Below are 57,671 nucleotides of genomic sequence, written 5' to 3' on the forward strand. Positions count from 1 at the left end.
TGCACCCCGAGCCCCACGACAGAGCGATCGGCCCGGAGCGTGGACGACATGGTCTGCGCCAGGCCTCGCAGGAGGACCAGAATCACGACAAAGGACAGGAATGCTCGAACTCCGGCCGTACGCCGGATTTCCGCCGCCCGGGCTTGAGACAACAGCGCCTTGGTTCGGCCACCGGGAGCCGATGACCCGTCCAAGGGGCCGCCTCCTGTCGTCGAGACGTGAATCACGTGGTCAGGGTTGGCTCAGTGTGTCAGCCGCAAGCCTTTGGCGCAGGTTGCGGCACCGGCACCCTTCGGCGAGGCGCATCCGGACCGCGGGGCTAGAGTCTGTCCCGATGACGGACCTGAGGACTGGCAACACCGTGCCGGCTACGACTGGCTCCGCCGCACTGCGCGTCGCCGTCGTGGGGCCGACCCACCCGCACAAGGGCGGCGTGGCGGCCCACACGACGATGTTGGCCCACCATCTGACCGAGGCCGGCCACGACGTCAGCCTCGTGTCGTGGGCCCACCTCTACCCGTCGAAGCTGCATCACGCGGACGCGACCGTGCCCGAAGGGGTGCCGGAGGTTCCCCCGTACCCCCGCACCGTCAGGGCGCTGAGCTGGGCCAGACCGGACACCTGGGTGCGGACCGGGCGGCGCCTCCGCGATGTCGACGCGCTCATCGTCATCCACGTCATGCCCCAGGTCGTGCCCGCGCACCTGGCCCTCCTGCGTGCGGCAGACGCCCTGCCGGGACAGCCGGGCCGGTCAGCAGCCCGGCCCCAGTCCGTCGTGGTCTGCCACAACGTCCTGCCCCACGAGTCTAGACCCGGGGACGTGGCGCTGATGCGCATGCTCCTGACCCGCGTCGACGCCACCCTGGTCCACAGCGCGGAGCAGGGCCGGCTCGCCCACGAGCTCGGTGCCCGTCGGGTCTCCGTCGCTGACCTGCCTCCGCACCTGCCGGGCGGCGAGCCGATCCTGCGTGGGCCCCGCACCGGTCCGACGAGGCTGCTCGCGCTGGGACTCATCCGTGAGTACAAGGGGATCGACGTCCTCCTGCGGGCCATGCGCGAGGTCCCGGACGTCACCCTGACCATCGCCGGCGAGGTGTGGCCTTCCGAGCGGGAGGTCATCGAGCGGCTCGTTACCGATCCCCGACTCGCGGGGAGGGTCGAGGTGCGCGACGGATACGTGCCGGCCGACGAGCTCGCCGCCCTCCTGGCCGACCACGACATCCTGACCCTGCCCTACCGGTCCGCCTCCGCGTCGCAGAACGTCATCCTCGGGCACGCCCACGGCCTGCCCGTGCTGGCGTCCGACATCGCGCCGTTCTCCGCACAGGTCGAGGACGGCGTCAACGGCCTCCTGGTGCCGCCGGAGGACGAGCGCGCCCTGGCAGGCGCGCTGCGCCGGCTGGGGGACCCGCAGGTGCGAGCTCGGCTCGCCGAGGGTGTGCAGACCCCTGACCTGTCGGGGCCCTGGGCGCACTACCTCGGCACGCTCGAGGCGCTCGCCGCTGCCGACCCCGAGGACGAGGGCGACCCGGCGACGGACGCCTCGGCCTCGAGGGCAATGGACGGCCCGACCTCGGGCACCCTCGTCGACGCGGTACGCCGGCTGCGATCCCAGCTGCGCAGCCGTCGGCCGCTCCTGGAGATACGCCAGGCGGACCTGCCCGACTGGGTGCTGCCGACCGACGTCCTCGGCGAGCCGGCCGAGGCGGACGACGCGCGCCGGCTGGCCCGGGCCATCGGCCTGCCGATCTCGCTGGACAAGGTCTCGACGTGGGCCGCACTCGGTGCCCTCGCGGCGATCCTCCGGGTCCGCGACGACGGGCGACGCAGCGCGATCATCGTCGACGAGACCGGGACGCGGTCGGTCCTTTCGCGGTGGGCCAGGGCGCTGGGGTTTGCCCCGGTCGAGATCGACTTCACCGGGTCACACCCCAGCGTCGCGGCCCTCGACGTCGACACCGGGTCGCTCGACGTCATCGTCCGGATCCACCCCCGCGGCTGCGACGCCGACGATGTCGACCACGTCCTGGAGCAGGCCTCGTGGGCGCTGCGTTCGGGCGGCCTGCTCATCATCACGATCCCCATCGGGCCGCGTTCTGCACACGGGGCGCTGGGGCCGGCAGACGTGCGGGGCGTCCTCGCCCGGGCCCACGCCCTCGGCTTCGTGCTCGTCGGCGACATCGATGGCGACGTCAACGCCCGGATGCGCGAAGCCGGCGCGCGAGCGCGAGCCGACTCAGCGGCATACGGCCTCGTCCGACTCACCTTCAGGAGGCGCTGAGTGAGCCGTGCTCGCCTGCTTACCGTAATCCGTGCCGTCGTCGCCATCGTGACGCTGGCGGCTGTGGTGTACGCGGTCGTGCGGAACTGGGCGGATGTGTCCGTGCATCTGCGGCAGGTCTCGTGGGCGACGTTCGCGTGGTCGACCCTCGCCGCGGGCGTCGGCACGTGGCTGACCATGCTCGGCTGGCGCACCATTCTGCGGGACCTGGGCTCCAACCTCCACCTGGCCCCCGCCACCGGCGTCTACTTCGTCGGGCAGCTGGGCAAGTACCTGCCCGGGTCGCTCTGGTCGGTCATCGTCCAGGCCGACATCGCGGCCCACCTCAAGGTGCCGCGGCGCCGCACCGCCGTCACCGGACTGCTGGCCCTCGGCTTCGCACTCCTCACCGGAGTGCTGGTCGGGCTGCCGGCGGCGCCGTTCCTGCTGCGGCGCTCGTCCGAGGGCACCGCCTGGTGGCTGCTGCTCGCCGTACCCATCGCCGTCGTGCTGCTCGTGCCGCGACTGCTCAACCGGGCCATCGCCACCATGCTGCGACTGCTGCGACGCGAACCTCTGGAGCACGAGCTGTCGGCACCGGCCGTGCTGAAGGCGGTGGCCATCTTCATCGTCGTGTGGCTCTGCTTCGGGGTCCACACGCTGTTGCTGGCCCAAGCGGTGGCGGGGGACGAGCCGCACCCCGACCTGGCGCTGGCCGCCCTGACTGGCTATGCCCTGTCGGTATCGCTCGGGATGCTCATCATCATCCTGCCCGCGGGGCTGGGTGCTCGAGAGGGACTGCTGACGCTCATCCTCTCCGCGGCCATTCCCACCTCGGCCGCCGCGGCCGTGGCCATCCTGTCGCGCTTCATCGTCACGGCGGTCGACGTCCTCGCCGCCCTCGTCGGCTGGCTCTACGCCCGCTCGCACCATCTCGTCAGCGAGCGCCGGGCCAGCCTCGCCGACGTGACCAGCTCGACCGATTAGCTGGCCCCCGGGTGATTTGAACCCTGGTTCGAGGTAGCAGGTCGCTCTGGAGGGCGAGTCACAACCTCGAACCGCGGTTCGATCAGGAGCGCTCGAGGACGAAGACCGGGATGACGCGGTCGGTCTTGCCCTGGTACTCCGCGTAGGGCGGATAGGCGGCGACGCAGCGGGGCCACCACTCGGCGCGCTCGTCCGGGTCGAGCTCCCGGGCTCGGACGCGGAACGTCGCGGTGCCGTCCTGCAGGTGGACCTCGGGATGGGCACGCAGGTTGTGGTACCACTGCGGGTGCTCGGGGCTGCCACCTCGGCTGGCCACCGCTGCATAGACACCGTCGTGCTCCACCCGCATGACCGGGACCTTGCGGGTCGCCCCCGTCTTCGCACCGCGCATCGTCAGCAGCACGACCGGCCGACCCATGATGTCGACGGAGTCCGTGGTCCCGGTCTGCTCGATCTTCTCGACCTGTCGACGGACCCAGCCCGTGGGGCTGGGGGCGTAGTCTCCCGTCACGGTCAGGCCGCTCCCGGCTCTGGCGCCGACGACCACGGGTAGGCCTTGACGAAGTCCTCGACGACGGTGACGTTGAGGCCACCGCAGAACTGGCGCTTGCCCATCTGCTCACCGATCTGGCCGGTCTGCAGGTTGACGTCGGCGGACCAGTGGGTCAGCGCGTACTTCTTGCCCTCCGGGAACGCGCCGCGTGAGGCGTCCCACGGCGTGATGAGGAACTTGTTCCCTGCTTCCTTCATCGCGTTGACGCGCTCGGCCAGCGCGGCGAACTGCGAGGCCTGACTCTTCTCCAGCGAGGCGTCGTACCAGAGGATCGTGTAGCCGTGCTCGAGGTTGTGCACGAGCGACTCGACCGCAGGCGCGTCGGCGACGGTGTAGACGCGCCGGTCCGACAGGGCCGGCTGGGCGAAGTGTTGGCCGCTCGAGGGCGGGGCCGTCGCGTAGTCGATCCGGGTCTTGTCGGGAGCCGACGTGCCGGGGCCGACGTGGTCTGACGAACCCGTGGCGGGATCGTCGATGACCGGGTCGCACGCCGCTGCTGCGACGTCGCCGGTCATGCCCTCGAGCGCCGCGTCCTTCTTGTTCTGCTCTCCGATGATCGCCCACGCCACCGCGCCGCCAATGATGGCGAGGACGACCACGACGGCCCCCATGACGAGCAGCAACCGCCGACGCTCCGACCGCTTCGCCTGAGCCTGCATGGCGGCGACGCGTTCACGTCGGTCTCGGGTCGTCTCGCGGGCCATCGTTCCTCGTTCCGGTGGTTACTGGTCGGGCAGTCGTCGCTGTCTAACGCCATCGGGCGGGTAAAGGTTTCAACGAACTGGGTCGAGTGTAGGCGAGACTGTTGCCTGTGTCCGAAGCGTCCCAGCCGCAGGTGCGCTCTTGGCGCGTCGACCGCGAGATCCTGCTCCGGGCGCAGCTGTCGGACTTCAACCGCGGCGCGGGGGACCCGACCTCCCGCTGGGGAGCCGACGGGTCCTTCACGCGGGCCGCGCACACGCCCGAGGGACCGGCCACCGTTCATCTCGTATGCCGCTCAGCTGAGTCCGTGGTCGACTGCACGGCGTGGGGGGCTGGGGCAGCGTGGCTGCTCGAGTCGGTGCCGAGCCTCCTCGGGGAGGGTGACGACCCGTCGGGGTTCGAGCCGCAACACCCGGTCATCGCGGCTGCTTGGCATCGCTTCTCCCACTGGAGGGTGCCCCGGTCCGGTCTCGTCATGGACGCGCTGGCGCCGGCCGTCATCGAGCAGCGGGTGACCGGTCAGGAGGCCTTCGCGGGGTATCGCAGGCTCGTCCGGCGGTTCGGCGAACCGGCACCAGGCCCGTTCGGCGCGAAGCTGTTTCTGCCGCCGCGGCCCGCGGACTGGGCGAGGATCCCCTCGTGGGAGTGGCTCCGGGCCTCCGTCGACCCGGCGCGCTCCGGCGCACTCGTCCGTGCCGCCAAGGTCGCGGGACGGCTGGACCAGTGCGCGGGTCTGACACTGCCCCAAGCTCATGCGCGGTTGCGCGCTGTCCCGGGGATCGGCATCTGGACGGCGGCCGAGGTCGCCCAGCGAGCGCTGGGCGACGCTGACGCCGTGAGCTTCGGCGACTTCCACGTTGCCAAGGACATCGGTTGGGCGCTCATCGGTCGTCCGGTCGACGACGCGGGTCTCGCCGAGCTGCTCGAGCCCTACGCCGGGCATCGCTTCAGGGTGCAGCACCTGCTGGCCCTGGCCGGACACCGCAGGGCCCGCCGCGGGCCGCGGATGGCCCCCCGCACGCACTTGCCGATGGGCACTCACTGAGCTGAGTGGCCGGTGGGCTTGCCCGCGTGCCAAGCGCGCGCTATCCCGCGCGTCGGGCACACAGGGCGTCGTCTGTCGGGGACGAGTCAGCCACCTGGACCGGGACGGTGAGGCCGTCGAGCACGAGAACACCGCGCCCCGGGAGCCGCTCCCTCACCGGCTCCACGCGCACACCGAGGAGGTCGCCGTCGGTCGGAGAGGTCGGCGTGAGGACGAGGCCGGTGCCGTGCCGGGCCAGCTCCGGGACGATGCCGCGGTAGAGGCTCGTGGCGCGTCGGGTGTCGACCGTCGCGGCACACCAGCCGTCCGAGCCGTCGAGGTCTCGGAGGACGCCGAGGACGGCCGGTTCTGCCGCGGTGCCGTCGAGTCCCTCGGCGTCGTCGACCAAGACGGACAGGTGTGGGTGGGTGGCTCGCAGCTCGTGCAGCCGCCGGCCGTCCGTTGCCGGGACGAGGTGGAGCTGCTCCATGCCGCTCAGCCAGCTCAGCGGCGTGCGCCGGGTCGTGATCACCGCCGTTGGGTGCCCGGCGATGGCCAGCTGTCTCGCCAGCGTCGCCAGCGCAGTGGTGCGTCCGCTGCGGGGACCGCCGACGATCACCACTCTTCCGCCGTGTTGGTCGGCGCGGAAGCCGAGCGCACTGGCATCGTCGCCCCCAAGCCCGATGCTGACCTGATCGAGGGTGGGTGGGGGCAGCTGGTCCCAGCTCACCGTGCGCGGAAGTGGGGCGACGCGCCAGGGCAGCCGTGCCGGATCGGCAGCCGCCGCGTTGAGCTGCGTGGCGATGCGCCCTGCCGTGTCCGCCTGGCTCTCGCTCGTCGGGTCCGGCCCGACGTAGGCGAGCTGGACGTGGTGGCCCGTCGCCACGTCGATGGCCCGCCCGGCGCCGCGATGTCCGTGCGCCTGGGCGGGGGAGAGCCCGGCCAGAGTGAGGTCGAGCGGGTCGGGCATCGGCAGGACGAGGCGCTGCTGCACGTGGCCGGCCAGTCGGCCCGAGATGGCGGAGCGACCTCCTGTGACGACGATTCGGAACCCGGACGAGAGGCCGTCGCGAGCCAGCCGGAGCAGCGCCTCGGTCGGGGCTCCGTGGTCGATGTCCTCGAAGGCGGCCTCGACAGCCTCCCACCCGTCGACAAGAAGGATGACGTGTCGGCCCGCACGGGGTGCGGTGTCCTGGTTACTGGCCCGCTGATTCGCCAGGCTGATCATTGGGTGATCGCCAGCGTCCTGACTCGCCGCGCGTGCCACGTCCTCGGTGAGGCGCGACACGACGCGTGCGGCGACGGCCGGGTCGGCGGTGCTCGTGACCGACCCGACGTGTGGGAGCGCCGCAAGGTCCCGCAGTGCACCTGGGGTGCCCTCGATGACGTGGAGGTGGAGGTTCGCGGCGGACCACCGCTCGGCCAGGCCCACGGCAAGAGTGCGCAGCAGCGTCGACCGTCCGGTCCGAGCTCCTCCGGCCACGGCGAGGTTGCCGTCGGTGAGGGGATGCCACGTGAAGGCAGCCTGGGACGGGGCCTCCGGTCGGTCGACGAGACCGAGCGCGACGGCTCCGGGCACACCGGCGGCCGGGAGGTCGTCTCGCCGGAGCAGCTCGGGCAGGGCCGGGAGCCACGGGGACGGTGGAGCGGTGACGCGGAGGATCTGGGCAGCCTCCCGGGCTGCGTGCACCACCGACTCCAGCTCGGTGCGACCGCGGTTCGGTGCCGATGCGTGGAGGGCCGGCAAGGCGTGGCCGAGATCGGCCCACGTCAGGTGCAGCACGTGGACGGACGACGGCGCCGCTGAGTTCTCGGGGCGCGGCACCGTGCCTGCGTAGGCCGTCTGGACCTCGACCAGGCGGCCGCCGCCCGTACGCACCCACGCGCGTCCCGGGGTCCGGTCGCTGATCTGCGCCGCGTCGGGGACCTCGATGACGTCGTCGCTGTCTGACCGGTCCCGAACCCGCAGCGCAATGCGCAGCGAGATGTTGGCTCGCATGTCCCCGGTGATGATCCCGGCCGGCCTCTGGGTGGCGAGGACGAGGTGCAGACCGAGGGAGCGACCCACGGCCGCGATGCGCACGAGACCCTCGACGAAGTCGGGCAGCTCGTCCGCGAGCAGCTTGAACTCGTCAACGACCAGGACAAGCCTGGCGATCGGTGTCAGGGCCGGGTCGGCCTCTCGGCGGCGGCGGTAGTCGTCGAGGTCCTTCGCGCCGGCCGAGGCCAGCAGCGCCTCGCGCCTCTTGAGCTCGGCACCAAGCGACACGAGAGCCCGCTCGGTGAGGTGCTCGTCAAGGTCGGTGACCACACCCAAGGTGTGTGGCAGGCGTGCGCACTCCTGGAACGCCGACCCGCCCTTGTAGTCAACGAGGACGAACGTGAGCTCATCGGGACCCGCTCGCATCGCCAGCCCGCTGACGAGCGTCTGGAGCAGCTCGGACTTGCCGGAGCCCGTGGTGCCCCCGACGAGGCAGTGCGGTCCGTCCTGGGCGACATCGAGCAGGTAGGCACCGTCAGTGGCGGCTCCGAGCACGGCGACTGGTCGCCCGGTGGACGTCGACCAGCACGCGACGAGCTCCTCCGCCACGGTCGGGTCCAGGCCGGTGAGCAGGTTGGCCTCGCGCAATCCGATCGATGCCGGTGGCGAGACGACGTCGTCCTCCGGCGTCGCGTCGTCGAGGGGCGCCAGAGAGCGGGACACCGACTCGAACCACGCCTTCTGGGGCAGGTCCGGGGTGATTCCGGCGATCGTGCGGTCGGCGAGCTGAAGCGTCGCTCGTGGTGCGCGCCCGTCGTCGAGCACGAGCTGCGCGCGACACTCCTGGGGCAGGCGCTCCGCGGCGTCGTCGATCCCGATGACGTGCACTCCGATGCCGTGTGGGGCTCCGAGGAGCGACCGGACGTCGGCTCGGCGTCGAAGCTCAGCGCTGCCGTCGAGCACCACCACGAAACGGGGGAGGGGAGGGGCAGCCGGGCCACCAGCGGGTGGTCGCCCCGTTCGTGCGCTGACGACCGCTTCCAGCTCCGTGAGGCGGGCTGCAACCGCCGCCTCATCCTGGGTCGAGGCCACCGTTGCCAAGGGCCCGAGGTCTCCGCCGAGCGCGTGTGGCAGCCGGCTGGCCCAGCCCCAGTCCGACCCGGCGGTGGGAGAGGTGGAGATCACGACCAGGCGGGTCGTGCGCGGCGAGTGCCAGATCGCGGTCTGGGCGATGAGAGCGCTTGCGGCGCACAGGGATCGAGGCCGAGGCCCCGCGATGCCGATGACGACCTCCGTCTCCAGTTCGAGGACGGCAGGGACTCCACGAAGGGTTGGCGGTCCGTCCTCGCCGTCTGGCCCCTCGACCCTCGTTTCAGCCGGCTGCACGGCCGTGCCGACTCGCAGCGCCAGATGATCGGGGTCTCCCGGACGCCGCTCCCAGACCCGGGCGTCGCGTTGGCCGGCCACGGACCCGGCGGTGGCAAGATCCGGCTGTTCGGCGTGACGGCGTCGACTCTCCGCCGCCAGCGCCTCGGCCAGTCGCGCCTCAGACCTATCCGTCTCGCGGGCGTGCTCAGCGAGCTGGGTGCGGTAGGACACGCGCCCGTGCCTCCGATCGCCCCACCACTGAGCCACGAGCAGCACAGGCGACATGAGCGCGAACAGGAGCATGACGGGAGATCGAAGGACCGCCGCGAGGCCGACAGAGACGACGAGGGGCGCGGCCGCCGCCACGACCGGGGCGCGGGCGCCCTCCGGGCGGGTGGGCGGCGGTGGGAACCGGATGGTCTCGACCTCCGGCGGGTGCACGAAGCGGGGCCGGCGGTTGATCCGGACGGTGCCGCCCGAGCACTCGGCGGCAGCGGGTGTCGTCTCCGGGCGCCGCAGCACCAGCGTCGTCGATGCGATGCTGATCCGGCTTCCGGTGGTGAGCGGACTCCCTTCGGCGGCAACGGGATGGTCATCCACCCTGCTCGGATTGGTGGGATCGAGATCGCGCCACCGGATGCCTGCGTCGTCGACCGTGATGAGGGCATGGGCGCGAGAGATCCCGAGGTCGTCGAGCCGGACGTCGCTCGAAGCCGCCCGCCCGAGCACGTGGTCCCCCCGCCGGACCTGGACGATCCGACCCGCTCCCGGGCCACCCACGATGTGCAGCTCGACGAGCGCTCCCGAGCCCAGCGGCATACGGCGTGGTGGCCTGTCGCGATGGTGGCTGGGAACGGCTCGAAGGAGCGCGCCTCTCAGGAGCCGTCCCTCGCCGACGACGTCGGCGTCCGAGATCTCGTGGCCGTCCACGATGAACACATCGCATGAGTCCGGCAGCAGGGCAACAAGCTTCGGCCGGATCTCCCCGAACGTGATGGACCCCTCGGCGTCGATGAGGATCTCCTGTTTCGCGGGCGCGAGCGGTGCCACCAGCCCCATTCGAATCCGCATGCACGCCTCCCGCCGATCGTCGCGAGGTACACCTTTGCGGACGAGTGCCCTCACGCGATCCGGTTGTCCACAGGGGTCGGTTCGCGCGCCGATACCGGCGTGTGAGCACCCCTAGGCTTTCGACGCGACGGATCAGACATTTGCGGGCAGGATGGTCGCCGGCGAGCCGAGTCAGGGGGTTCAGTGTCGACGCAGCAGGCGGTGCACCATGTCGAGGGCGAAGTCAGGGAGCTGATCCGCCGCAGTGGCCTCGACCCGTCCCAGGACCCGCGTGGCGTGCGGCGGCTCGTCCAGGACGCGGTCCAGGACTACGACGAGCGGTCACTCCATGGCGGCCTGCCGCAGCTGGGGGACATCCGGGCAGCGGTCCACTCGATCCTCGCGGTGGTCGCCGGCTACGGCCCCCTGCAGCAGTACTTCGACGACCCGACCGTCGAGGAGATCTGGATCAATGAGCCGAGCCGGGTGTTCGTCGCACGTGGCGGTGTCGCCGAGCTCACCCCGACGATCCTCACCTCCGACGAGGTGCGCGACCTCGTCGAACGGATGCTCAAGACCAGCGGCCGCCGCGTCGACCTCAGCTCACCCTTTGTCGATGCGACCCTGCCGGACGGCTCTCGGCTGCACGTCGTCATCCCGGACATCAGCCGGGCCCACTGGCAGGTCAACATCCGCAAGTTCGTCGTCAAGGCGGACCGGCTGGAGGACCTCGTGCGGTTGGGCACGTTGACGAAGCAGGCCGCCGATTTCCTTGCGGCAGCGGTGTCGAGCGGACTCAACATCCTCGTCGCGGGCGGCACCCAGGCCGGCAAGACGACGCTGCTCAACTGCCTCGCGGCAGCGATCCCTCCGCGGGAGCGAGTCGTCACCTGTGAGGAGGTCTTCGAGCTGAAGATCCCGCTCCGGGACGTCGCCTCCATGCAGTGCCGTCAGCCGAGCCTGGAGGGTACGGGAGAGGTGCCGTTGCGGCGACTCGTCAAGGAGGCGCTGCGCATGCGGCCCTCGCGCATCATCGTCGGTGAGGTCCGGCAGGAGGAGAGCCTCGACCTGCTCATTGCCTTGAACAGCGGGGTTCCCGGGATGTGCACTGTGCACGCCAACAGCGCGCGTGAGGCCGTGACGAAGATGTGCACCCTTCCGCTGCTCGCCGGGGAGAACGTCTCGAGTCGGTTCGTGGTCCCCACTGTGGCCTCGTCCGTCGACCTCGTCGTGCAGGTCGCTCTCGAACGCGATGGGCAGCGGCGAGTGCGAGAGATCGTGGGGGTGCCCGGTCGGGCCGAGGGTGATGTCATCGAGATCGCCGACCTCTTCGTCACACGTGACGGGAGGCTGCAGCGGGCCGATGGTTTCCCCCCGCACGCAGAGGCTTTCGAGCGGGCTGGGTACGACGTTGCCGCCCTCCTCTCGCAGCGGACGCCGTGATGTCGCCATCGGTCGTCGGACTCATCTTCGGCATAGGGGTCTTCTGCATCTACTGGTCGTTCTGGCCGAAGGAGGATGTCCGGCCGGAGACAGGGCAGCGGCGGCGTGCCGGCTTCGTGGCCGAGCTACGGGACCATCTGCACCAGGCCGGCTATGCCAGCGTGACGCCGACGAACGTCCTGGTCGGCTCCATGGTGCTGTTCGTCACTGCTTTCCTTGTCTTCCTGGTGGCCACCGCCGTGGTGCCGATAGCGATGTGCTTCGGCCTGATCGCCGCCGCGACCCCCATCTCGTTGATCCGGATGAGGGCCCGGAGGCGGCGGAGCAGACTTCGGGACCTGTGGCCGGATGCCGTCGACAACATCACCTCCGGCGTGCGGGCCGGCTTGGCCCTGCCGGAAGCCTTGGCGCAGTTGGCGGTCCGCGGGCCGGAGGAGCTTCGCCCGGCGTTTGCCGGGTTCGCAGAGGACTATCGCGCCACCGGGCGGTTCCACGAGTGCCTCGATCGTCTCAAGGACTCGATGAGCGATCCGGTGGCCGACCGACTCATCGAGTCACTGCGCATCGCTCGAGAGGTGGGCGGCAGCGATCTCGGCAAGCTCCTGCGAACGCTGTCGGCGTTTCTGCGCGAGGACGCCCGCACGCGTGCGGAACTCGAGACTCGGCAGAGCTGGACGGTGAATGCCGCCCGCCTCGCCGTCGCGGCACCGTGGATCGTCCTCGCGATGCTGGCGCTGCGGGGCGGCTCCCTGCAGGCCTACGCGGCGCCGGCCGGTTGGGTGGTGCTCGCCTTCGGCGCGGGACTGTGTGCCGTGGCCTACCGCGCCATGGTCTGGATCGGTCGGCTCCCGGAAGAGGAGCGCGTGCTGCGGTGAACGAGCCGGTGCAGCTCATCAGGGACCTGGTCGTGGGCGGGTGGTCGTGGCCAGGGGCCGCTGCGGGCGTCATCCTGCTCGCGGGGCTGGCGCTGATCGTGGCCGGGCTCCCTGTCTCCCGTCGCCCTGGCCTGGACGCGAGGCTCGCCCCCTACCTTCGGGACGCGCCACCACCGTCACGCCTGCTCGGATCCGGCTCGGCGATGCCCCGGGTCCTCGGGCTCGGCGAGCTCCTCGCGCCGTACCTGCGGCGCCTCGGAGACGGCATGGAACGGGTCCTCGGCGGCGCCGCGTCAGTGGCCCGTCGCCAGCTGCGCGCCGGGCGTCCGGCGGACGTGGAGCAGTTCCGGGCGGAGCAGGTCATCTGGGCGACCGCCGGAGGGATCCTCGGCCTCGTCGGCGGGGGTCTGGTCGGGCTGTCCAAGCGCCATCTGTCGGTCCCGGTCCTGGTCATGTTGGCCCTGATCGGGTTCGCACTGGGAGCGATCCTGCGTGACTACGCCCTGAGTCACACGGCACGTCGGCGCGAGCAGCGGATGCTGAGCGAGTTTCCCACGGTCGCAGAGTTGCTCGCTCTGGCAGTGAGCGCCGGTGAGGGGGCGACCGGAGCACTCGAGCGGGTCTGCCGGTTGTCCAACGGGGAGCTCGCCGACGAGCTGCGGCGGTGCCTGGCCGACGCTCGTGCCGGTGCGAACCTGCCGACCGCCCTCCAGGGTCTCGCGGACCGGACCGGCCTGCCCAGCCTGAGCAGGTTCGTCGACGGAATCGTCATCGCCGTTGAGCGAGGTACGCCTCTGGCTGAGGTCCTGCGCGCGCAGGCTCAGGACGTGCGCGAGGACGGCCGACGCGTCCTCATGGAGCAGGGTGGCAAACGCGAGATCCTCATGATGGTGCCCGTCGTCTTCCTCATCTTGCCCGTCACGGTGCTTTTCGCCATCTACCCGGGCCTGAGCTTCCTTCGCTTCGAGCTGTGAACCAGGCCAACCACGCAGGTGTATTCATCACGACAGAACGAGGAGAACCCACGATGCGGACCGGGAACATGACGACGACGCGGCTCGCCCGTTGGGCAGCGAGCCGGCTGGCACGGGCTCTACGCGGGCCGTCCGATCGGGGCGACGTGCCCGGCTGGGTGCTCATCACGCTGATGACCGCCGGACTCGTGACCTTGCTCTGGGCCGTTGCAGGCGACCAGCTCGAGAGGCTGTTCACCGATGCCATCGGCAGCGTGAGCGGGCCGGGTGGCCGCTGACGCATGGCCGTCCGTGGTCCGCTGTCCGACCGCGACCGGCAGGGGTCGGAGGAGGGGTCGGAGGACGGGTCGGCGATTGCCGAGTTCGTCATGGTGGCAGCCCTCTTGCTCTTCGTCGTGCTCGCGGTCCTGCAGATTGCCATCGCGCTCTACGTCCGCAACACCCTGATCGCCTCGGCGTCTGAGGGAGCCCGATTCGGAGCACGTGCAGATGCCGCCCCCGGCGACGGTGTGGCCCGGACAGCGGCTCTCATCTCCTCCGCCTTGAACCCGTCGTTCGCAACGGACATCTCGGCCCAGAGGACAACGACCCCAGACGGCGTCAGGGTCGTCGTGGTCACTGTCGTCGCGCCACTGCCGCTCGTCGGGCCGATTGGCCCGGGGGACGGGTTCACCGTGCAGGGGAGGGCATTCAGCGAGGAGCAGGTGTCCGCAGCCAGCAGCTCGAGCCCGCCGTGAGCCGGCCCAGGCCGCCGCAGACCGCGCGGGAGGAGGGGCGCGCCATCGTCGAGTTCGTGTTCCTGGGCATCCTCCTGCTCCTGCCGCTGACGTACCTGGTCCTCACCCTCGCGCGCATCCAGGGAGCGGCCTTCGCGGCCTCGCTCGCCGGTCGAGAGGCAGGCCGAGCCTTCGTCACGAGCGACGAGGACGAACGCGCGCATGCTCGCGCCATCGCTGCGGCGACCATCGCATTCGAGGACTTCGACTTCGACCGTGACGCGGCGTTGTCCGTCAGCTGCGATGGCTCGCCCTGCCTGCGTCCAGGAGGTGTCGTCACCACGACCGCGGTCATCGACGTGCAGCTACCCCTCATTCCCGACTTCCTCGCCGGGAGCCTTCCCGGCTCGGTCACCATCTCGTCGACACACGTCGCGAGCGTCGACACCTATGTGGCGCGATGAGAGGCCCGCTGCCGCCGCTGCGCCGGAGACCTGAGGACGGCCAGATCGCGGTCCTCATCCTCGGCCTCTTCGTCATCGTTCTCGTCTTCATCCTCGGTGCGATCGACGTGACCGCAGCCCAGCTGGCGCGGATGCGTCTCCTCGACACGGCCGACGCCATCGCCCTCGACGCGGCCGACGCGCTCGACGTGGGAGCCGTCTACGAAGGCGGCGTCCAGGGGCCACTCGTTCTCACCCACGGCTCTGTCCGGGAGGCCGCGACCACGCACCTCTCGCGGACGCCCAGACCCACCGGAATCAGCAGCTGGACACTGCAGCCCCCTACCGGCACGCCGGACGGGACCACCGCCGAGGTGACGCTGAGCGGCCGGGCCACCCTGCCAATGACCGGCTGGATCCTCGAGTCGCTGGGCGGTGGCGTCACCATCACCGTCACCTCGCGGGCCCGAGCGCCGCTCCGATGACCGCGTCGTGGGGGACCGATCCGGCTCGTCGCCCGGCCGCGCTCCTTACGCTGGGCACATGTCCCGGAGCGCATCCCCGCACCCGGGCTTCTCCGCGTCCTTCCCGGCCCTGCGCAGTCTGTTCGCCATCCGCCCGTTCCGAAAGCTGTTCATCGCCGGCTCTCTCTCCAGCTTCGGTGACTGGCTGGCCCTGCTCGCCACCACCGCCCTCGCCGCGGAGCTGGCCAAGGGCGGAGTGGGCCAGTACCTGGCCGTCTCAGGCGTGTTCATCCTGCGCATCGCCCCCGCGATCATCCTCGGCCCGCTCGCCGGCGTCGTCGCCGACCGCCTGGACCGACGCAAGACGATGGTCGTGGGGGACCTGCTCCGTTTCGTCCTCTTCGTGTCCATCCCGCTCGTCGGCCAGCTGTGGTGGATGTACCTGGCGATCGTCCTCATCGAGTGCGTCTCGCTCTTCTGGAACCCGGCCAAGGACGCGACGGTGCCAAACCTCGTGCCGCCCAAGCGGCTCGAGCTGGCCAACCAGCTCAACCTCATCGGCAGCTACGGCACCGCGCCTCTCGCCGCCCTCGTCTTCTCGGGCCTCTCCCTCGTGGGCCAGCCGCTCCACGACCTCATCCCCGGGATCGACGCGGAGGGCATCTACGTCGCCATCTACGCCAACGCCGCGACGTTCCTCGTGAGCGCGTCGATCGTCTGGAGCCTGAGGTTCCCGCCTCAGGTGGCGCAGGAGGAGCTCAAGGGCGAGTCGGTCGTGCGGAGCATCGCCGACGGGCTGCTCATCCTCAAGGAGCGGCCCTTCGTCCGCGGACTCATCGCGGGCATGCTCGGCGCCTTCGCCGGGGGAGGGCTCGTCATCGGCCTCGCCACCCGCTTCGTCGGCGACATGGGGGCCGGCGCCCCCGGTTACGGGCTGCTCTTCGTCAGCGTCTTCAGCGGCATGGCGCTCGGTCTCACCCTCGGTCCCCGAGTGCTCCGGGGCTTCTCCCGCGCAAGGCTTTTCGGCGCGGCCCTCACCGGTGCCGGCATCGTGCTCCTCGTGCTTGCCGTGGTGCCGACGTTCCTGCTGTCCCTGCCGCTCGCGCTCCTCCTCGGCGCCTTCGTCGGCGTCGGCTGGGTCGTCGGCTACACCCTCATCGGACTCACCGTCGAGGACGAGATCCGCGGGCGCACGTTCGCCCTGGTCCAGTCACTCGACGGTGTCGTCCTCGTCGTCGTGCTCGCGGTCGCACCGCTCGTCGCCGCGATGTTCGACACGCTGCTCGGCCTCCCGGTCACCGTCAACCTCGGTGTCCTGGAGCTGACCTACACCGGCGCCATGGTCACCTACCTGCTCGCAGGCCTGGCGATGATCGCGTCCGGCGTCTGGGCCTGGCGCAGCATGAACGACAGGCCCGGCCTCTCGGTCCTCGCCGAGCTACGTGAGGTCCGCCGCCGCAGAACGGGCTAGTTGGACGGCTGCGGCACCGAGCAGCCGATCTCCGGGTCGAGGCCGAGGTAGTTGAGGGGACCCGCGATGATCGTCAGGGCGGCGCTCCCGACCCGGCTGCAGCTCGGCTGGGCCGAGCCGAAGTAGCCCCGCTGGAACGCGGCGGCCACTCCGATGAGGAGCCAGACGACGAGCACGATGGTGGCGAGACTGGTACGAGACCTGGTGCGGACGGCCATGGTCACCTTTCGTGGAGAGTCGGGCATCACCCGGGTTGGCGATGCCGGCCAGGGCGGCTCTCGAAGGTGCTTGCCGCCCAAGCGTGCCCACCCCTTACCCAGAAAGCGGCTCGCAATCGCACCAGACCTTCCAGCCCGTATGCCGCTGGGCCCGGTCCCTCGTGCACCGACCCCAGGTCTCCGGTTGCGTCATTGACCGGACGCGGCTGACCCGCGCTGTCATGCTCGGACTCGTGCGGATGCTCTTCTGCTCCACGGCTGCGACCGGCCACTTCAGCCCGCTGGTCCCGGTCGCGCGCAGTTGCGCCGAGGCGGGTCACGAGGTCCGGGTCGCCGCGCCGGCCTCGTTCGAGAGCCACGTGAGGCGGGCCGGTCTCGACCACGCTCCCTTCGAGGACATCCCGGCGGAGGTGGCCGGGCCCATCTGGGCCAGCCTGCCCACCCTGACGATGGAGGAGGCGAACCGCCGCGTCGTCCGGGAGATCTTCGCAGGGCACGCCGCCCGGCACGCGATCCCCGGGCTGCGAGCGACGATCGACGAGTGGCGCCCGGACCTCGTCGTCCGGGAGCCGGCCGAGCTCGGCTCGCTCGTCGCGGCCGAGGGAGCGAACGTCCCGCACGTCGAGGTGCTGGCCGGCCTCGCCGAGGTCACGGCCCTGCTCATGGCAGAGCTCGACGAGCCGCTCGCTGCACTCGACGCCGAAGCCGGGATGGCGGAGGGCACGCTGTACCAGGCGGCCACGACCTCGCCCTGCTGCACGAGCGTCCCCGCGAGCCTCGATGGGACGACAGGCCACACCGGACGCCCGGTCTGGCGCTATCGCGCCGACTCCGGCCGTCCCACCGGCTCGCTCCCAGAGGCATGGGGCGACCCGGACCACCCGCTGGTCTACGCCACCTTCGGCACCGTGGCCGGCGCCTTCGACACGTTCACCCACGTGTTCGGGGGAACCCTCGAGGCGCTGGCCGGTGAGCCGATCCGAGTGCTCCTGACGACCGGTCACTCCCTCGACCCGGAGTCGCTCCGACCCTGGCCGCCCAACGCGCACGTCCGTCAGTGGTGGCCGCAGGAGCAGGTCATGCCGCTCGCCTCGGCGATGGTCGGTCACGGCGGCTTCGGCACGACGATGGCGGCCCTGCAGGCCGGCGTCCCGCAGGTCATCGTCCCGCTCTTCGCCTTCGACCAATGGGTCAACGCGAGACGCGTCCAGGGCATCGGCGCCGGACGGATGCTCGAGGGCGGCCCTGCAGCGACGTCCGAGCTCCCGGCCGCGGTAGCCGAGGTCACCCGCGACCCCGCGTTCCGGCAGCGGGCCGAGACGATCGCGGCAGACTTCACGGCCCTGCCGGACGTCGCCACGCTCGTGCCGCTGTTGACGGACCACGCGCGCTCGGCAGCGTGAACGGGGAACGAGCCCAGCGGCATACGACAGCCTTTCTCTCGGCACGTGCGGGACGGATGACGGGACGAGGCGCCGCGGTCCCTGCGTGGGCACCCGGCTCGACCGGGTTTGCTCCCGTCATCGCTCCCGGGCGGCAGGCCCCCTCGGTCCACTGCCGTAGGCTGTTGCATCGTGGCTGTTGACTTCACCCAAGAGATCAAGGAACTGCGCGCGACGATGGACTCGGTGCGCGGCGTCACCGACCTCGACGCCCTCGGCGCACGGATCGCCGAGCTGGAGCAGCAGGCAGCCGCCCCCAACCTGTGGGACGACCCCGACACGGCGCAGCAGGTCACGTCGGCGCTGTCCCGCGCCAACTCCGAGCGCGACCGCGTGCTCGCCATGGACGGCCGCATCGAGGACCTCGAGACGCTCGTCGAGATGGCCACGGAGGAGTCCGACCAGGACACCATGGACGAGGCCGAGCGCGAGCTGGCCGCCCTGAGGAAGGACGTCGGCGAGCTCGAGGTGCGTACCCTCCTGTCGGGGGAGTACGACGAGCGCGAGGCCGTCGTGACGATCCGCTCCGGGGCCGGCGGCGTGGATGCGGCCGACTTCGCCGAGATGCTCATGCGGATGTACCTGCGCTGGGCCGAGCGCCACGGGTACCCGACCAAGGTGATGGACACGAGCTACGCCGAGGAGGCCGGCCTCAAGTCGGCCACCTTCGAGGTCAACGCCCCGTTCGCCTACGGACACCTGGCCGTTGAGGGCGGCACCCACCGCCTCGTGCGGATCAGCCCGTTCGACAACCAGGGTCGGCGCCAGACGAGCTTCGCAGCGGTCGAGGTCATCCCGCTCATCGAGAGCACCGACCACATCGAGATCCCTGAGAATGAGATCAAGGTCGACGTCTTCCGGTCGTCGGGGCCGGGTGGCCAGAGCGTCAACACGACCGACTCCGCCGTCCGGATGACGCACCTGCCGACCGGCATCGTCGTGTCGATGCAGAACGAGAAGTCCCAGATCCAGAACCGCGCCGCAGCCCTCCGGGTCCTCCAGTCCCGCCTGCTCCTGCAGCGCAAGGCGGAGGAGGCCGCGGCGAAGAAGGAGCTCGCCGGCGACGTCAAGGCGAGCTGGGGCGACCAGATGCGGTCCTACGTCCTCAACCCCTACCAGATGGTCAAGGACCTGCGGACCGAGTACGAGACCGGCAATCCGGCCGCGGTCTTCGACGGCGACATCGACGGGTTCCTCGAGGCCGGCATCCGCTGGCAGATCGGGCAGAAGAAGGCCGCCACCGTCTGAGCCGTCTGGGCCGTCTGGGCCGCAAGGAAGTTCCTCGTCGGCGGCGACAACGAAACCGCCGTCTCTGTGCGTCTTGGGATCACACGTCCTGCGGCGCCGAAGCAGCAGCGGACACGTCGCAGGGTGTGCATCGCCATCCACACCTGAGGGGGAACTCCCATGCACGTGCTCACTCGCTCCATCACCGCGCTCACCACGCTGACCGCCGCCGCGTCGCTCGCCGTCGCCGCCGCGCCCGCCTCCGCGGCAGCCTCCGCGCGAACGCCGGCAATCGCACCGACGGTGTCGGTCAACGCCAACGGCGTCACCTGCACCAACGTGGTGCAGATCGGCACGAAGAAGGTCGTCGCCGACCGCGGCATGAACGCCTTCACCGTCCGCCAGTTCAAGGGGTACTGCCGGGACGCCAAGGGGTCCGCCTGGATGAACTTCGCCTCGGTCTACGTCTGGCAGCAGTACCACGTGCGCGGCTTCGCCTACCGGGCGTACGCCGGAATCGTGGTCCGAGGTGACTTCGAGCCGCGCGGCTTCAAAGCCGGTGCCAACCGCCAGCGGCTGACCTACTCCACGCCGGTCCGCACCATCAACGACTGCACCCGGGGCTGGGGCAAGCTGTTTCGGCTGGGCGACGAGTCGCGCCAAGGCATGACGTCCGAGCGGTGCTGACCCGGCGCGCCACGCCCGAATCGTCGGTAACACCGGATTCGCCGCTTCGGCCCGTAGCCTCGAAGACGGCGACAGAACATGCCGTATGCCGCTGAGCGCGGTCCCAGCCCACCGCTGGCTCCGCGCCCGGCGCCAGTGCCGCCATTGCCCAGACGAGCGAGCCAGGGGAGCCGATGATCCTCTTCGAGCAGGTGACGAAGACCTATCCGCGGACGCAGCGGCCGGCCCTCGACGACGTGTCGCTCGAGATCCCCCGCGGCGAGTTCGCTTTCGTCGTCGGAGCCTCAGGCTCGGGCAAGTCGACGCTGCTCCAGCTCGTCATGAAGGAGCAGGATGCGACCTCGGGTCGCATTCTCGTTGCCGGCCGCGACCTGGCCCGGCTGCCGGACCGGAAGGTGCCGGCCCTGCGCCGCGAGATCGGCTTCGTCTTCCAGGACTTCCGCCTGCTGCCCAACAAGACGGTCCACCAGAACGTCGCCTATGCCCTTCAGGTCCTTGGTGCGTCACGGTCGCGGATCCGCCAGGTCGTGCCGGAGACGCTCGAGCTCGTCGGCCTCGCGGAGATGGGGAAGCGCCTGCCCCACCAGCTCTCCGGCGGCGAGCAGCAGCGGGTCGCCATCGCCCGCGCCTTCGTCAACCGCCCGCCGATCCTGCTCGCCGACGAGCCCACTGGCAACCTCGACCCGGACACGAGCCTCGAGATCGTCAAGCTGCTCGAGCGGATCAACCGCACCGGCACGACGGTCGTCATGGCGACCCACGACACGGCCACGGTCAACGCGATGCGCAAGCGCGTCATCCGTCTCGACGAGGGCGCCCTCGTGGCCGACGTCGAGACGGGCGACTACACGACCGGGTCGATCCCGCGGGTCGAGCTCGGGCCGGCGCATCCGGACGACCTGCCAGACCCGCTCCAGGAGGAGGCGCTCCACGCCGTCGAGGCCTACGAGGAGGAGGGCGAGCTGCCGCCCATCGGCCGTGACGCCGACGAGCCGCGCGAGCGCTTCTCGGTCTTCCGCCGCCACCAGCCAGAGCGCTCGAGCGCCCGCTGACGGGGCAGGGGCGATGCGACTCCAGTTCCTGCTCGGTGAGACCGGCAACGGTCTGCGCCGCAACCTCTCGATGGCGGTCTCCGTCGTCATCGTCACGATGATCTCCATGTACCTGCTGGGGCTCGGCCTGATGGGACAGCGCCAGGTCGACACGATGAAGGACTACTGGTACGACCGGGTCCAGGTGACGGTGCTGCTCTGCGCGGAGAAGACCCGCTACACCAACTGCGCCGGGCAGCCGACGTCCGACGAGCAGCGGGCGACGATCAAGGGGGAGCTCGAGGCGCTGCGCCCGACCGTGAGCGAGATCTTCTACGAGTCGCGGGACGAGGCGTTCGGCAGGTTCAAGGAGACGTACCAGAACTCGCCCCTCGCCCGAGCGGGGGAGTCGTACTTCGCCGACTCCTACCGGGTGAACCTGTCCGACCCCGGGAAGTTCGACATCGTCGCGAGCTCCCTCAAGGGCATGCCCGGCGTCGCCGACGTGCAGGACCAGAAGAAGCTGCTCGAGAAGTTCTTCACCTTCATGAACACCGTCTCGTGGTCGGCCATCGCCCTGTCATCGCTCATGGTCCTCGCGGCGGTCATGCTCATCTCGACGACGATCCGGCAGGCCGCCTTCAGTCGGCGTCGCGAGACCGGAATCATGCGGCTCGTCGGAGCGTCCAACCTCACCATCCGCTTTCCGTTCGTCATGGAGACGGTCCTCGCGAGCGTCGTCGGGGCGGGCCTGGCCATGTTCATGCTCTGGGCCACCGTCAAGTACGGCGTGGTCGGATTCCTCAGCGCCACCCTCACCGACACGGCCTTCATCGGCGTGGCGGACGTCCTGTCCGTCGCGCCCGCCATCGTGGTCGGCGTCGTGGTGCTCGCCACGGTCACGTCCTGGGTGACGCTGCGGCGCTACCTCCGGGTCTGAGGCACCGCCCCGCGAGGACAAATCCGGCGCTGCACCTCCCCCTGCGGTGATGCATGTGGTACCAATGTTTCATATGTGGCTAGTGAGACCATCGAGCACGCCGTCTCGAAGGGCCCGGTGGACCGCCCTCGGGGTGGCAGTGGCGTGCACGCTGTCGCTGGCCGGGGGAGTCGTTGCCCGTGCGGATGACGTGGCCGACCAGAAGCGCAAAGCGGACCAGCGCATCGCCGCCCTGAGCCAGCAGCTCGAGGGCACCGGCGCCGCACTGGCCAAGGCGTACGTCAACCTCGAGAAGACCCGCGCGGCCATCCCCGTCGCACAGCAGCGGCTCGCCCAGTCCCAGGCCGCGCTCGCGCAGGCACAGCAGGCTCAGGCGCAGGCCGAGGCGACCGAGGCCCGCGCCATCGCCGCCGAAGCGCAGGCCCGCGCCCACAACGAGGATGTCGCGCAGAAGCTCGCCGTCGCCCAGGCCAACGAGGCACGCGCTGCCGACAAGCTCCAGAAGACCGGCACGGAGCTCGCCTCGTCGCAGGACGCGCTCGATGCCTACGCCGCCGAGGTCTTCCAGGGCGGAGCCGTGACGGAGTCGCAGCTCGGCATGGTCTTCGGCTCGACCTCCCCCCAGGACTTCGCCAACCGGCTCGTCATGGCAGACACGGCCAGCGCCGTCGCGAGCGACACCATCGACAAGCTCGCGGCCATGACCGCCGACAGCACCGCGACCAAGGCCTATCTGACCTCCGTCCGCGCCGAGGTCGCCGAGCTCAAGCGGCAGGCCGAGGCGGCGCTGCGCGCGGCCGAGGCGGCCAGTGCGGCGGCGACGACGGCGCGCGAGCAGGCGGTTGTCGCGAAGAACAACGCGGTGACCGCGACGAGCAACGCTGCCGCCGCCAGGGCCGACCTCGACTCGCTCAACACCAGGCAGACCGCCTATGCAGCGGACCTCAAGGTCCAGCGCGCGGACGAGCGGGCGCAGCTGGCCGCCGCGGAGCGCGAAGCCGCACGTCTCAAGGCGATCCTCGTGGAGCGGGCGCGCCAGGCCCGGCTCGCCGAGCAGAGGCGACTGGCGAAGCTCAAGGCTGAGCGGGCGGCGAAGATCCGGGCCGAGCGCGCCAAGGCTGCCGCGGCAGCGCGCAACGGAAAGACCTATACGCCGAGGATCCCGGCGCCCGTACAGAGCGAGCCGACACCCTCCAACTACCTGTCCTACCCGGCCCGCGGCCGGACGACCTCTGGCTTCGGCATGCGCTGGCACCCCGTGCTCCAGAAGTGGATGCTCCACGACGGCCTGGACTGGGGGATCGGATGTGGGACCCCGGTCCGGGCAGCCGCGCCCGGGACCGTGATTCGTGCCGGATGGCGCGAGAGCGGCTGGGGCAACCAGATCCTCATCGACCACGGCATCCATCGCGGCGTGGACCTCGTCACGAGCTACAACCACCTGTCGAGCATCGTTGCGTGGGGCGGCACGGTGCAGCGCGGCCAGCTCATCGGCTACAGCGGCACCACCGGCTACTCGACCGGGTGCCACCTGCACTTCGGCGTCTACGAGGACGGCACTCCGGTCAACCCGCGCAACTGGCTCTGAGGACAGGCCCGGGAACCGGCTCTGAGAACTCGCTCTGGGCCGCGACCTCCGTCGGGGTAGCGTGGGGTCGCCGCCGGACGGAAGCCAGCCCAGCGGCATACGACCTGGTGTGACGTGCTGCGTGGAGAAGGGACGGTCCGGTGCCGAAGGAGAAGGGACGGTCGCTCATCGCGAGCAACCGCAAGGCGCGCCACGACTACCACATCGAGGACACCTTCGAAGCTGGCATCGTGCTCTCCGGCACCGAGGTCAAGGCGCTGCGGATGGGCCGGGCCTCGCTCGTCGACGGATTTGCCATGTTCACGGGGGATGAGCTCTACCTCGAGAACGTCCACATCCCCGAGTACCTCAACGGGACGTGGACGAACCACGCGCCGAGGCGCAAGCGCAAGCTGCTGCTGCACCGGTCCGAGCTGGACAAGATCGCGAGCAAGACCCGCGAGAGCGGCCGGACGATCGTGCCGCTCGCGCTGTACTTCAAGGACGGCCGCGCCAAGGTCGAGATCGCCCTGGCGACCGGCAAGAAGCAGTACGACAAGCGCCACGCGCTCCGGGAGCGGCAGGACCGCCGTGATGCCGAACGGGCGATGAGTGCCAACACCCGTGGCCGGCGGACCTGATCGTCAGTACCACTTTCCGAAGGACTGGTACTCCGAGAACCCGGCGTGCACGTCGAGGGTCCCCGTCTCCCACTTGCCCCACCGGAGCCAGCCGTAGGAGTACTGGAACCGACCCATGCCATTGGCCCACCCATTCGTGTCGGCGGGGTGGCACATGTTGGCGCAGTAGTCCGCGCCCCACGCCCCGAAGGCCCGATCCGGGTCTGCATGGCCGATGGGGGAGTACTGGCTGCCGGGCAGACCGAAGTCCGTCGTTCCCAGGACGTCGTGCAGCGCCTTGTGGTCCGCGTGGAGGTACGGGGAGCCGGCTCCGGTGTCATTGAAGTAGCCACCGGCCACGATGTCCCCCTCCGACTGCGTCGGCAGGAGGGTGCGGAGCTGGCGGGCGTTCTCCAGGGCCCAGATGACCTTGTCCCTGGTGAGCTGGCCGTCCCCGAGGTCGAAGACGAAGCGGGCGCTGCGCGGCCCGATGGCAACGTCGACGTAGTCAGCCGGCTGGCTCGACCCATCCTCGACGAGGTGGGTCGGGGTCGGCAGGGTTCGCCCGTTCCAGGTGATCGACTGCCCCTGATGGCGCTCCACCTGACCCATGGGGTCGTCGGGACCAGCCAGGCGGTTGAGGAACTCGTGCCAGCTCGCGACCCGGTGGTCGCGGCATCGGTCCGAGAAGCGCAGGCCGGTCGGCTGTGGCTGAGGCAGGAACTCCTGGTTCATCCACGTGGTCGAGACCGGCCGGCCAGTGCAGTTGGAGGTCGCCTCGCCCCGGGTCAACAGGATGAACACGTCATAGCGCCCCGGGGTCGCCGGCAGGAGCGAGCCGGCGGACATGTTGTCGTCCGGGTGGACCTCCGGCACGTAGCGCAACACCGGCGCGTCAGCGGTGCCGACGTACCACGAGAGCCGGCGCGCCTCATCCGTCGTGGCTCGGGGGGACCTCGCCTGACCGGCATCGAGCAGGACGGGTCCACCCTTGAAGCCCGCGAGTGCACCAGCGGACAGGGCGTCCGCGAAGCCCAGGCCCGTCGCGAGGACGACCGTCGACGCCGTTCCGGTGAACGCGCTCCGCGACAGAGCCGCGGCGGTCTCGTAGCGGTTGGCGCCGCTGACCCGACGAACAGTGCCCCCCGTCGCGGACGCGATGGCCGCCCGGACCCCGTCGCTGATCACGTCAGCGCCGCCGACGATGACCGTCGTCTTCGGACGGGTGCGGGCGAGCTCGCGTGCGGTGGCCGGGGGCAGGCTGGTCGATGTGGCCAGCAGGAGGGAGCCCTTCTGGTGTGCAGCGACCGGCCCAGCGGCCAGGGCATCCGGGAAGTTGGCGCCGGTGGCGACGAAGGCGATCGTCGGGATCGTGGTGTCTGCGCGAGCCAGCGCTGCGGCCGTCTCGAAGCGGTTTGCCCCGGCGACCCTCCTGATCGTCGCCTTGGGCACCGCTTGTGCAATCGCCGACTGCACCGATGACGACACCACCCCGGTGCCGCCGACCACGATGACCTCAGTTGGCGCGAGACGGAGGAGCTCCTGGCGGGTCACGGACGGCAGGCCCGTCCCGCGGGTCAGCAGGAGCGGTGCGCTGTGGTGTGCGGCCGCCCGGGACGCGGCGAGACCATCGGGGAAGTTCTCCCCCGTCGCCACGTACACCCGGGCGCTTCCCGACGGATGGCCCGCGGCCGAGATCTGGGCGGCGGTCGAGTAACGGTCTGGCCCGGCGAGCCGGCTGGGCTTCCGGTCGGTGACCGATGCCAGCGTGGTGAGGGCGCCGGGCGTGACCACCGTCGTACCGCCAGCGGCGTGGAGTGTCCCGACACTGCGGTTGACGGAGGGAGTCGCCTGCACTCCAGCGACGAGCGACCGGTCCGCGGTACTCGACGCCACCGGTTTGTCGAGAACGGTGCTGCGCGAGCGCACCCGGGTGTCGGTGGCCTCCTCGGGGGGAGGCAGCTCGCGCCTCGCCACATCGGGTACCGACGGGGACCCCGGAGCCGGCGAGGGCGTTGGCGTGGGGACCGGCTGGGCAGATCCCTCGGCTGTCCCCACAGCGATGAGCGCAAGTGCTGCGATCAGTGCGGCGCCCAGTGCGCGCGCAGGCCGATGTGAGCGATTCACTTCTTCCCCGATTCCCCTCAATGCCAAACACGTCGAGCGGACGAACCGCCGAACGTCGACCACCCTCGGTCTAGGATAGGGACAAGCCAGCCGACTGCGGCGGCACTATCGCGGAACTGTGATCTTGGGGACATAAAAGGTGCGAAAGCGACAACGGTGGCTCTCGGCCTTGGCGGCTGTCGTTGGGGCCTGCTGGCTCGTCCTGCTCGTGCCAGCCGGGTCGGCGAGCGGCGTGGGCGACGAGGCCATGGAGCGGTTCGCCGTGGTCTACGACCTGCAGCCGGACGGCAGCGTGCACGTCTCCGAGACGATCACCTGGCGCTTCCCGTCCGGCGAGCAGAGACGCGGGATCTTCCGCAACATCGTCGTGCGGATGGGCTACCAGGACCAAGCGGGCAAGTACCGCTTCTTCGACCTCACCGATGTCGCGGTGAGCAGCCCGACTGGTGCCCCGGCCGACTTCAAGGTCAGTGACAACGGTGCGGCCCAGGAGATCCGGATCGGCAATCCGAACGAGTGGACCGAGGGCACCCAGGTCTACGAGGTGCGCTACACCCTGCACAACGTCCTCAACCCGATCACCGGCACCGGCGGCAACCCGGACACGGTGGAGTTCCACTACAACGTCTTCGGCAGCAACGAGCTGACTCCTCGGGAGCGTGTCAACGTCGTCGTCAACGCGCCGGCTCCCTCGACGCAGGTGGCCTGCTTCAAGGGCGAGACCGGCAGCGACACACAGTGCCAGGCCAAGGCCGGCAGCCCGACGACCTTCGCCGCCATGGGTCTCGCGCCCGGTGAGGCCATGACCGTCATCGCGGGATTCCCGGCCGCGGCCTTCGACAACCCCCAGCCGGACGTCCGCGACGGCAACGCCGAATCGACCGTCGGCGGGGGCGCCGCGACGGCTGCCAACGCCGCCGCGACGGCTGCCGGTATCGCGGCACCGGTCCTCGCGATCGCCATCATGGGGGCCCTCGTCTGGACGCGCGGCCGAGACGAGCGGTACGCCGGCCTCACCCCCGGGCTCACGCCGTCGGTCACCGACCGGGAGTCGCACCCGACCACACGAGGGGGACCGGACACGGTTGCAGTCCAGTTCCATCCGCCCGCCGGGGTGCCGCCGGGACTCGTCGGCACGATCATCGACGAGCGGGCGAACCCCATCGACGTGTCCGCGACGGTGATCGACCTCGCCGTGCGGGGGTACCTGCGCATCGAAGAGCTCGAGGGCGGCAGCATGTTCAAGCGGACGGACTGGAACCTCGTCCGCCTCAACCCTCCGGCCAACGACACGCTGCTGCCCTACGAGCGCCGGCTGCTCGACGGCATCTTCAGCACCCGAGGAGAGCTCGTCGCGCTCTCGGACCTGAAGAACACCTTCGCCACCACGCTGCGCAGGATCCAGTCGGACATGTACGGCGAAGTCGTCACCCGGCACTGGTTCCGTTCGTCCCCGCAGATCCAGCGCGGCTTGTGGCAGGGCCTCGGCATCGTTCTCGCCGTCATCGGCGGGATGATCCTGTTCTACGGTCAGGGCGCGATCACGGCACTCCTCGGGTCGGGGTTCACCGGTGGGGCCGTGCTCGGCATCGGCCTGCTCCTTGCGGGCGCCATCGTCTGGTTCCTCGGCGGCAAGATGGCCGCGAAGACTGCGGAGGGCTCGGCCGTGCTCGCGCAGTCGCTCGGGTTCAAGGAGTACCTCACGACCGCCGAGGCGGGGCAGATCGCCTTCGAGGAGGCGAGCAACATCTTCAGCCGCTACCTGCCCTACGCCGTCGTCTTCGGCGTCGCCGACCGGTGGGCACGCACCTTCGCGGACGTCGCCCAGGCGGCCGAGGCGGCCGGCCAGCCGCTCCTCATGCCGTCCTGGTACCTGTGGAGCGGTGCGGCCTTCCCCGACTTCGGCAGCATCGCCAGCGGTGTTGAAAGCTTCTCGACGACCTCGACGGGGACCTTCACGTCCACGCCCGGCTCGTCCGGGAGCTCGGGATTCTCCGGAGGCGGCGGCTTCAGCGGCTCCGGTGTGGGAGGGTCCTCCTCCGGCTCCTGGTGAGGGTCAGCCGCCGCGCGCTCGCCGGCTGAGCTCCCGGTCCAGGGTGATCGCCGCGTTGATGAGGGCGAGGTGCGTGAACGCCTGCGGGAAGTTGCCGATCTGCTCTCCGCTCAGCGCGATCTCTTCCGAGTACAGGCCGAGGTGGTTGGCGTAGGTCAGCATCTTCTCGAAGGTGATGCGCGCCTTGTCGAGCCGGCCGGCCCCGGCGAGTGCCTCCACATACGTGAAGGTGCACAGCGAGAACGTGCCCTCTGAACCGCGCAGGCCGTCCGGCGACGCTTCGGGGTCGTACCGGTAGACGAGGCTGTCGGTGACGAGCTCCTCGTCCATCGCGTCGAGGGTGGACTGCCACATCGGGTCCGTCGGGCTGATGAAGCCGAGGGCGGCCATGCGCAGGAGGGACGCATCGAGCACGTGCGTGTCGAAGTGCTGCACGAACGCCTGCCGATCCGCACTCCAGCCCTTCTCCATGATCTGCCGGAACACCGCGTCCCGTGCGGCCGTCCAGTTCTCGATGGACGCTGGCCACCCTCGCTGGGTGGCCAGGCGGATGCCGCGGTCGAAGGCGACCCAGCTCATCAGGCGGCCGTAGGTGAAGTGCTGCCGCCCGCCGCGGGTCTCCCAGATGCCCTCCTCGGGCTGGTCCCAGTGGTCGACGAGCCAGTCGAGGACGGCGCAGACCTTGAGCCACCCCGCATAGTTCACCTGGAAGCCGCGTTGGTCCGCTGAGTACAGGCTGTCCATCATCTCGCCATAGATGTCGAGCTGCAGCTGGTCGGCGGCCCCGTTGCCGATCCGGACCGGGAAGGAATCGCGGTAGCCCGCCCAGTGCTCGAGACTCTCCTCGCTCAGCTCGCTGGACCCGTCGACGCGGTACATGATGTTCAGCGGCGCCCCGCCGTTCGTCTTGGTGTCCAGAACGCGCTCGCGCATCCACACGCCGAACGCAACGGCCTCCTCCATGAAGCCGAGCGCGAGCAGCGCGTACACCGAGAACGACGCGTCGCGGACCCACGTGAACCGGTAGTCCCAGTTGCGTTCGCCACCGATCTGCTCCGGCAGCGCGGCCGTCGGCGCGGCGACCAGTCCACCACTTGGCGCGTAGGTCATCAACTTGAGGGTGATGGCGGACCGGTTGACCATCTCCCGCCAGCGCCCCGTGTAGGTGGACTGCTCAAGCCATGTCGTCCAGAACTCCACGGTGCTGTTGAACAGGTCCCACACCTGCGCAACGCGCATCATGCGCGCCTCGCTCGACCCGACGTCGAGGACCATCCCGCGCGCCTCGCCGGTGCGCAGGGTCAGCTCGACACGCACGTCGCCGGACTCATCCGCGGCACCGCGACCCAGCTGCTCGTCCTCCGGTTCCCGGACGATGCTGACTGCCATCGTGGTGCTCGTTCCGCGGAAGACGACCCCGCCCTCGCTCACCTGCGTCTCGTGCGGCTCCCGGCCGTAGTCGAAGCGCGGGGCGATCTCGATGTCGAACGTCATCTCCCCGCGGATGCATCGCAGCATCCGCACGATCCGGTGGTGTTCCGCCGGCTCTCGCGCACTCGCCACGGGCATGAAGTCGACCACCTCGCCGACACCCGCTTCGGTCAGGTACCTCGTGACGAGGACCGCCGTGTCGGGAAAGTAGAGCTGCTTGGTGGTGAAGGCGTCGCCGGTCGGTCGGATGCGAAAGTACCCGCCCTTGTCCTTGTCAAGCAGGGCCCCGAACACGCTCGGGGAGTCGAACCGGGGTGCGCAGAACCAGTCGATGGAACCCTCCGTCGACACCAGGGCCGAGGTCTGGAGGTCCCCGATCAGCCCGTGGTCCTCGATGAGCGGGTATCCGTCCTTCATGACGTGCCTCCTCGTCGGGTGCTCACCGATTCTTGGGCGGGCCGTCGTGACGCAGCATCATCCTGACCGGGTGAACCTGCCCGACATGCCCCGCATCGCACCAGACGCCGCCCTACAGTCGTCCCATGGTGCTGAGCCGCTGGCAGCGACTGACCGAGTGGCCGTTGGTCGCCGCGGCCGTCGTCTTCACCGTGGTCTACGCGTGGTTGGTGATCACGAACGTGCAGCCGCCCGATGACTCGCTGCCGCGTCTGGTCCTCGCCCTGATCTGGCTGCTCTTTGCCGCGGAGTACGCCGTCTGCGTGGTGCTCGCCCGACCCCGCGGCGAATGGGTTCGCACCCACCTGGGCCATCTCGGCGCCGTCGTGGTACCCACGCTGCGCCCGCTGCTCCTCCTGCGGCTGCTGCGGCTGTTCCCGTCGCTCCGCGCCGAGACGGCAGGAGCAGTGCGGACCCGCCTGTCGATCTACGGTGTGGCGACCACCGCACTGCTGGCCTTCATGGGTGCGCTCGCCGTGCTCGACGCCGAGCAGAACGCACCGGGGGCCAACATCCGTCACTTCGGTGATGCCCTCTGGTGGGTCGCAGTGACGGTCACGTCGGTCGGCTACGGCGACTACTACCCGATCACCGGGAACGGTCGATGGGTGGCGACGGTCCTGATGTTCGGCGGGCTGGTGCTGCTCGGCGCCGTGGCCGCGACTCTCTCGTCCTGGCTCATCGACCACGTTCGCAGTCGGCAGCGCAGGTCCGACGCGGATGGTTCGTCCCAGGGCCCCTGGTGAGGGTGTCGACCGCCGGGTAGGACAGGGGTATGGCCAAGGATCCGCACGCGCTCCTCGAGCCGTACCGTCGCAAGCGTGACTTCGGCCGGACGCCCGAGCCATCGGGCAGCGGAGCCAGGTCGGCGTCGCCGTCCGAGGACGGGCTGCGCCGCTTCGTCGTGCAGCGCCATCGGGCCCGTCGCCTCCACTACGACTTCCGCCTCGAGATGGACGGGGTGCTGGCGAGCTGGGCGGTACCCAAGGGTCCGACCCTCGACCCGGACGTGCGCCGCCTCGCCGTCCACGTCGAGGACCACCCCATGGAGTACGAGCTCTTCGAGGGCGTCATCCCGGCGGGGGAGTACGGCGGTGGCGACGTCATCGTCTGGGACCGCGGGACGTGGCGACCGCACGACACCGAGGACCCGGCAGCGGCGGTGCGCACGGGCGAGCTGCACCTGGACCTGTTCGGCGAGCGGCTTCGCGGCCGGTTCGCCCTGGTGCGCACCGGCCGCCCCGAACGCCCCTCGGACAAGGAGCAGTGGCTCCTCCTGCACAAGCATGACGCCGATGCCGTCAGCGGCTGGGACGCAGAGGACCACCCGACATCCGTTCTCAGCGGCCGCACGAACGACGAGGTCAAGGCGGCACCGGACCGGCTCTGGCGCTCGGACCTGCCGGCCGCCGAGGCCTCCGTGCCTGCAGACAACCAGCCCGGCGCCGGCCCGAGCGAGGACGATCTGGCGGCACTCGCCGACCTCGGTCGCCAAGGGACATGGGAGGTCTTTGGACGGACGCTCAAGGTCACCAACCTCGACAAGGAGCTGTTCCCCGCCCGACCCGGCGAGGAGCCGGTGACGAAGCGCGAGCTGCTCGCCTACGCAGCCCGGATCGCACCGGTCCTGCTGCCCTACCTGCGCGATCGTGCCCTCAACATGCATCGCTATCCCGACGGTGCGGCCCGGAAGGGCTTCTGGCACAAGGAGATCCCCGACCACGCCCCTGAATGGATCCGCCGCTGGCACAACGAGCAGGCAGATCCCGATGAGACCCAGCACTACGTTGTCGTCGACGAGCCGGCGACGCTCGTCTGGGTCGCTGGCTTCGGGGCGCTCGAGTGGCACCCGTGGACCTCGCCCACAGATGCGCCCGATCGGCCGTCCTACGTCCTGTTCGACATCGACCCGGGTGAGCGCACGTCTTGGGACGAGGTGGTCGAGCTTGCGCGCCTGCACCGCACGGCCTTCGAGCACCTGAACCTGCGGGCCTATCCCAAGGTGACCGGGCGGCGCGGCATCCAGGTGTGGGTGCCGATCGCCCGCGGTCCCGGTTTCGACGAGACGCGCGACTGGGCCGAGAGGGTCTCCAGGACGATCGGCGCTGTCCAGCCGGAGCTCGTCAGCTGGAAGTGGCAGAAGCGCGATCGACGCGGCCTGGCCCGTCTGGACTACACGCAGAACGCCGTCAACAAGACGCTCGTCGCGCCGTACAGTCCCCGGGCCTCGGCCGGTGCACCCGTGTCGGCTCCCATCACCTGGGACGAGCTCGACGACCCGGCCCTGCGCCCCGATCGGTTCACCATCCGGACCGTGCTCGACCGACTCGAGCAGCGCGGAGACCTCTTCCGCGGGGTCCTCGCCCAGGACCAGGCCCTGCCGGTCCTCCGCTGAGGTCACTGCTGCGTCGTCCTCGACAATCGAGCCGGGGCGCGATGGTCGGCGCCACCCGGAGCGATGTCCCACCGACAACCGAGCCGGGGCGCGAAAGGCGGAGCGACCGCTCAGACGCGGCAGCGACGTCAGCTGATGACGACGAGGAGGTCGCCACCTTCGACCTGCTGCTGTGCCGCTATCGCCAGCCGGGAGACGGTGCCGGCCGTTGGTGTCGTGATGTTGGCCTCCATCTTCATCGCCTCGATCGTCGCGACGACTCCTCCGGCCTCGACCGTGTCGCCGTCCGAGACGGTGAGGGTCACGACGCCGGCGAACGGTGCCGCGACCTGGCCGGGGACCCCCGGATCGGCCTTCTCGGCGGACTTGACGTCCGCTTCGACCGACCGGTCCCGCACCTGAATCGGCCGGAACTGCCCGCCCAGCGTGCACATCACGGTGCGCAGACCCTTGGAGTCGGCCTCGCCGATCGACTGGACGCCGATGATGAGGCGCTTGCCCTGCTCGATGTCGACCTCGTACTCCTCGCCGCTGACGAGGCCGTGGAGGAACTCGACGGTGCCCAGAAGGGAGAGGTCGCCGTAGGCCTCTCGGGAGGCTTCGAACTCCTTGGCCGGGGCGGGGAAGAGCAGGTGGTTCAGGGCGCGGCGTGGCTCGTCCGCCAACGCCTGCTCCTGCTCGGGCGTCAGCTCCGTGAGGCGCGGCTTGGCCTGGCGTCCCGCGAGGGCCTTGGTCCGGAACGGCTCGGGCCACCCGCCAGGCGGGTCACCCAGCTCACCGTTGAGGAAGCCGATGACCGAGTCCGGGATGTCGTACTTCTGCGGCTCCGACTCGAACTCCGCCGGGTCGGCACCGGCCCCCACGAGCGCGAGCGCGAGGTCGCCGACGACCTTGCTGCTCGGCGTCACCTTGACGAGGTTGCCGAGGATCCGGTTGGCCGCGGCGTACATGTCCTCGATCGCCTCGAACCGGTCACCGAGGCCGAGGGCGATGGCCTGCTGGCGCAGGTTGGACAGCTGCCCGCCCGGGATCTCGTGGAAGTAGACGCGACCGGTGGGCGATTCCAGACCGGACTCGAAGGGCCGATAGAGGTGCCGGGTCGCCTCCCAGTAGGGCTCGAGGGCGAAGACGTTCTGGATGTCGAGTCCGGTGGGCCGGTCGGTGTGGTCGGTCGCGGCGACGAGGGCGGACAGCGGCGGCTGGGACGTCGTCCCGGCCATGGTGGCGGTGGCGGCGTCGACGGCGTCGACTCCGGCACCGATCGCAGCGAGCAGCGTGCCGATCTGCCCACCGGCGGTGTCATGCGTGTGCAGGTGGACCGGAAGGTCGAAGCGCTCCCGGAGGGCGGTGACCAGCCGCGCTGCTGCCGGGGCCCGCAGCAGCCCGGCCATGTCCTTGATGGCGAGGACGTGCGCCCCCGTCTCGACGATTGCCTCCGCGAGCCGCAGGTAGTAGTCGAGGGTGTAGAGCTTCTCGTCCGGTGAGAGCAGGTCGCCGGTGTAGCAGAGTGCCACCTCGGCGACTGCCGTCCCCGTCTCGAGAACAGCCTCGACCGCCGGCCGCATCTGCGCCACGTCGTTGAGCGAGTCGAAGATGCGGAAGATGTCGAGCCCGGTGCGGGCGGCCTCGCGGACGAACGCGTCGGTGACGGCGGTGGGGTACGGCGTGTAGCCCACGGTGTTGCGCCCTCGCAGGAGCATCTGGAGCGGCACGTTGGGCATCGCCTCGCGGAGCGCCGCGAGACGCTCCCACGGGTCCTCGGCGAGGAACCGGAGCGCGACGTCGTAGGTCGCACCGCCCCACGCCTCGACGGACAGCAGCTGGGGCGTCAGGTGGGCGACGTGACCGGCGACGTGGAGCAGGTCGCGGGTGCGCATCCGGGTGGCGAGGAGCGACTGGTGGGCATCCCGGAAGGTCGTGTCCGTCACGCCCACCTCGGGCCGCTCGCGCAGACGCCGGGCGAACTCGGCGGGACCGACCTCGAGGAGCAGGTCACGGGCTCCCCGCGGCATCGGCTCGTCCGGGAGCGCAGGCAGCTTCTCGCGGGGGCGCACCCTCGTCGTCGCGGGGCCGTACGGCTGGTTGACGGTGACGTCGGCGAGGTAGGTGAGCAGTCTGGTCGCCCGGTCGGCCGAGACCTTGGCGGTCAGCAGCTCGGGGCGCTCGTCGATGAACGAGGTCGTCGCCCGGCCGTCCCGGAAGGCGGGGTCCGCGAGCACGGCCTGCAGGAACGGGATGTTCGTCGCCACCCCCCGGATGCGGAACTCCGCGAGGGCCCGCTGTGCCCGGCGCACTGCAACGGGAAAGGTGCGTCCGCGGCACGTCAGCTTCACCAGCATCGAGTCGAAGTGGGCACTGACCTCCGCGCCGACGAAGATCGTGCCGCCGTCGAGTCGGACCCCGCTCCCCCCTGCGGACCGGTAGGTCGTGATGGTGCCGGCATCGGGGCGGAACCCGTTGGCCGGGTCCTCCGTCGTGATCCGGCACTGCAGCGCGAAGCCGCGCGGCACGACGTCCTCCTGCCGGATCCCCAGGCTCTCCAGCGTCTCGCCCGAAGCGAGCTGCAGCTGCAGGACGACGAGGTCGATGTCCGTGATCTCCTCGGTGACCGTGTGCTCCACCTGGATGCGTGGGTTCATCTCGATGAAGACGTAGCGACCGTCCTCGCCGAGGAGGAACTCCACCGTGCCGGCGTTCCGGTAGCCGATCGACCGCGCGAAGTGGACTGCGTCCGCACAGATCCGCTCACGCAGCTCCGGATCGAGGTTCGGGGCGGGAGCGATCTCGACGACCTTCTGGTGCCGGCGCTGCACCGAGCAGTCACGCTCGAAGAGGTGGACGACCTGTCCGGCCGCGTCGGCCACCACCTGGACCTCGATGTGCCGGGGGTTCTGCACAGCCTCCTCGAGGTAGAGCGTCGGGTCGCCGAAGGCGGACTCGGCCTCCCGCTGGGCGACCCGGAGTGCCTCCGCGAGCACCTCAGGACGGTCGACCCGACGCATGCCGCGTCCCCCGCCACCGGACACCGCCTTGACGAACAACGGGAAGCCGATCTCGCCGGCGGCCCCCTCCAGCTCGGAGAGGTCGGCGGTCGCCGCCGACCCGCGGAGCGTCGGCAGGCCCGCCTCGCGGGCGGCGGCGAGTGCCCGCGCCTTGTTGCCGGTCAGGTGCAGCACCGATGGCGGAGGACCGACGAACGTGATGCCGGCGCCTTCGCACGCCTCTGCCAGGCCGGGGTTCTCCGACAGGAAGCCGTAGCCCGGATAGATCGCGTCGGCGCCGGCCTCGACCGCTTGCGCCACGATCGCCTCGTGGTCGAGGTAGGCGCGGACGGGGTGACCCTGCTCGCCGATCTGGTAGGCCTCGTCGGCCTTGAGCCGGTGCTCCGACTTGCGGTCCTCGTAGGGGAACACGGCCACCGTGCGCGCGCCGAGCTCGGTCGCGGCCCGGAACGCCCGGACGGCGATCTCACCACGGTTGGCGACGAGGACCTTGCGGAACATGTGACCTCCAGGCGTCGACGGCGTGCGTCTGGCAGCCTAGTGGCGCGGCGTGCGCGTGACCCTGGCACCGAGCCCAGCGGCATACGGCCGGAATGGGTGGTGGGAATGTGTGTGGCGGCACAGTCGTTACGGAGGCATACTGTGTTCTCGCAGTAGCGGCGTTTGACAAGTGCACAGCGTGACGTGGACACCCCTCATGGGGGTGATCGGTTTCGACGGTGGTCGACACACCAGGGGAAGCGGGTCGAGGATGCAGGGTTATCTCGTTAACGCTCCTTGCAAACCAATAGGTGCCAACTCAAAGCGCACCGACTTCGCCCTCGCCGCCTGAGCGAGCCCCGAAGTCCGTCAGCCTGAGCTAGTTTCCGACTCAGTGCCTGGCGTCAGCTAGGAAACTTGCTGCGTGGTCATGTTGGGGGGCCGCGCGGGACTCTCACTCAACTGGGCCTGTCAGGGAACGTGTGCGCGCGAGCCCTGGGGCCGAGAAAAGCCATAGCGCACTGCACCCGGAGAAGTCCTGGTCTCTCGTCATCGGACGCGGGTTCAATTCCCGCCACCTCCACCACTTCGTGGTGGCCACGTCACGCTGTGCCGTATGCCGCTGGGCCGGGTCCCAGCCCGGACGTGCCTTCCCGCTTAGGGTGGGACCGTGCTGCGTGACCCGGACCTGATACCCGAGCCGTGGCGCTGGCGGCAGAGGTTCCGGCCGCACCCCTTGGTGGCGCTGCCGCTCTTTCCCCTCGTCGGGTTCCTGGTCATGCTCGCCCGCGCGATCGACGAACCCAGCGTCCAGGCTTGGGTCTGGGTGGCGCACCTGCTCGCACTGACTCTCGTCGCGTCCGTCGCGTCGCCGTGGCACCTGCCGCGGCGGCCGATCCACGACCCGGTCGGGCGGACCATCACGTTCCCCGCCCGCGCCCGGCTCGGGCTGATGCCCCTCGGGCTCGTCATCTGGGGCGTGGTGCTGCTCGTCCACTTCGAGCTGATGCGCCTGCTCGTCGTCGACCGACAGATCCGCTTCGGGGAGATCGACGTGCCGTGGTGGCTGACGCTGCCCACGGGTTTCGTGATGATCGCGCTCGGGCTGTCCGTCGCACGCCCGCCGGAGCTGCACCAGCTCATGGTCGGGGTCGACGGCCTGCACTTCGTGCACGGCAGGCAGGGCTTCTCGGCGCAATGGGACCACATGCTGCGGATCGTGCCCACCCTCGAGCACCGGGTGCACCGCTGCCTCGAGGTGCACGGTCCCGGCCTCGTCGCCCGCGACGAGCACGGGCATCGCGGGCGGCCGACCGTCAATGCAGACGTGCTCGACTCGGACGCGGTGCGCCTGTGGCTGACCCTCGAGCACTACTACCGGCATCCCGCCGACCGCGAGGAGCTGGGCACGTCAGTGTGCCGGCAGCGTCGCGCGCAGTGGCGCCGGGTGTTGCCGCGCGAGATGGTCTGAGCAGCTGGCCAGACCCCCTGGCGTCGTGCCGGGGTCGCCGCCGGTCAGGCAGTGCCGCCCTTGGTGGCAGCCTCATGCGCGAGCTGCTCCTTGACCGGGCCCATGTCGAGCGCCTTGACCTGCTCGATGACGTTCTGCAGCGCAGACTGGGGCAGGGCGCCGGGCTGCGAGAAGACGAGCACACCCTCCTTGAACGCCATCAGCGTCGGGATCGAGGTGATGTTGGCGGCGCCGGCGAGCGCCTGCTCGGCCTCCGTGTCGACCTTGCCGAAGACGATGCCCTCGTTGTCGGTCTCATCCGATGCCGCGTCGTAGACGGGGGCGAACTGACGGCACGGCCCACACCACGCCGCCCAGAAGTCCACGAGGACGATGTCGTTGTCGAGGACCGTGCGCTCGAACGTCTCTGCGGTCAGCTCAGTGGTTGCCATGTCTCTCCCAACGGTTGGTGCGTGGATCGTTATTCCGGTGCCGTATGCCGCTCAGCGCAGTTCCCAGGTCACCGTGACGCTCGCGGTGAGCTCGAGATCACCGCCCTCCACCGGCATGCCAGCCGACGAGTCCATGGCCGCCATGGCCATCATGCGGCGGCCCGGCTGGATCGGGGCCGCCCCGGACTCGGCCACTCCGAGGACGGTGCCGACCTCGGAACCGGACAGGGCGGCATACTGCTCGGCCTTGGCGCGCGCCTCGGCGAAGGCGGCGTCCCGGGCGCGGGCCAGCCCGTCGGAGCGGTCGTCGACGTCGAGGCGGACCTGGTCGACGAGCAGGGCATTGCCGACCTCCGAAGCGGCCGCCTCGAGGATCTCGCCGACCTGGTCGAGCCGGCGCACGGTGACGCCGAGCCGCTGCTGGGCCGTGAAGCCCACCGGGGTGCCGGTGTTGTCGTACCGCTGGCTGACATTGGCGTCGAGGGTCCGGATGTCCCGGTCGGGCACGCCTTGGTCGCGGACCACCCGGCCGACCGCTGTGATCCCCTTCGAGGCGCCGGTGAGGGCGGCGGCCACGTCCTGCGCGTCGTGGCCGATGCGCAGGTCGAGGCGGACGACGTCGGGGCTGACGGCCGCGCGGCCGGTCCCGATGACGGTGACGGTGCGCTTGGGCATGATCCCAACCTAACCCGCGGGGCCCGCCTCGGGCCGGTTCGTAGACTGCCGCTGACGTGGCGGGCGGTGTGGCTGCGGGTTTGGCAGCGGATGTGGCAGCGGATGTGGCGGGGGAGACGGCGGGCCGGATGGCGACGAGTGGACGGCGATTCTGGGTGGCGACGGCCGCCCTGTCCGTGGTCACGCACCTGGCGGTCCTCTACTGGCCGTCCGTCACCGTCACGGGCCCGGTGTCCTGGACGGACAAGGCCGTGCACGTTCTCGTCTTCGCGCTCCCGACCTATCTGGTGGGACGCGTCGTCGGCAGACCGGTGCTGGTCGCGCTGCTGTTCGCGGCCCACGCCCTGGTCAGCGAGCTCACCCAGTACCTGCTCCTGCCGGGTCGCACCGGCGACCCCTGGGACGTCGTTGCGGATCTTGCCGGCGTCATGCTGGCGACCGCGGCGCTCATGGTCGGAGCACGGTCCGGCCGCTGGTAAACTCGACTGGTCCGGCTCCGATCCATCTCGGGGCGCCGGACGAGCCAGGTCGCCGAGTCGCGAATCGACTGGCTCACCACCGCGTGGCACCGATGCCCACCCGGTGCACAAGGGCGCAGCTGCTGCGCTGAGGCTCGTCTGCCAGGTCGTGTTGTGACTCACGGCTCGAGACGAAGTCTGCTCGAGTCGAAGAGAGTTGAATACGCAATGCCCAAGAAGCCCACGTCCCGCGCGCCCAAGAAGGCTCGTTGGACCCCCGCCCAGAAGAAGGCGCGAGCCGCCGCTGCCACCACCAAGCCGCACCGGGGTCGCGAAGGGGGTCGCGAGGAAGGTCGTGGCGCCGGACAGAAGGCCGGCACGTGGACATCACGTCCTGCCACCTCGTCGCGGAGCCACGCGGGAGGTCGTGAATGGCGCCCACGGCGCGACGAGCACCGCTCCCACGACCGGCGGGACGACCGCGGGGGTTACGACCGGCGGGACGACCGCGGCGGCTACGACCGTCGGGACGACCGCGGGGGTTACGACCGTCGCGACGAGAACCGTCGGGATGACCGCGGCGGCTACGACCGTCGCGACTCCTGGCGTCAGCGCGACACCGGCCGCGAGCGGTTCGCTCCGTCCTCGTTCGAGGAGGCCGAGGCCGAGCGACTCGAGGCCGACGCGTGGACGAAGGCCACCCGCACACCGGTTTCCGACGGCCCCGTCGAGGTTGGCGCGGACAACGGCTTCGCGGCCCTCGGTCTGCCGGAGCGGCTCGTCGAACGCCTGGCCCGTGACGGGATCACCGATCCCTTCCCGATCCAGGCCGCGACGATCCCCGACGCCCTGGCCGGCAAGGATGTCCTCGGTCGCGGCCGGACCGGATCGGGCAAGACGCTTGCCTTCGGTCTTCCCCTGATCGCCCGACTCCTCGACCTCGGCCTGCGCAGGGCGCCGCGTCGCCCCCATGCGCTCGTGCTGGTGCCGACGCGCGAGCTCGCCATGCAGGTCTCGGATGCGCTCGAGCCGCTCGTGCACGTCGTCGGGCTGCGCCACAAGCTCGTGGCGGGTGGGCTGAGCTACACGACGCAGATCAACGCGCTCAACAAGGGCGTCGACCTCCTCATCGCCACGCCGGGTCGGCTCAACGACCTGCTCGAGCGTGGCGCGGTGGAGCTGGACGACGTCCGGATCACCGTCCTCGACGAGGCCGACCACATGGCCGAGATGGGCTTCCTGGCCGAGATCACGACCAGCCTCGACCTCATCCCGACCGACGGCCAGCGGCTGCTCTTCTCGGCGACCCTGGACAACGGCATCGACGCCCTGGTCGAGCGTTACCTCACGGACCCGGTGGTCCATTCGACCGACGAGGCGACGGCCTCCGTGGAGACGATGGAGCACCACGTCCTGCTCATCGACCCCCAGCACAAGAAGCTCATCACGGCCGAGGTCGCGAACCGCCCGGGGCGAACCCTCGTCTTCTGCAGGACCAAGCTCGGCGCAGACCGGGTGGCGGGCCAGCTCCGCGAGCAGGGGGTGCTGGCCGCCGCGCTGCACGGCGGCCTGAGCCAGGGGGCGCGCAACCGGGTCCTCGGCGCCTTCCGGGACGGCGCCCTGCCGGTCCTCGTCGCCACGGACGTCGCCGCACGTGGAATTCACGTCGACGACGTATCCGTCGTGCTCCAGGTCGACCCGGCGGCCGACCACAAGGACTACCTGCACCGCTCCGGTCGCACGGCGCGCGCCGGTGACCGGGGCACGGTGGTGACGCTCGCGCTCCCGCACCAGCGCCGCACCATGGAACGCCAGCTGCGCGAGGCCGGTCTGGGCATCGCGCCGGTCAAGGCCGCGCCCGGCGACTCGATCATCGCGGCGACGGGAGCCACTGCGCCCACCGGCGTCCCGATCGCCGACGAGGACTTCGCACGGCTGATCGAGGGGCCAAAGCGCCACAGGCGAGGCACGGGGGCCGCTCGAGGTGCCCGACGCCCCGGCGCGGGATCGCGCGGCGGCTACCGCCCGCACCACGGCGCCGGGCACGACGAGCGCCGCGCAGACCATCGCGGGGAGCGCAGTGACCGCCGGCAGCGGGCCCCGCGTGACGGTGAGCCGCTCATCAGTCGCTGGGGTGACGACACCACGGGGCGAGAGCGTCGCCGACCGCGTTACTGATCGACGGCCCCTGGTGTGGAAGGCTTGCCCCCGTGAGCTCGACCTTCCACACCGGCCGCCTGCTCGTGGCCACCCCCTCCGTCGAAGGTGACGTGTTCCATCGCTCGGTCATCCTGATGCTGCACCACGACGATGGCGGCGCGCAGGGTGTGGTGCTCAACAAGCCTTTGTCGGCCGAGGTCGACTCCGTGCTGCCGGGATGGCAGCGCGTCGTGACGGCCCCACCGGTCCTCTTCCAGGGCGGACCGGTCGCGACGTCGTCTGCCCTGGGCATCGTCACGGTCCCTGGGGACGAGCCCGAGCCGCTCGGAGTGAAGCGACTGTTCGGCTCCATCGGCCTCGTCGACCTGGACGTCCCGACACCGGTCGTCGCGGCCGAGCTCGCCGGGATGCGGATCTTCGCCGGCTATGCGGGCTGGGAGGGCGGCCAGCTCGAGGGCGAGATCCGCCGCGGGGACTGGTACGTCGTGGACGCCGAGGTCCGGGACACGTTCACCTCCGACCCGGACGGCCTCTGGCGCGCCGTCCTCCGCCGCCAGCGCGACAGCCTGGCCTTCGTCGCCAACTTCCCCGACGACCCGTCGATGAACTGAGCCTCGCCATGCCGTATGCCGCTGAGCTCGCTCCCGAGGGCTCGCCAGCTCCCGCTCGGGTGGCCGTCATCGACAGCGGCATCGGCCTGCTCGGCTACGCGGGCGCCCTCCGGAACCTCCGGCCCGACCTGGAGCTGGTCCTGGCGCTCGACCCCGACCACATGCCATACGGTCCCCGGCCGCACGAGGAGGTCAGGGAGCTCGTCCTGGCCCTGGCGAGGTCCGCCGCGGCGTACGAGCCCACCGCCATCGTCGTCGCCTGCAACACCGCATCCGTCCACGGCCTGGCGGCACTCCGCGAGGAGTTCGAGCCCGATGTCCACATCGTCGGGACCGTCCCGGCGATCCGCCCGGCGGCCGCGACCGGCGGACCGGTGGCGATCTGGTCCACCGCCGCGACATCGTCGAGCGACTACCTGCGAGGCCTCGTCGATGCCTTCGCGTCGGACATCGAGACGCACTCGATCGCTGCGCTCGGCCTCGCCGAGGCCATCGAGCAGGCGGACCCGGAGGCGATCGACCGGAGCATTGCCGCTGCGGTTGCCGCCTCGCCCCGGAACGTGAGCGCCCTCGTCCTCGGCTGCACGCACTACGGACTCGTCGGCGACCGCATCGCGCAAGCGTGGGCCCGGCGGGCGGGGGCCGGCGTGACGATCTTCGACTCGCCGGTCGCCGTCGCACGGCAGACGCTCCGCCGCATCGGGCTCGAGCCGGATGAGCGCGCCCTCCCGAGCCCGGCGGCGCCGACCGTGCTGCTCAGCGGCCGGCCGGGTCAGCTCCCCGAGCGGCTGGCGGCATATGCCCCCGCGGCCGAGCTGCTCGGCCGATCGGACCCGCGGCCTACACTTTCGTCATGAGTGTGATGCCCCCCGACCCCTTCGAGACCCAGCCCGAGCCGCAGCCGCTGCGCAGCACCGGCACCGCGACCATCGAGCGCGAGGAGGTCCGCGAGGAGCTCCAGGAGCCCGGCGACCACGAGCGCTTCTCCCACTACGTCCGCAAGGAGAAGATCCTCGAGAGCGCGCTCAGCGGAGAGCCCGTGGTCGCTCTCTGCGGCAAGGTCTGGGTTCCCGGCCGCGACCCACAGAAGTTCCCGGTGTGTCCCGTCTGCAAGGAGATCTACGACGGCCTGCGCGACCCCCAGGACGGCGGCGACGGCGGTTCCGGCGGGGACTCTGGCGGCACGTCCTGAGTCGGCCGATCCGGCCAATACCATGCGAGCGAGGCCCCGCCCGTCAGGGCGGGGCCTCGGCATGTCGTCTCTCGAGATCGCCTACGGTGGGGGGCCTATGAGTTCAGGGGCCGCCTTTCACCTGTCACCCGCCTTCCCGGATCGCGCCGCCTGGGGCACCGCGAGCAAGCTGCGTGCCTGGCAGCAGGAGGCCCTCGACTCGTACCTTCGGGACGACCCGCGCGACTTCCTCGCCGTGGCCACGCCCGGTGCCGGCAAGACCACCTACGCGCTCCGGGTCGCCACCGAGCTGCTCTCCCGCGGCCTCGTCCACCGGATCACCGTCGTGGCGCCGACCGAGCACCTCAAGACGCAGTGGGCTGATGCGGCGGCCCGGGTCGGGATCAGCCTCGACCCGAGGTTCAGCAACTCGGTCGGCCGACACTCCGAGGACTACCACGGCGTCGCGGTGACGTATGCGCAGGTCGCCTCGCGTCCCTCGCTCCACCGCGAGCTGACGCTGACCCGCCCCACCCTGGTGATCCTCGACGAGATCCACCACGGCGGCGACAGCAAGAGCTGGGGGGACGGCATCCGGGAGGCGTTCGACTCGGCGACGCGCCGACTCTCGTTGACCGGCACGCCGTTCCGTTCGGACACGTCACCGATCCCCTTCGTGCGCTACGAGCTCGATGCGGATGGGATCCTGACGTCGTCGAGCGACTACGCGTACGGCTATGCGGAGGCGCTGCGCGACGGCGTCGTGCGACCGGTCCTCTTCCTCGCCTACGGCGGCAACATGCGCTGGCGCACCAAGGCGGGTGACGAGATCTCGGCGAGCCTCGGCACCCCGATGACGAAGGACCAGATCGCCCAGGCCTGGCGCACCGCCCTCGACCCCAAGGGGGAGTGGATCGGCTCGGTCCTTGCCGCCGCCGACAAGCGGCTCACCGAGGTCAGGCGCGGGGTGCCTGACGCGGGCGGCCTCGTCATCGCGTCCAACCAGACGCAGGCGAGGGCGTATGCCGCTCAGCTCCGAGCGCTGACCGGCGAACCTGTCGCGGTGGTGCTCTCCGATGACGCGGGGGCCTCCCAGCGCATCGAGGAGTTCGCCGCCGACACGTCCCGCTGGATGGTCGCCGTCCGCATGGTGTCCGAGGGTGTCGACGTGCCGCGCCTCTGCGTCGGCGTGTACGCCACCTCGACCTCCACCCCGCTCTTCTTCGCCCAGGCAGTGGGTCGCTTCGTCCGGGCCCGGAGGCGTGGCGAGACGGCGTCCGTGTTCCTGCCCTCCGTGCCCGTCGTCCTGGACCATGCTGCGCGGCTGGAGGAGCAGCGCGACCATGCCCTCGACCGCAAGCCAGCGGCAGAGGGCGACGTCGCTGCGATGTGGGCGGAGGAGCAGGGTCTGCTCGACGAGGCCCTGCGCGAGGAGAAGGCGAACGCCAGCCTGCTGGACGAGGGCACCTTCGAGGCGCTCGAGTCCGAGGCCCACTTCGACCACGTGCTCTTCGACAAGCAGCAGTGGGGCATGCACGCCCAGGTCGGCTCCGCGGAGGAAGAGGAGTACCTCGGCCTGCCCGGGCTGCTCGAGCCCGACCAGGTCGCCGCGCTGCTCCACGAGCGGCAGCGCAAGCAGGTGAAGAAGGCACCGAAGGCGCCGAGCGCACCCCTCGCGCAGCACCGGGCGCTCGCCGCCCAGCGCAAGGAGCTCAACAAGCTCGTCTCTGCCTACGCGCGGCAGAAGGGCCATCCGCACGCCACCGTCCACCTGGACCTGCGGCGGGCATGTGGTGGGCCCGACCTCGCCGCAGCCTCGTCGGAGCAGGTCGCGGAGCGGATCGAGCGGATCCGCAACTGGCTGGTCGGCCGGCGCCAACGTCAGTAGCCGATGCTGCCGAGCCGCTCCCGGCAACGTCGTCACCTTCTGCCAGACAGTAGGTCACCCGGACGGTGCCTCCCGCGGCTAGGGTCGACGCGCCCTCCACCTACCAAGCCGGTGGAGGAGACGACCTCCTAGGGGACGCTGATGACGAAAGACCTCCTCCGGTCCGAGACGACCCGGCGGCAGCTGCTCACCATGGCCGCGATCGGCGGCGCTGGCCTGTTCACGGTGGCGGGAGCGCCTGCGGCAACGGCTCAGGGAAGCGGTGCTGGCAGCAACGGCAAGCCGCTGCGGCTGACCGTGCTCGGCACGACTGACCTGCACGGCAACGTCTACAACTGGGACTACTTCAAGGACGCTGTCTACCAGGACTCGGCCGGCAACCACGTCGGCCTCGCGAAGGCCGCGACGCTGATCAAGGCGGTCCGGGCCGAGCGCGGAGCGGACACGTGCATCACCCTCGACGCCGGCGACACCATCCAAGGCACCCCGCTCGCGTACTACTACGCGAAGATCGACCCCATCACCGGTGGCTCGAAGCACCCGATGGCGCAGTCGATGAACCTCGTCGGCTACGACGCCGCTGCGCTCGGCAACCACGAGTACAACTACGGCCTCGACCTGCTGCACACCTGGGAGGAGCAGCTCAACTTCCCGCTGCTGTCGGCGAACTCGGTCGACTGGCACACCGGCCAGCCGGTCTTCCGGCCCTACGTCATCAAGACCATCAGGGTGCCCGGATCCAAGCCGGTGAAGGTGGGCATCCTCGGCCTCGTCACCCCCGGCGTCGCGATCTGGGACAAGGCCAACGTCGAGGGCAAGGTCAGGTTCCCGGGCATCGTCGAGCAGGCCGCCCTCTTCGTCCCCAGGCTCAGGGCCGCCGGCGCCGACGTCGTCGTCGTCTCGGTCCACTCGGGAGCGGACACGTCGTCGTCCTACGGTGACGCGCTGCCGTACCCGGAGAACGCCGCCACCCTCATGGCGCAGCAGGTCCCCGGCATCGACGCGGTGCTCGTCGGGCACGCGCACAAGGAGATCCCGCAACGGTTCGTGACGAACGAGCAGACCGGCAAGCAGGTCCTGCTCTCGGAGCCGCTCTACTGGGGCATGCGCGTCACCGTCATGGATCTCGACCTCGTCAAGGTCCGGGGCCAGTGGCAGGTCGCCTCGTCCGGTGCGACCACCCTCAACTCGAACACCGCCCCCGAGGACCCGGAGATCGCGGCCCTGCTGCGCGACTCGCACGAGACGGTGCGCACGTACGTCAACAGCGTCATCGGCGAGTGCCTCTCACCGATGTCCGCGGCGACGTCCCGATACGAGGACACCGCGGCGATGGACTTCATCAACCACGTCCAGGCCGACGCGGTGAAGCAGGCCCTCGTGGGGACGCCGCAGGAGAACCTGCCCATGCTGTCCATCGCGGCACCCTTCAACAAGAACGCCGCGATCCCGGCCGGCGACGTCACGGTCCGCGACGTCGCGGGCCTGTACATCTTCGACAACACCCTGCTCGCCATCGTCCTGACGGGCGCCCAGGTCAAGGACTACCTCGAGTACTCGTCGCGGTACTTCAACAAGGTGAGCGGCACCGGACCCTTCGCGCCGGGCGAGCTGACGAACGCCGTCACCGGCACGGCACCGAACGGCACGCCGGACTACAACTACGACATCATGGGCGGTCTCGATGCCCCGCTGACCTACGACATCGATCTCGCCAAGAACCCCGGTGAGCGGATCCGGGGCCTGTCGTACGACGGCTCGCCCATCGACCTCGACGGCGAGTTCGTCATCGCCATCAACAACTACCGACAGTCCGGTGGCGGCAACTTCCCGCACGTCACCGCCGCGCCCGTCGTCTACAACCGGCAGATCGAGATCCGTCAGCTGCTCATCGACTGGGTGAGCGCGCAGGGCGTCATCGACCCCTCGACGTTCTCCGCGATCGACTGGACGCTCGTCAGCAACAGCAGCCCCATCACCATCACCCCCTGACTCCCCGATCGAGGTATCCGGTCGCTCCCGAGAGCGATCGGATACCTCGACCGGGAGGGGTGGGCGAGAAGGGTCAGGGGGAGGCGGCCTGTTGGTGGTGCTGCTGCTCCAGGAGGTGCTCGACGAGCGGGACCATCCGGTGGTCGAGGCGCGTCGCCAGCGAGATCACCGTCGACGCGCGGGTGACGTGCGTGTCGTCGACGACCAGGTCGATGACCCGCTGGAGGTCGGCGTTGTCCCGTCCGACGATCCGGATGAGGACGTCGCCCGACCCGGTGATGGTGTGTGCCTCGAGCACCTCGGGGATCGCCGCGAGATGATCGACGACGGGGGAGTGTCCGCCGCGACCCTGGCGGATCTCGAGGGTGCAGAACGCCGTCACGGGGTAGCCGAGGGCGGCTGGGTCGACGTCGGGGGCCATCGAGCGCAGCACGCCGCGAGCCTGCAAGCGGTCGATCCGGGCCTGGACGGTCCCGCGTGCGACGCCCAGCCGACGTGAGGCTCCGAGGACACCGACGCCCGGCTCTGCGAGGAGCAGCAGGAGGATCCGGCAGTCGAGGGCATCGACGGGACCCCGCGGGTGGTGAGCGGACGGCGGGGACGGCTGGGAGGTCATGGACAGATTGTCCTGTGCTCAGCGGCATACGGCCAGCATTTTGTGCATGCTGCCCACTTTCAACGGATTCTGTTGACCACTCGGGCCCGCTTTGCAACTCTCCGGCTCATGACCACTGACGTTCACGTTGACCTGACCGACCAGGAGCGCGAGGCGGACCTCGACCTCGACCAGCTCAAGCAGCTCGTCGGGCTCGTCGAGTACGACGAGACCAAGGACGTCTTCCCCGTCACCGGGTGGGACGCCATTGTGTTCGTCGTCGGGAACGCCACCCAGACGGCGCACTACTACCAGAGCGCGTGGGGGATGGAGCTCGTCGGCTACTCCGGCCCCGAGAACGGCAACCGTGACCACAAGGCGTTCGTCCTCAAGTCCGGCTCGATCCGCTTCGTCGTCAAGGGCGCGGTGAGCCCGGACAGCCCGCTCGTCGCCCACCACGCGAAGCACGGGGACGGTGTCGTCGACATCTCCCTCGAGGTGCCCGACGTCGACCGGTGCATCGCCCAGGCGAGGAAGGCCGGCGCCACGGTCCTCGAGGAGCCGCACGACCTCACGGACGAGCACGGCACGGTCCGGATCGCCGCGATCGCCACGTATGGCGAGACCCGCCACACGCTCGTCCAGCGGACGGTGGGCGACCGGGTGTATGCCGGCCCGTACCTGCCCGGCTACGCTCCGGCCACGTCGACGTTCGTCAAGCGCGAGGGCGCGCCGAAGCGGCTCTTCCAGGCCCTCGACCACATCGTCGGCAACGTCGAGCTCGGCAAGATGGACGAGTGGGTGGGCTTCTACAACAAGGTCATGGGCTTCGTGAACATGGCCGAGTTCATCGGTGACGACATCGCGACCGACTACTCGGCGCTCATGTCCAAGGTCGTCGCCAACGGCAACCACCGGGTCAAGTTCCCGCTCAACGAGCCCGCCGTGGCGAAGAAGAAGTCGCAGATCGACGAATACCTCGAGTTCTACCGCGGTCCGGGTGCCCAGCACCTCGCGCTGGCCACGAACGACATCCTCGACACCGTCGACCGGCTCCGCGCCGAAGGCGTCGAGTTCCTCGACACGCCGGACGCCTACTACGACGATCCCGAGCTGCGCGCTCGGATCGGCCAGGTCCGCGTGCCGATCGAGGAGCTGAAGCGGCGCAAGATCCTCGTCGACCGCGACGAGGACGGCTACCTGCTGCAGATCTTCACGAAGCCGCTCGGCGACCGGCCGACGGTGTTCTTCGAGATCATCGAGCGGCACGGATCGCTCGGTTTCGGCAAGGGCAACTTCAAGGCCCTCTTCGAGTCGATCGAGCGCGAGCAGGACAGGCGCGGCAACCTCTGACGCGCCGCTGACGCGGGACGACAGAGTGTGGTGACGTCGACTGCGGAGGGCCGGCTTCATGGCAGAGTTGGGGGCATGAGCCAGCAGCCCTCAGGGTGGTACGACGACCCCAGCAATCCCGACCTTCTCCGCTACTGGGACGGGGTGACCTGGACGAGCCACACCGCGCCGAAGAAGTCGCCGACGGCGCCACAGTCCACCATCGGCCAGCCGCAGCAGCAGCCGCAGCAGCCGCAGCAGTCACCGACCGCTCCGTTGCCCCAGGGCGGCGCGTGGCAGGTCCCGGGCGGTGGGCAGTCTCGCCCGGAGACCCAGCAATACCAGCAGTACCCGGGCTACCCGGGGGCCGGGCAGTACCCGGGCGCCCCACAGGCGCAGCAGTGGCTGCAGGGGCCGGTCACCGAGGACGGCGTCCCGCTGGCGTCGTGGGGCAAGCGGTTCCTCGGGTGGATCCTCGACGGCATCATCATTGCGATCATCGTGCAGCTGCTCACGCCGATCTTCGTGCCCGAGTACGGCGAGCTCGTCGACCGGTTCACGACCGCGATCGAGTCCAATGACCAGGCCGCGATGAACGACTTCGTGTCCTCCATCGCCGGCATGTCGCTCAAGGTTGGGCTGCTGTCCTGGTTCATTGCGTCCGTCTACGCCATCGCCTTCTGGGTCACCCTCGCGCAGACGCCCGGGAAGATGGCGGCGCGCATCAGTGTGCGCCGGACCGACCGGCCCGGGCCCCTCGACCTGGGAACTGCCGTCAAGCGCCGCGTCCTTCCGCTCGTCAGCACCTTCATCGGGCTGCTGACCCTCATCGACGGGCTGTGGCCGCTGTGGGACGCCAAGCGCCAGGCACTGCACGACAAGGTCGCGGGCACCTATGTCGTCGTAGGGAAGCAGCCGCGACGCCCGATGTGACTCACGGCTGACCCTCGGAGCCGCAAAAAACTTTGCGGATGGAGCAGGGGTCGGGTGCACAATGGCATGCGCGCAGATCTGCGCTGCTGCGGCAACGACGCCGATGGCCGCTCGGCCAACCCTTACCTCTCAGCTTCTCCATGACCAGGGGGACACGTGTCACCTGCACCAGCTTCGACGGCGACCGGCCAACCCGGGGGACCGGAACAGTATCCGGACAAGATCGACGGCACCGTCCTCAAGGTGGCCGGTGTCGTCGTCCTCGGCTCGATCATGTCGATCCTCGACATCACGGTCGTCAACGTCGCCCTCCCGACCTTTGCCGTGGAGTTCTCGTCCGACCCGTCCACTCCGCTCCCGTACTCCACCGTTGCGTGGACGATCACGGCGTACACCCTCGCGCTCGCGACGGTCATCCCGCTGACCGGATGGGCCGCGGACCGCTTCGGCACGAAGCGGCTCTACATGCTCGCTCTCGCGCTCTTCACGGTGGGCTCGGCCCTCTGCGCAACGGCCGACTCGATCGGCATGCTCATCCTCTTCCGGGTCCTGCAAGGGCTCGGTGGGGGAATGCTCATGCCTCTGGGCATGACCATCATGACGAAGGCCGCCGGGCCTGCGCGCATGGGCCGACTGATGGCGATCCTCGGTGTACCCATGCTCCTCGGCCCCATCTTCGGGCCGATCCTCGGCGGCTGGCTCATCGACCACTACTCCTGGCACTGGATCTTCCTGATCAACGTGCCCCTCGGCTTCGTCGCGATCCTCTACGCCTGGCTCGCTCTGGCGAAGGACCGGCCGGAGCCGTCGGAGTCGTTCGACGTCATCGGCATGCTGCTCATGTCACCCGGTCTCGCGCTCTTCCTCTACGGGATCAGCTCGATCCCCGGGGAGGGCACCTTCTTCTCGGTCAAGGTCGGCGTGCCCGCGACGATCGGCGTGATCATGATGCTCGCCTTCGTCCTCTACAGCTTCCGGCCGAAGCACCCGCTGCTCGACCTGCGCCTCTTCACCATCCGGAACTACTCCGCCGCGGCGATCACGATGTTCCTCTTCGCGGCCTCCTTCTTCGGAGCGCTCTTCCTCGTGCCGACCTACTTCCAGCTCGTCCGGGGCGAGTCTCCGGTCGACTCCGGCTGGCTGGTCGCGGCGCAGGGCGTCGGCGCCATGGTCACCATGCCCATCGCCGGCGCGCTCGCGGACCGGTTCCCGGTGGGCCGCATCGTCCCCTTCGGCCTGATTCTCATCGTGGGCGGCATGTTCGCCCTGACCCAGGTCACTGCAACCACGTCGTACTGGGGCTACCTCATCCCGGTCCTGTTCATCATGGGTCTCGGCATGGGGGCGACGATGATGCCGCTCATGACGTCGGCGCTGAAGACCCTGAAGTCGCACCAGGTCGCTCGCGGCTCGACGCTGCTCAACATCAGTCAGCAGGTCGCCAGCTCCATTGGCATCGCGGTCATCTCGGTCGTCTTCACCAACCTGGTCGCCGAGAAGCCCCTCGCCGGACCGGCCATGGCCACCTGGCACGACCCGACCATCGCCAACCAGATGGGCGGTCAGGCTGGCGTAGCCGTCGGGTTGGAGCAGGCCGCCCAAGCCTTCGGTCAGACCTTCCTCGTGGCCGCGATCCTGGTCACCCTGACCCTGATCCCGGCGTACTTCCTGCCCCGCAGACGCGAGGTGTCACACCTGCTCGATGACGTGGAGGGCGAGGGCCCGGACCAGGGCGTGCCCGCGGTCGTCGTGCACTGACCCAGTCCGTCCGGGCGGACGGTTCCGTCCGGAGGGAACCGGGCTCCGCCCGGCGGGTCGTCAGGGACTGGGGCGGATCGTTCCTGAGACCTCGCCGAGGCCGATCCGGGAGCTGCCCGGTCCCGGGGCCCAGGCCCTGATCGTCACGGTGTCGCCGTCCTCGAGGAAGCCGCGGGTCGAGCCGTCCTCGAGGACGAGCGGCTCGGCGCCGTTCCAGGTGAGCTCGAGCAGGCTGCCCCGCGTGCCCTTCTCGGGACCGCTGACGGTGCCCGAGCCGAAGAGGTCACCGTTGCGCAGGGAGGCGCCGCCCACGGTCAGGTGCGCGAGCATCTGCACCGGTGACCAGTACATTCCGGCGTACGCCGGTCGGGAGACGACGGTGCCGTTGAGGGCGACCTCGAGGTGGAGGTCGAGCCCGAACGCCGGCCCCTCGAGATAGGGCAGGACGGCCGGCTCCTCCTGTCCTGGGAGGGCCACCCGGGCCTGCGCCAGCGCGTCGAGGGGCGTCACCCACGCCGAGATCGAGGTCGCAAAGGACTTGCCGAGGAAGGGGCCCAGCGGGACGTACTCCCACGCCTGGATGTCCCGCGCGCTCCAGTCGTTGAGGATGACGACGCCGAAGAGGTGGTCGACCGCCTCCTCGACGGAGACCCGCGTCCCGACCTCGGTGGCACCGCCCACGACATAGCCGAGCTCGGCCTCGATGTCGAGGCGGATGCTCGGGCCGAAGACCGGGGCGGGATCGCTCGGCGCCTTGCGCTGACCACTCGGGCGCACGACGTCGGTCCCCGAGACGACGACGGTGCCGGACCGCCCGTGGTAGCCGATCGGCAAGTGCTTCCAGTTCGGCGGCAGCGCGGCATTGTCAGGGCGGAAGATCTTGCCGACGTTGGATGCATGGTCCTCGCTGGCGTAGAAGTCGACGTAGTCGGCGACCTCGATCGGCAGGTGCAGGGTGACGGAGTCGAGAGGGTGCAGATGTGGCTCGACGCGGGTGCGGTGCACGTCGTCCGTGAGAATCTCGGTGAGCCACGCCCGCGCGATGGTCCACGCCGGCCGGCCCAGCGCCAGGAACGCGTTGAGGCTCGCGGTCTGCCAGGCAGTCGCGAGATCGGGACCGGAACCCGCCTGACCGGCGTCGCGTCCGATCGCGGCGACGGCGCCGGCGTCGAGGACGACATCGCCGATCCTGACCCCGACCCGCCTCGTGGCGTCGCCGCTGGCGGAGAAGACTCCGTAGGGCAGGTTGTCGATGCCGAACTGATGGTCGACTGGGACGTCAAGCCACGTGGTCACGCCGTGGTCCTTTCAGGGAGGAGGCCGAGCGCCTTCAGCTCGGTCAGGGGGTCGAGGACGCCGCAACAGCCGAAGCCGGTGAACGACGCGCGCAGCCGGTCGATGTCCCCGGCGTCGAAGGCGGTCAGGCGCCCGACGAGGTCCTCGACGTCCGTCACCTCGAGAGTGCGCACGAGGTGTGCAGTGCCCGCCCGCTCGAGCGCGTCATGGGTGGCCACCAGGACGTTGAGCAAGCCATGCATGGGCTCCCCACCGCCGTCACCGCGCACGACATGGTGCAGGCCGCCGGTCAGCTTGAAGGCGAGGCCCCGCGCCACTGCTGCGTGCAGAAAGCCTGCCAGTGTCGCCTCGTCGGGCCACGGCCAGGTCGGCGTCTGGCCGGTGCGGAACTTGGCCCGGACGCGCGCGCCCTGGCGGGCCGCGTCGGCGATGTCGTCCAGCTCCTGCGCCTGGCCCGGCCCGCGTCCGACCTCGACCACGACAGGTGGCCCGAGCTCGAGCACCTCCCGCCAGTCTGCCGACCAGCCGACCTCGACGCTCGAGACGTGCGCGGCGGACTCGTCGTGGAGCAGGCGGACCGCATCGGCCAGCGGCTCGAGCGGTCCACCCGGGCGCACGACGAGGCCGACCTGGATCGGGGAGCGCGCCGCACGAGGGTCCCGAGCTGCGAGGGCGGCCACCTCAGCCGCCGCGGTGGCGGGCACGAGCAGCGGTCCGAGCTGAGCGGCATACGGCCCGGCTTGGAGGTCGAGGTGCTCGCGCACGGCCACGTCCGTCGGAGCCAGCCCCGGCGGGAAGACGGCTGCATCGTCGACGAGGTGCTCGAAGATCCGCGCATGGTGGGGGAAGCCGGTCGACCTTGACATGTCCCGGAGGGTACTCCAGTGTGTCTTGAGGGAGACACCAACGTCCGAAAATCGGACGCCGCGATGACCGAGGGGCAGACATGGCGTACTACCGGGCAGCCGGCAACATCCCGCCCAAGCGACACACCCAACACCGCCGCGACGGAGGCGAGCTCTACTACGAGGAGCTCATGGGCGAGGAGGGCTTCTCCTCCGACTCGTCCCTGCTCTACCACCGCAATATCCCGTCGACCGTGTCGTCGTCGCGCGTCTGGGAGGTGCGAGACCAGTCGACGACCCCGAACCACCCCTTGACCCCCCGGCACCTCAAGCTGCACGACCTCTTCGACGACGCCGCCGTGCGGTCGACCGACGTCGTGACGGGCCGACGGCTCGTCCTCGGCAACGGTGACGTGCGGATCTCCTACGCCGTCGCCGCCCAGCCCAGCCCCTGGTACCGGAATGCCATGGGCGACGAGTGTGTCTACGTCGAGCGCGGTGCGGCTCACGTCGAGACGGTCTTCGGCGCCTTCGACGTGGGCGAGGGCGACTACGTCATCATCCCGCGCGCGACGACCCACCGGTGGCTCCCCGTCGAGGATGCGGCCAACCCGCTCCGGGCCTACTGCATCGAGGCCAACAGCCACATCTCCCCGCCGAAGCGTTACCTCAGCAGGTACGGCCAGCTGCTCGAGCACGCGCCGTACTGCGAGCGAGACCTGCGCGGACCCGCGGGGCCGCTGCTGGCAGAGGACACCGGGGCGAGCGCCGACGAGGAGACCGAGGTCTACATCAAGCACCGGGGCAGTGGGCCGGGTGGCGTCGTCGGGTCGATCCACGTGCTGCCCTTCCACCCACTCGACGTCGTCGGGTGGGACGGATGCCTCTACCCCTACGTGTTCAACGTCCGGGACTACGAGCCGATCACCGGCCGCGTGCACCAGCCGCCACCCGTACACCAGGTCTTCGAGGGGATGGGGTTCGTCGTCTGCAACTTCGTGCCACGCAAGGTCGACTACCACCCCCTGTCGATTCCCGTGCCGTACTACCACTCCAACGTCGACAGCGACGAGATCATGTTCTACGTCGACGGCGACTACGAGGCCAGGAAGGGGTCCGGCATCGGCCGCGGGTCGATCTCGGTCCACCCAGGCGGGCACGCGCACGGACCGCAACCCGGCGCCACCGAGGGGTCGATCGGCGTCGAGTTCTTCGACGAGCTGGCCGTCATGGTGGACACGTTCCGGCCGCTCGAGCTCGGTGAAGCCGGACTCGCAGCCGACGACGGCCTCTACGCCTCGTCGTGGTCGCGCGGGGCGGCCACGCAGGCGAGCGGTCAGCCGGCGGCTGGCCAGCAGGACTCCGACGGAGTCCACACGGAGGGGTGATGGCCGGACCCCTCGACGGGAGAGCCTCTCCTGTCAGCGAACGGCGCGCGCGGGAGAGCTCCAAGACGCTGGATCGCGGCATCCAGCTGCTCGAGCTGCTGGCCCGTCCGGGGCGTGCCAGCGGCCTGACCATCACCGAGCTGGCCGCGGAGCTCGGCGTGGGCCGTCCCGTCGTCTATCGGCTCGTCACGGCCCTCGAGGCCCACCACCTCGTCACCAGGCGGCCAGGTGGACGGGTCCGCCTCGGCCTCGGAGTGAGTCGGCTCGCCGCCGCGGTCACGCCCCTCGTCCGCTCCGAGGCCCGCCCGATCCTGCAGGAGCTGGCTGACTCGGTCGGCGCCACCGCCCACCTGACAGTGTCCGAGGGCGAGGAAGCGCTCGCCCTGGTCGTCGTCGAGCCGACGTGGACGGACTTCCACGTGGCCTATCGCTCCGGTGCCCGCCACCCCCTCGACCGGGGAGCGGCTGGCCGAGCGATCCTCGGCGGCCGGTCCGGCTCCGCGGACCTCGTCGTCAGCGTCGGTGAGCTCCAGTCCGGGGCCCACGGGCTCGCCGTCCCCGTCCTCCCGCCGACCGAGGCGGGTCAACCGGACCGTGTCGTCGAGGCGTCCGTGGGCGTGGTCGCACTCGAGCCGATCGACCCCGCCTCGGCCGGACCGCGGCTCGAGCGAGCCGCTCGGGCTCTCTCGACGATCCTGACCTGACGGACGTGCGCGCCCAACCGGGGCGGGCTGGCGAGCGGGCCAGCCTCTCGGTTTTCTGGGACAGGGCATGTGGCCTTCCTTACACTTCCGATAGGCGTCACACACCGAAGTCACCGGTTCACCCGGCCGGTGGCGAGACATCAAGGCGAGCCAACATGCCGAGACGTACCCCGCGCTCCAGTGGCAACAACGACGTCCGCGATCCGGCCTACGACGCGCTCATCAGCCTGCACGCCCAAACCGGCCTTCGGGGTGCCACGGACCCCGGCCTCATCCCGGGGTTTCACAGCCTGCCAACCGGCGAGGCGCTACGGATGGTCGCCGCCGCGCCGGCCGACCAGATCCCCGCGTCCGCACGACTGGGAGTCCTGGGCGACCTGGCCCGCGCTGGGTTCCCCGGCCGCGCGGACGACGAGGAGGCCTATCTCGAGCTGGCGAGGTCGGTGGACCAGGTCAGGATCAAGAACGGCAAACCCATCGACCCGGCGACCCTGCTGACGGATCTCGAGCAGGCGTTGCGAGATCGCGTCCCCTTCTACAAGACGCACACCGGCGGTGCCCTGGAGCACCAAGAGGCCGCCCTTGTCGGGGAAGACGTGTGCACCGTGCGCACCGTAGAGGTCGGTGGGCTCGAGGCCACGTCCATCTATGCGGAGTTCCACACCAACGCGCCTTTCGAGACCGTGGCGGAGTGGATCGATCCCCGCAGCTGGCCAAGGCGCGGGCCGATGCTGTTCAAGCGCATGACGGTGGTCGACGCCGCCGAACCGGTGGCGCTGGGTCCGCCCGGCTCACCGCACTGGCATGGCGTCTTCCACGAGGAGGTCCAGCTGCTCCAGCGGGTCAACACATTGCTGCACTGCGACTTCTGGCGCCAGGGCAATGAGGCAGCCGGGATGACCTACGACCTCAGCCTCAGCCTCGACAACGAGATCGACGTCGACCGGGGCTTCCTCCTCGTCACCAACGCCGGGGGAGACCTCACGGTCAAGGCGCTCAAGATCGTCGGCTTCCGGCTCGACGTCTGGGACACCGTGGCCGGATGGGTCTGTCCGTCGTGGACCGACTTCGTTCGCGCTGCCGCCGAAGGCGGCACCGAGTCGTCCGCTTACCCGGCCTCTGGAGGGCATATCGGCCCTCCCGGCCGCTCCCCCTTGGGAGAGACCTTCGATGCGTGGGTCGAGTTCCTCGGTGACTCGGCACGGGCCTATGTCGACCTCTTCGAGGACGTGACAACGCGGGTGAGCACGAAGGGGGTCTCCGCGGCCGAGTGCCTCGACGACGAACGGAAGCTCTGGTCGCGGCTCGCGAAGGACTGGTCCCAGGCCTGGACGCACGGCATGAGCACCCTGGAGGAGGTCTCGCGCGAGGGGCTCGATGCCGGTTTCATGCCCCCGGGCGTTCCTCCCGATCGGGGTCGCGGAGCCGCGAGGACGATGACCTCGGGTGCGCCCGCCGGCCCACCTGTCGATGCAGCCGAGGGCACGATCATCCAGATTCCCGGGCTCGGCCCGTCGGTGCGGCTCCGGGTCTCCGACCTCGTCTCCATCGAAGCCGGGGGTGCCATGATCCGCGCAGGCGCGGTCCGCGTCAGCGTCGAGCAGCTCGCACAGGGACAGTACGGCGTCCACCTTGATGTCAGCGACCCCACGGCGGCAGCCGGCCTCTACGTGGGCGAGCTGATGAGCGCGGACGGGACCATGCGCACCCCGATCCAGCTCTACGTCTCCAGAGCCACTGGGGCGTGACGAGTGAGTGATCTCGCGGCCTCCGAGGATCCGAGGTTCACGCGGCTGCTCGAACGGCTTCTCACCGCGGCCGAGGCCTCGCTCGCCGCCGGTGATCTCGAGCCGGCCCGTGCGACCGCCGAGGAGGTCCGCGCAGTCGACCCGGACAACGAGCGGGCGAGGAGGATCCTGCGGCAGCTCGCCGCCCGTCAACGGGCACCGTCCGGCGAGCGAGCCCTGATGACCCTC

48 protein-coding genes and 1 other RNA gene (1 of these 49 running past the window's edge) are annotated in these 57,671 nt (G+C 70.2%); 37 read left to right on the forward strand and 12 right to left on the reverse strand.

Going from position 1 to position 57,671, the window contains the following annotated elements; all coding sequences use genetic code 11:
* Positions 1–334 precede the first annotated feature (334 nt).
* Together ABF401_RS00960 and ABF401_RS00965 are read left to right on the forward strand one after the other, a co-directional pair.
* Positions 335–2,281, forward strand: a complete 1,947-nt coding sequence (locus ABF401_RS00960) for a glycosyltransferase family 4 protein (RefSeq protein ID WP_353507658.1) — start codon at positions 335–337, stop codon at positions 2,279–2,281.
* Positions 2,282–3,247, forward strand: a complete 966-nt coding sequence (locus tag ABF401_RS00965; RefSeq protein WP_353507659.1) for a lysylphosphatidylglycerol synthase domain-containing protein — start codon at positions 2,282–2,284, stop codon at positions 3,245–3,247.
* An 82-nt stretch (positions 3,248–3,329) separates the two neighbouring features.
* On the opposite strand, the gene ABF401_RS00970 is transcribed toward ABF401_RS00965, so the two are convergent.
* Positions 3,330–3,764, reverse strand: coding sequence for a nitroreductase family deazaflavin-dependent oxidoreductase (locus tag ABF401_RS00970; protein ID WP_353507722.1), 435 nt, complete (start codon positions 3,762–3,764; stop codon positions 3,330–3,332).
* Positions 3,761–4,504, reverse strand: a complete 744-nt coding sequence (locus tag ABF401_RS00975) for a DUF3105 domain-containing protein (RefSeq protein ID WP_353507660.1) — start codon at positions 4,502–4,504, stop codon at positions 3,761–3,763. The genes ABF401_RS00970 and ABF401_RS00975 overlap by 4 nt, the downstream gene beginning before the upstream one ends.
* A gap of 107 nt (positions 4,505–4,611) precedes the next feature.
* Here ABF401_RS00975 and ABF401_RS00980 point away from each other — a divergent pair, with 107 nt between their 5' ends.
* On the forward strand, positions 4,612–5,547 hold the full coding sequence (locus ABF401_RS00980; RefSeq protein WP_353507661.1) for a DNA-3-methyladenine glycosylase family protein: 936 nt from the start codon (positions 4,612–4,614) through the stop codon (positions 5,545–5,547).
* A 40-nt stretch (positions 5,548–5,587) separates the two neighbouring features.
* On the opposite strand, the gene ABF401_RS00985 is transcribed toward ABF401_RS00980, so the two are convergent.
* Entirely contained in the window at positions 5,588–9,946 is a 4,359-nt protein-coding gene (locus ABF401_RS00985; protein ID WP_353507662.1) for an FtsK/SpoIIIE domain-containing protein, read from the reverse strand.
* Between the two features lie 183 nt (positions 9,947–10,129).
* Between ABF401_RS00985 and ABF401_RS00990 the strand changes: the two genes are divergently transcribed.
* Genes ABF401_RS00990 through ABF401_RS01025 form a run of 8 tightly spaced genes read left to right on the forward strand, consistent with a single transcriptional unit; the run spans position 10,130 to position 16,311 of the window.
* Positions 10,130–11,368, forward strand: a complete 1,239-nt coding sequence (locus tag ABF401_RS00990; RefSeq protein ID WP_353507663.1) for a TadA family conjugal transfer-associated ATPase — start codon at positions 10,130–10,132, stop codon at positions 11,366–11,368.
* Positions 11,368–12,243 carry a type II secretion system F family protein gene (locus ABF401_RS00995; protein ID WP_353507664.1) on the forward strand — a complete coding sequence of 292 codons (876 nt, stop codon included), beginning with the start codon at positions 11,368–11,370 and terminating at the stop codon, positions 12,241–12,243. The genes ABF401_RS00990 and ABF401_RS00995 overlap by 1 nt, the downstream gene beginning before the upstream one ends.
* Positions 12,240–13,217 carry a type II secretion system F family protein gene (locus tag ABF401_RS01000; protein WP_353507665.1) on the forward strand — a complete coding sequence of 326 codons (978 nt, stop codon included), beginning with the start codon at positions 12,240–12,242 and terminating at the stop codon, positions 13,215–13,217. The genes ABF401_RS00995 and ABF401_RS01000 overlap by 4 nt, the downstream gene beginning before the upstream one ends.
* A 53-nt stretch (positions 13,218–13,270) precedes the next feature.
* Entirely contained in the window at positions 13,271–13,495 is a 225-nt protein-coding gene (locus tag ABF401_RS01005) for a hypothetical protein (RefSeq protein WP_353507666.1), read from the forward strand.
* A 3-nt stretch (positions 13,496–13,498) separates the two neighbouring features.
* Positions 13,499–13,954, forward strand: coding sequence for a TadE/TadG family type IV pilus assembly protein (locus ABF401_RS01010; RefSeq protein ID WP_353507667.1), 456 nt, complete (start codon positions 13,499–13,501; stop codon positions 13,952–13,954).
* On the forward strand, positions 13,951–14,397 hold the full coding sequence (locus tag ABF401_RS01015; protein ID WP_353507668.1) for a pilus assembly protein: 447 nt from the start codon (positions 13,951–13,953) through the stop codon (positions 14,395–14,397). Before ABF401_RS01010 ends, ABF401_RS01015 begins: the two co-directional genes overlap by 4 nt.
* Positions 14,394–14,861, forward strand: a complete 468-nt coding sequence (locus tag ABF401_RS01020; RefSeq protein WP_353507669.1) for a pilus assembly protein TadG-related protein — start codon at positions 14,394–14,396, stop codon at positions 14,859–14,861. Before ABF401_RS01015 ends, ABF401_RS01020 begins: the two co-directional genes overlap by 4 nt.
* Positions 14,862–14,919: 58 nt before the next feature.
* Positions 14,920–16,311, forward strand: coding sequence for an MFS transporter (locus ABF401_RS01025; protein WP_353507670.1), 1,392 nt, complete (start codon positions 14,920–14,922; stop codon positions 16,309–16,311).
* On the opposite strand, the gene ABF401_RS01030 is transcribed toward ABF401_RS01025, so the two are convergent.
* Entirely contained in the window at positions 16,308–16,529 is a 222-nt protein-coding gene (locus ABF401_RS01030; protein WP_353507671.1) for a hypothetical protein, read from the reverse strand. The genes ABF401_RS01025 and ABF401_RS01030 overlap by 4 nt on opposite strands.
* A gap of 83 nt (positions 16,530–16,612) precedes the next feature.
* Here ABF401_RS01030 and ABF401_RS01035 point away from each other — a divergent pair, with 83 nt between their 5' ends.
* The 7 genes from ABF401_RS01035 to smpB all read left to right on the forward strand — a co-directional run bounded on the left by ABF401_RS01035 (position 16,613) and on the right by smpB (position 24,064).
* A complete protein-coding gene (locus tag ABF401_RS01035) occupies positions 16,613–17,932 on the forward strand; it encodes a glycosyltransferase (RefSeq protein ID WP_353507672.1) in 1,320 nt (439 codons plus the stop codon).
* Positions 17,933–18,103: 171 nt separating this feature from the next.
* Complete coding sequence (gene prfB, locus ABF401_RS01040) at positions 18,104–19,219, forward strand: peptide chain release factor 2 (RefSeq protein ID WP_353507673.1); 1,116 nt, start codon at positions 18,104–18,106, stop codon at positions 19,217–19,219.
* A 159-nt stretch (positions 19,220–19,378) separates the two neighbouring features.
* The gene (locus ABF401_RS01045; RefSeq protein ID WP_353507674.1) at positions 19,379–19,885 is read left to right on the forward strand and encodes a hypothetical protein; all 507 of its coding nucleotides are present in this window, start codon (positions 19,379–19,381) and stop codon (positions 19,883–19,885) included.
* Between the two features lie 173 nt (positions 19,886–20,058).
* Positions 20,059–20,937 (forward strand): cell division ATP-binding protein FtsE, encoded by an 879-nt coding sequence (gene ftsE, locus ABF401_RS01050; RefSeq protein ID WP_353507675.1) that lies wholly within the window; start codon positions 20,059–20,061, stop codon positions 20,935–20,937.
* Between the two features lie 13 nt (positions 20,938–20,950).
* A complete protein-coding gene (gene ftsX / locus ABF401_RS01055; RefSeq protein ID WP_353507676.1) occupies positions 20,951–21,856 on the forward strand; it encodes a permease-like cell division protein FtsX in 906 nt (301 codons plus the stop codon).
* Between the two features lie 133 nt (positions 21,857–21,989).
* Positions 21,990–23,444: a peptidoglycan DD-metalloendopeptidase family protein gene (locus tag ABF401_RS01060; protein WP_353507677.1), complete on the forward strand. Its 1,455-nt coding sequence runs from the start codon at positions 21,990–21,992 to the stop codon at positions 23,442–23,444.
* A gap of 140 nt (positions 23,445–23,584) precedes the next feature.
* Positions 23,585–24,064, forward strand: a complete 480-nt coding sequence (smpB, locus tag ABF401_RS01065) for an SsrA-binding protein SmpB (RefSeq protein ID WP_353507678.1) — start codon at positions 23,585–23,587, stop codon at positions 24,062–24,064.
* A 3-nt stretch (positions 24,065–24,067) separates the two neighbouring features.
* Here smpB and ABF401_RS01070 read toward each other — a convergent pair whose 3' ends face one another.
* Positions 24,068–26,020 carry a cell wall-binding repeat-containing protein gene (locus tag ABF401_RS01070; protein ID WP_353507679.1) on the reverse strand — a complete coding sequence of 651 codons (1,953 nt, stop codon included), beginning with the start codon at positions 26,018–26,020 and terminating at the stop codon, positions 24,068–24,070.
* A gap of 289 nt (positions 26,021–26,309) precedes the next feature.
* On the opposite strand from ABF401_RS01070, the gene ABF401_RS01075 reads away from it, so the two are divergent.
* Complete coding sequence (locus ABF401_RS01075) at positions 26,310–28,223, forward strand: DUF2207 domain-containing protein (protein WP_353507680.1); 1,914 nt, start codon at positions 26,310–26,312, stop codon at positions 28,221–28,223.
* A 3-nt stretch (positions 28,224–28,226) separates the two neighbouring features.
* Here ABF401_RS01075 and ABF401_RS01080 read toward each other — a convergent pair whose 3' ends face one another.
* Positions 28,227–30,071: a glycoside hydrolase family 15 protein gene (locus ABF401_RS01080; RefSeq protein ID WP_353507681.1), complete on the reverse strand. Its 1,845-nt coding sequence runs from the start codon at positions 30,069–30,071 to the stop codon at positions 28,227–28,229.
* A gap of 125 nt (positions 30,072–30,196) precedes the next feature.
* Between ABF401_RS01080 and ABF401_RS01085 the strand changes: the two genes are divergently transcribed.
* On the forward strand, positions 30,197–30,856 hold the full coding sequence (locus tag ABF401_RS01085; RefSeq protein WP_353507682.1) for a potassium channel family protein: 660 nt from the start codon (positions 30,197–30,199) through the stop codon (positions 30,854–30,856).
* A gap of 29 nt (positions 30,857–30,885) precedes the next feature.
* Entirely contained in the window at positions 30,886–32,505 is a 1,620-nt protein-coding gene (gene ligD / locus ABF401_RS01090; RefSeq protein ID WP_353507683.1) for a non-homologous end-joining DNA ligase, read from the forward strand.
* Positions 32,506–32,633: 128 nt separating this feature from the next.
* On the opposite strand, the gene ABF401_RS01095 is transcribed toward ligD, so the two are convergent.
* On the reverse strand, positions 32,634–36,008 hold the full coding sequence (locus ABF401_RS01095; protein ID WP_353507684.1) for a pyruvate carboxylase: 3,375 nt from the start codon (positions 36,006–36,008) through the stop codon (positions 32,634–32,636).
* Between the two features lie 198 nt (positions 36,009–36,206).
* Here ABF401_RS01095 and ssrA point away from each other — a divergent pair.
* Positions 36,207–36,573, forward strand: a transfer-messenger RNA (tmRNA) gene (ssrA, locus tag ABF401_RS01100).
* 84 nt (positions 36,574–36,657) lie between these two features.
* Positions 36,658–37,458, forward strand: a complete 801-nt coding sequence (locus ABF401_RS01105; protein WP_353507685.1) for a hypothetical protein — start codon at positions 36,658–36,660, stop codon at positions 37,456–37,458.
* A 44-nt stretch (positions 37,459–37,502) separates the two neighbouring features.
* Here the strand turns inward: ABF401_RS01105 and trxA are convergent, their stop codons facing one another.
* Positions 37,503–37,889: a thioredoxin gene (trxA, locus tag ABF401_RS01110; RefSeq protein ID WP_353507686.1), complete on the reverse strand. Its 387-nt coding sequence runs from the start codon at positions 37,887–37,889 to the stop codon at positions 37,503–37,505.
* 51 nt (positions 37,890–37,940) lie between these two features.
* Complete coding sequence (locus ABF401_RS01115; RefSeq protein WP_353507687.1) at positions 37,941–38,564, reverse strand: SIMPL domain-containing protein; 624 nt, start codon at positions 38,562–38,564, stop codon at positions 37,941–37,943.
* A 56-nt stretch (positions 38,565–38,620) separates the two neighbouring features.
* Here ABF401_RS01115 and ABF401_RS01120 point away from each other — a divergent pair, with 56 nt between their 5' ends.
* The 7 genes from ABF401_RS01120 (at position 38,621) to ABF401_RS01150 (ending at position 46,844) form a co-directional block, all read left to right on the forward strand.
* Complete coding sequence (locus ABF401_RS01120; protein WP_353507688.1) at positions 38,621–39,043, forward strand: VanZ family protein; 423 nt, start codon at positions 38,621–38,623, stop codon at positions 39,041–39,043.
* Positions 39,044–39,250: 207 nt separating this feature from the next.
* A complete protein-coding gene (locus ABF401_RS01125) occupies positions 39,251–41,200 on the forward strand; it encodes a DEAD/DEAH box helicase (protein ID WP_353507689.1) in 1,950 nt (649 codons plus the stop codon).
* Positions 41,201–41,232: 32 nt separating this feature from the next.
* A complete protein-coding gene (locus ABF401_RS01130; RefSeq protein ID WP_353507690.1) occupies positions 41,233–41,793 on the forward strand; it encodes a YqgE/AlgH family protein in 561 nt (186 codons plus the stop codon).
* 8 nt (positions 41,794–41,801) lie between these two features.
* Positions 41,802–42,650 carry a glutamate racemase gene (locus tag ABF401_RS01135; protein WP_353507691.1) on the forward strand — a complete coding sequence of 283 codons (849 nt, stop codon included), beginning with the start codon at positions 41,802–41,804 and terminating at the stop codon, positions 42,648–42,650.
* 5 nt (positions 42,651–42,655) lie between these two features.
* Positions 42,656–42,985: a DUF3039 domain-containing protein gene (locus ABF401_RS01140; protein ID WP_353507723.1), complete on the forward strand. Its 330-nt coding sequence runs from the start codon at positions 42,656–42,658 to the stop codon at positions 42,983–42,985.
* A gap of 97 nt (positions 42,986–43,082) precedes the next feature.
* Positions 43,083–44,852, forward strand: a complete 1,770-nt coding sequence (locus ABF401_RS01145) for a DEAD/DEAH box helicase (RefSeq protein ID WP_353507692.1) — start codon at positions 43,083–43,085, stop codon at positions 44,850–44,852.
* 141 nt (positions 44,853–44,993) lie between these two features.
* Complete coding sequence (locus ABF401_RS01150) at positions 44,994–46,844, forward strand: bifunctional metallophosphatase/5'-nucleotidase (RefSeq protein WP_353507693.1); 1,851 nt, start codon at positions 44,994–44,996, stop codon at positions 46,842–46,844.
* Between the two features lie 73 nt (positions 46,845–46,917).
* Here the strand turns inward: ABF401_RS01150 and ABF401_RS01155 are convergent, their stop codons facing one another.
* Positions 46,918–47,460: an Lrp/AsnC family transcriptional regulator gene (locus ABF401_RS01155; protein WP_353507694.1), complete on the reverse strand. Its 543-nt coding sequence runs from the start codon at positions 47,458–47,460 to the stop codon at positions 46,918–46,920.
* A gap of 108 nt (positions 47,461–47,568) precedes the next feature.
* On the opposite strand from ABF401_RS01155, the gene hppD reads away from it, so the two are divergent.
* The 3 genes from hppD (at position 47,569) to ABF401_RS01170 (ending at position 51,462) form a co-directional block, all read left to right on the forward strand.
* Positions 47,569–48,792, forward strand: coding sequence for a 4-hydroxyphenylpyruvate dioxygenase (gene hppD / locus ABF401_RS01160; protein ID WP_353507695.1), 1,224 nt, complete (start codon positions 47,569–47,571; stop codon positions 48,790–48,792).
* Between the two features lie 75 nt (positions 48,793–48,867).
* On the forward strand, positions 48,868–49,704 hold the full coding sequence (locus ABF401_RS01165; protein WP_353507696.1) for an RDD family protein: 837 nt from the start codon (positions 48,868–48,870) through the stop codon (positions 49,702–49,704).
* A 156-nt stretch (positions 49,705–49,860) separates the two neighbouring features.
* Positions 49,861–51,462: a DHA2 family efflux MFS transporter permease subunit gene (locus ABF401_RS01170; RefSeq protein ID WP_353507697.1), complete on the forward strand. Its 1,602-nt coding sequence runs from the start codon at positions 49,861–49,863 to the stop codon at positions 51,460–51,462.
* 60 nt (positions 51,463–51,522) lie between these two features.
* Here ABF401_RS01170 and fahA read toward each other — a convergent pair whose 3' ends face one another.
* Positions 51,523–52,758 (reverse strand): fumarylacetoacetase, encoded by a 1,236-nt coding sequence (fahA, locus tag ABF401_RS01175; RefSeq protein WP_353507698.1) that lies wholly within the window; start codon positions 52,756–52,758, stop codon positions 51,523–51,525.
* Positions 52,755–53,624 (reverse strand): hypothetical protein, encoded by an 870-nt coding sequence (locus ABF401_RS01180; protein WP_353507699.1) that lies wholly within the window; start codon positions 53,622–53,624, stop codon positions 52,755–52,757. Before ABF401_RS01180 ends, fahA begins: the two co-directional genes overlap by 4 nt.
* 80 nt (positions 53,625–53,704) lie before the next feature.
* Between ABF401_RS01180 and ABF401_RS01185 the strand changes: the two genes are divergently transcribed.
* The 4 genes from ABF401_RS01185 to ABF401_RS01200 all read left to right on the forward strand — a co-directional run.
* On the forward strand, positions 53,705–54,991 hold the full coding sequence (locus tag ABF401_RS01185; protein WP_353507700.1) for a homogentisate 1,2-dioxygenase: 1,287 nt from the start codon (positions 53,705–53,707) through the stop codon (positions 54,989–54,991).
* Positions 54,991–55,695: an IclR family transcriptional regulator gene (locus ABF401_RS01190; RefSeq protein ID WP_353507701.1), complete on the forward strand. Its 705-nt coding sequence runs from the start codon at positions 54,991–54,993 to the stop codon at positions 55,693–55,695. The genes ABF401_RS01185 and ABF401_RS01190 overlap by 1 nt, the downstream gene beginning before the upstream one ends.
* A gap of 155 nt (positions 55,696–55,850) precedes the next feature.
* Positions 55,851–57,443: a hypothetical protein gene (locus tag ABF401_RS01195; RefSeq protein ID WP_353507702.1), complete on the forward strand. Its 1,593-nt coding sequence runs from the start codon at positions 55,851–55,853 to the stop codon at positions 57,441–57,443.
* Between the two features lie 3 nt (positions 57,444–57,446).
* Positions 57,447–57,671 carry the 5' portion of an ATP-binding protein gene (locus tag ABF401_RS01200; RefSeq protein ID WP_353507703.1) on the forward strand. It continues 3,039 nt past the right edge of the window, so only the first 225 of its 3,264 coding nucleotides appear in the window; it begins with the start codon at positions 57,447–57,449; the stop codon falls past the right edge of the window.

This window comes from Intrasporangium sp., from assembly GCF_040414665.1.
Classification (GTDB): domain Bacteria; phylum Actinomycetota; class Actinomycetes; order Actinomycetales; family Dermatophilaceae; genus Intrasporangium.

Bases quoted from the DNA above. Each gene is read 5' to 3' on its own strand.
- ABF401_RS00960 (WP_353507658.1), top strand. From the start codon at position 335: ATGACGGACCTGAGGACTGGCAACACCGTGCCGGCTACGACTGGCTCC.
- ABF401_RS00975 (WP_353507660.1), bottom strand. From the start codon at position 4,504: ATGGCCCGCGAGACGACCCGAGACCGACGTGAACGCGTCGCCGCCATG.
- ABF401_RS00985 (WP_353507662.1), bottom strand. From the start codon at position 9,946: ATGCGGATTCGAATGGGGCTGGTGGCACCGCTCGCGCCCGCGAAACAG.
- ABF401_RS00995 (WP_353507664.1), top strand. From the start codon at position 11,368: ATGTCGCCATCGGTCGTCGGACTCATCTTCGGCATAGGGGTCTTCTGC.
- ABF401_RS01005 (WP_353507666.1), top strand. From the start codon at position 13,271: ATGCGGACCGGGAACATGACGACGACGCGGCTCGCCCGTTGGGCAGCG.
- ABF401_RS01010 (WP_353507667.1), top strand. From the start codon at position 13,499: ATGGCCGTCCGTGGTCCGCTGTCCGACCGCGACCGGCAGGGGTCGGAG.
- ABF401_RS01020 (WP_353507669.1), top strand. From the start codon at position 14,394: ATGAGAGGCCCGCTGCCGCCGCTGCGCCGGAGACCTGAGGACGGCCAG.
- ABF401_RS01025 (WP_353507670.1), top strand. From the start codon at position 14,920: ATGTCCCGGAGCGCATCCCCGCACCCGGGCTTCTCCGCGTCCTTCCCG.
- ABF401_RS01030 (WP_353507671.1), bottom strand. From the start codon at position 16,529: ATGGCCGTCCGCACCAGGTCTCGTACCAGTCTCGCCACCATCGTGCTC.
- ABF401_RS01045 (WP_353507674.1), top strand. From the start codon at position 19,379: ATGCACGTGCTCACTCGCTCCATCACCGCGCTCACCACGCTGACCGCC.
- ftsE (WP_353507675.1), top strand. From the start codon at position 20,059: ATGATCCTCTTCGAGCAGGTGACGAAGACCTATCCGCGGACGCAGCGG.
- ftsX (WP_353507676.1), top strand. From the start codon at position 20,951: ATGCGACTCCAGTTCCTGCTCGGTGAGACCGGCAACGGTCTGCGCCGC.
- ABF401_RS01080 (WP_353507681.1), bottom strand. From the start codon at position 30,071: ATGAAGGACGGATACCCGCTCATCGAGGACCACGGGCTGATCGGGGAC.
- ABF401_RS01085 (WP_353507682.1), top strand. From the start codon at position 30,197: ATGGTGCTGAGCCGCTGGCAGCGACTGACCGAGTGGCCGTTGGTCGCC.
- ligD (WP_353507683.1), top strand. From the start codon at position 30,886: ATGGCCAAGGATCCGCACGCGCTCCTCGAGCCGTACCGTCGCAAGCGT.
- ABF401_RS01095 (WP_353507684.1), bottom strand. From the start codon at position 36,008: ATGTTCCGCAAGGTCCTCGTCGCCAACCGTGGTGAGATCGCCGTCCGG.
- trxA (WP_353507686.1), bottom strand. From the start codon at position 37,889: ATGGCAACCACTGAGCTGACCGCAGAGACGTTCGAGCGCACGGTCCTC.
- ABF401_RS01115 (WP_353507687.1), bottom strand. From the start codon at position 38,564: ATGCCCAAGCGCACCGTCACCGTCATCGGGACCGGCCGCGCGGCCGTC.
- ABF401_RS01125 (WP_353507689.1), top strand. From the start codon at position 39,251: ATGCCCAAGAAGCCCACGTCCCGCGCGCCCAAGAAGGCTCGTTGGACC.
- ABF401_RS01135 (WP_353507691.1), top strand. From the start codon at position 41,802: ATGCCGTATGCCGCTGAGCTCGCTCCCGAGGGCTCGCCAGCTCCCGCT.
- ABF401_RS01140 (WP_353507723.1), top strand. From the start codon at position 42,656: ATGCCCCCCGACCCCTTCGAGACCCAGCCCGAGCCGCAGCCGCTGCGC.
- ABF401_RS01145 (WP_353507692.1), top strand. From the start codon at position 43,083: ATGAGTTCAGGGGCCGCCTTTCACCTGTCACCCGCCTTCCCGGATCGC.
- ABF401_RS01150 (WP_353507693.1), top strand. From the start codon at position 44,994: ATGACGAAAGACCTCCTCCGGTCCGAGACGACCCGGCGGCAGCTGCTC.
- ABF401_RS01155 (WP_353507694.1), bottom strand. From the start codon at position 47,460: ATGACCTCCCAGCCGTCCCCGCCGTCCGCTCACCACCCGCGGGGTCCC.
- hppD (WP_353507695.1), top strand. From the start codon at position 47,569: ATGACCACTGACGTTCACGTTGACCTGACCGACCAGGAGCGCGAGGCG.
- ABF401_RS01165 (WP_353507696.1), top strand. From the start codon at position 48,868: ATGAGCCAGCAGCCCTCAGGGTGGTACGACGACCCCAGCAATCCCGAC.
- ABF401_RS01180 (WP_353507699.1), bottom strand. From the start codon at position 53,624: ATGTCAAGGTCGACCGGCTTCCCCCACCATGCGCGGATCTTCGAGCAC.
- ABF401_RS01185 (WP_353507700.1), top strand. From the start codon at position 53,705: ATGGCGTACTACCGGGCAGCCGGCAACATCCCGCCCAAGCGACACACC.
- ABF401_RS01190 (WP_353507701.1), top strand. From the start codon at position 54,991: ATGGCCGGACCCCTCGACGGGAGAGCCTCTCCTGTCAGCGAACGGCGC.
- ABF401_RS01195 (WP_353507702.1), top strand. From the start codon at position 55,851: ATGCCGAGACGTACCCCGCGCTCCAGTGGCAACAACGACGTCCGCGAT.